The 57,671-nt window shown below is 44.2% G+C and carries 44 protein-coding genes, 4 tRNA genes, 1 pseudogene and 1 other annotated feature (2 of these 50 only partly in view); of the genes and pseudogenes, 20 read left to right on the forward strand and 29 right to left on the reverse strand.

What is annotated here, in order from left to right:
- From J4N43_RS05705 to J4N43_RS05715, 3 genes and pseudogenes are all read right to left on the reverse strand, one after another.
- Positions 1–846, reverse strand: partial view of an immunity protein TsiV2 protein gene (locus J4N43_RS05705; RefSeq protein ID WP_138940436.1) — the 5' portion only. It extends 102 nt beyond the left edge of the window; 846 of the gene's 948 nt are visible here — the first part of the coding sequence; the start codon lies at positions 844–846; its stop codon lies beyond the left edge, outside the window.
- Positions 847–849: 3 nt separating this feature from the next.
- Positions 850–4,356, reverse strand: coding sequence for a T6SS effector BTH_I2691 family protein (locus J4N43_RS05710; RefSeq protein WP_252094161.1), 3,507 nt, complete (start codon positions 4,354–4,356; stop codon positions 850–852).
- Positions 4,357–4,618: 262 nt separating this feature from the next.
- Positions 4,619–6,957, reverse strand: a pseudogene (locus tag J4N43_RS05715) (YgiQ family radical SAM protein).
- 425 nt (positions 6,958–7,382) lie between these two features.
- Here J4N43_RS05715 and J4N43_RS05720 point away from each other — a divergent pair.
- The 3 genes from J4N43_RS05720 (at position 7,383) to J4N43_RS05730 (ending at position 10,989) form a co-directional block, all read left to right on the forward strand.
- Positions 7,383–9,839 (forward strand): EAL domain-containing protein, encoded by a 2,457-nt coding sequence (locus J4N43_RS05720; protein ID WP_158159707.1) that lies wholly within the window; start codon positions 7,383–7,385, stop codon positions 9,837–9,839.
- A gap of 110 nt (positions 9,840–9,949) precedes the next feature.
- Positions 9,950–10,636, forward strand: coding sequence for an HI_1241 family integral membrane domain (locus J4N43_RS05725; RefSeq protein WP_151514979.1), 687 nt, complete (start codon positions 9,950–9,952; stop codon positions 10,634–10,636).
- 152 nt (positions 10,637–10,788) lie between these two features.
- Positions 10,789–10,989, forward strand: coding sequence for a DUF4250 domain-containing protein (locus tag J4N43_RS05730; RefSeq protein ID WP_005376762.1), 201 nt, complete (start codon positions 10,789–10,791; stop codon positions 10,987–10,989).
- 21 nt (positions 10,990–11,010) lie between these two features.
- Here the strand turns inward: J4N43_RS05730 and metR are convergent, their stop codons facing one another.
- On the reverse strand, positions 11,011–11,922 hold the full coding sequence (gene metR, locus J4N43_RS05735; RefSeq protein WP_005386724.1) for an HTH-type transcriptional regulator MetR: 912 nt from the start codon (positions 11,920–11,922) through the stop codon (positions 11,011–11,013).
- A 278-nt stretch (positions 11,923–12,200) separates the two neighbouring features.
- Between metR and metE the strand changes: the two genes are divergently transcribed.
- Positions 12,201–14,483, forward strand: coding sequence for a 5-methyltetrahydropteroyltriglutamate--homocysteine S-methyltransferase (gene metE, locus J4N43_RS05740; RefSeq protein WP_025767259.1), 2,283 nt, complete (start codon positions 12,201–12,203; stop codon positions 14,481–14,483).
- Between the two features lie 133 nt (positions 14,484–14,616).
- Here metE and J4N43_RS05745 read toward each other — a convergent pair whose 3' ends face one another.
- The 8 genes from J4N43_RS05745 to J4N43_RS05780 all read right to left on the reverse strand — a co-directional run bounded on the left by J4N43_RS05745 (position 14,617) and on the right by J4N43_RS05780 (position 22,296).
- Positions 14,617–15,009, reverse strand: coding sequence for a GspS/AspS pilotin family protein (locus J4N43_RS05745; RefSeq protein ID WP_005376765.1), 393 nt, complete (start codon positions 15,007–15,009; stop codon positions 14,617–14,619).
- Positions 15,010–15,012: 3 nt separating this feature from the next.
- The gene (locus J4N43_RS05750) at positions 15,013–15,309 is read right to left on the reverse strand and encodes a YciI family protein (protein WP_005376766.1); all 297 of its coding nucleotides are present in this window, start codon (positions 15,307–15,309) and stop codon (positions 15,013–15,015) included.
- A 115-nt stretch (positions 15,310–15,424) separates the two neighbouring features.
- The gene (gene yciA / locus J4N43_RS05755; protein WP_005376768.1) at positions 15,425–15,820 is read right to left on the reverse strand and encodes an acyl-CoA thioester hydrolase YciA; all 396 of its coding nucleotides are present in this window, start codon (positions 15,818–15,820) and stop codon (positions 15,425–15,427) included.
- A gap of 225 nt (positions 15,821–16,045) precedes the next feature.
- Positions 16,046–16,609 (reverse strand): septation protein A, encoded by a 564-nt coding sequence (locus J4N43_RS05760; RefSeq protein WP_005376769.1) that lies wholly within the window; start codon positions 16,607–16,609, stop codon positions 16,046–16,048.
- A gap of 199 nt (positions 16,610–16,808) precedes the next feature.
- Positions 16,809–17,051 carry a hypothetical protein gene (locus J4N43_RS05765; protein ID WP_005376770.1) on the reverse strand — a complete coding sequence of 81 codons (243 nt, stop codon included), beginning with the start codon at positions 17,049–17,051 and terminating at the stop codon, positions 16,809–16,811.
- A gap of 111 nt (positions 17,052–17,162) precedes the next feature.
- Positions 17,163–19,703 (reverse strand): quorum-sensing autoinducer 1 sensor kinase/phosphatase LuxN, encoded by a 2,541-nt coding sequence (luxN, locus tag J4N43_RS05770; RefSeq protein ID WP_158159706.1) that lies wholly within the window; start codon positions 19,701–19,703, stop codon positions 17,163–17,165.
- The gene (locus tag J4N43_RS05775; protein ID WP_005386744.1) at positions 19,696–20,880 is read right to left on the reverse strand and encodes an acyl-homoserine-lactone synthase; all 1,185 of its coding nucleotides are present in this window, start codon (positions 20,878–20,880) and stop codon (positions 19,696–19,698) included. Before J4N43_RS05775 ends, luxN begins: the two co-directional genes overlap by 8 nt.
- A gap of 156 nt (positions 20,881–21,036) precedes the next feature.
- A complete protein-coding gene (locus tag J4N43_RS05780) occupies positions 21,037–22,296 on the reverse strand; it encodes a dicarboxylate/amino acid:cation symporter (protein WP_053349662.1) in 1,260 nt (419 codons plus the stop codon).
- A 543-nt stretch (positions 22,297–22,839) separates the two neighbouring features.
- On the opposite strand from J4N43_RS05780, the gene J4N43_RS05785 reads away from it, so the two are divergent.
- On the forward strand, positions 22,840–24,381 hold the full coding sequence (locus tag J4N43_RS05785) for a long-chain-fatty-acid--CoA ligase (protein ID WP_053349663.1): 1,542 nt from the start codon (positions 22,840–22,842) through the stop codon (positions 24,379–24,381).
- A 126-nt stretch (positions 24,382–24,507) separates the two neighbouring features.
- On the opposite strand, the gene J4N43_RS05790 is transcribed toward J4N43_RS05785, so the two are convergent.
- The 8 genes from J4N43_RS05790 to trpL2 form a co-directional block, all read right to left on the reverse strand.
- A complete protein-coding gene (locus tag J4N43_RS05790) occupies positions 24,508–25,203 on the reverse strand; it encodes a Crp/Fnr family transcriptional regulator (protein ID WP_005376777.1) in 696 nt (231 codons plus the stop codon).
- Between the two features lie 196 nt (positions 25,204–25,399).
- Positions 25,400–26,206 carry a tryptophan synthase subunit alpha gene (gene trpA, locus J4N43_RS05795; protein ID WP_053349664.1) on the reverse strand — a complete coding sequence of 269 codons (807 nt, stop codon included), beginning with the start codon at positions 26,204–26,206 and terminating at the stop codon, positions 25,400–25,402.
- Positions 26,206–27,396: a tryptophan synthase subunit beta gene (gene trpB, locus J4N43_RS05800; RefSeq protein WP_005445041.1), complete on the reverse strand. Its 1,191-nt coding sequence runs from the start codon at positions 27,394–27,396 to the stop codon at positions 26,206–26,208. Before trpB ends, trpA begins: the two co-directional genes overlap by 1 nt.
- A 64-nt stretch (positions 27,397–27,460) precedes the next feature.
- Positions 27,461–28,900, reverse strand: a complete 1,440-nt coding sequence (gene trpCF / locus J4N43_RS05805) for a bifunctional indole-3-glycerol-phosphate synthase TrpC/phosphoribosylanthranilate isomerase TrpF (protein WP_053349665.1) — start codon at positions 28,898–28,900, stop codon at positions 27,461–27,463.
- 13 nt (positions 28,901–28,913) lie between these two features.
- The gene (gene trpD, locus J4N43_RS05810) at positions 28,914–29,924 is read right to left on the reverse strand and encodes an anthranilate phosphoribosyltransferase (RefSeq protein WP_053349666.1); all 1,011 of its coding nucleotides are present in this window, start codon (positions 29,922–29,924) and stop codon (positions 28,914–28,916) included.
- A 37-nt stretch (positions 29,925–29,961) separates the two neighbouring features.
- Complete coding sequence (locus J4N43_RS05815; protein WP_038889962.1) at positions 29,962–30,570, reverse strand: aminodeoxychorismate/anthranilate synthase component II; 609 nt, start codon at positions 30,568–30,570, stop codon at positions 29,962–29,964.
- A gap of 16 nt (positions 30,571–30,586) precedes the next feature.
- Entirely contained in the window at positions 30,587–32,152 is a 1,566-nt protein-coding gene (locus J4N43_RS05820; protein WP_053349667.1) for an anthranilate synthase component 1, read from the reverse strand.
- A 126-nt stretch (positions 32,153–32,278) separates the two neighbouring features.
- Positions 32,279–32,382 (reverse strand) — a sequence feature (Trp leader region).
- Positions 32,329–32,454: a tryptophan operon leader peptide gene (trpL2, locus tag J4N43_RS05825; RefSeq protein WP_005376787.1), complete on the reverse strand. Its 126-nt coding sequence runs from the start codon at positions 32,452–32,454 to the stop codon at positions 32,329–32,331. (Overlaps the previous feature by 54 nt.)
- A gap of 95 nt (positions 32,455–32,549) precedes the next feature.
- Here trpL2 and rnm point away from each other — a divergent pair, with 95 nt between their 5' ends.
- A complete protein-coding gene (gene rnm, locus J4N43_RS05830) occupies positions 32,550–33,407 on the forward strand; it encodes an RNase RNM (RefSeq protein WP_005386777.1) in 858 nt (285 codons plus the stop codon).
- A gap of 59 nt (positions 33,408–33,466) precedes the next feature.
- Positions 33,467–34,087, forward strand: a complete 621-nt coding sequence (locus J4N43_RS05835; RefSeq protein WP_005376791.1) for an L-threonylcarbamoyladenylate synthase — start codon at positions 33,467–33,469, stop codon at positions 34,085–34,087.
- Between the two features lie 93 nt (positions 34,088–34,180).
- Here the strand turns inward: J4N43_RS05835 and J4N43_RS05840 are convergent, their stop codons facing one another.
- Entirely contained in the window at positions 34,181–34,891 is a 711-nt protein-coding gene (locus J4N43_RS05840; RefSeq protein ID WP_005376796.1) for a calcium-binding protein, read from the reverse strand.
- A gap of 565 nt (positions 34,892–35,456) precedes the next feature.
- On the opposite strand from J4N43_RS05840, the gene rluB reads away from it, so the two are divergent.
- On the forward strand, positions 35,457–36,395 hold the full coding sequence (rluB, locus tag J4N43_RS05845) for a 23S rRNA pseudouridine(2605) synthase RluB (protein ID WP_005376798.1): 939 nt from the start codon (positions 35,457–35,459) through the stop codon (positions 36,393–36,395).
- A 187-nt stretch (positions 36,396–36,582) separates the two neighbouring features.
- Here the strand turns inward: rluB and J4N43_RS05850 are convergent, their stop codons facing one another.
- A complete protein-coding gene (locus J4N43_RS05850) occupies positions 36,583–36,903 on the reverse strand; it encodes an HI1450 family dsDNA-mimic protein (protein ID WP_005376800.1) in 321 nt (106 codons plus the stop codon).
- Between the two features lie 2 nt (positions 36,904–36,905).
- Positions 36,906–37,472: an elongation factor P-like protein EfpL gene (gene efpL, locus J4N43_RS05855; protein WP_005376801.1), complete on the reverse strand. Its 567-nt coding sequence runs from the start codon at positions 37,470–37,472 to the stop codon at positions 36,906–36,908.
- A gap of 194 nt (positions 37,473–37,666) precedes the next feature.
- Here efpL and J4N43_RS05860 point away from each other — a divergent pair, with 194 nt between their 5' ends.
- Positions 37,667–38,434 (forward strand): nucleotidyltransferase family protein, encoded by a 768-nt coding sequence (locus J4N43_RS05860; RefSeq protein WP_158159705.1) that lies wholly within the window; start codon positions 37,667–37,669, stop codon positions 38,432–38,434.
- Here J4N43_RS05860 and J4N43_RS05865 read toward each other — a convergent pair.
- A complete protein-coding gene (locus tag J4N43_RS05865) occupies positions 38,431–40,794 on the reverse strand; it encodes a DNA polymerase II (protein WP_158159704.1) in 2,364 nt (787 codons plus the stop codon). The two genes, J4N43_RS05860 and J4N43_RS05865, sit on opposite strands and share 4 nt — an antisense overlap.
- A 427-nt stretch (positions 40,795–41,221) precedes the next feature.
- On the opposite strand from J4N43_RS05865, the gene uvrY reads away from it, so the two are divergent.
- The 10 genes from uvrY to nspC all read left to right on the forward strand — a co-directional run bounded on the left by uvrY (position 41,222) and on the right by nspC (position 51,481).
- Positions 41,222–41,866 carry a UvrY/SirA/GacA family response regulator transcription factor gene (uvrY, locus tag J4N43_RS05870; protein WP_005386783.1) on the forward strand — a complete coding sequence of 215 codons (645 nt, stop codon included), beginning with the start codon at positions 41,222–41,224 and terminating at the stop codon, positions 41,864–41,866.
- Between the two features lies 1 nt (position 41,867).
- Positions 41,868–43,700, forward strand: coding sequence for an excinuclease ABC subunit UvrC (gene uvrC, locus J4N43_RS05875; protein ID WP_080773718.1), 1,833 nt, complete (start codon positions 41,868–41,870; stop codon positions 43,698–43,700).
- A gap of 46 nt (positions 43,701–43,746) precedes the next feature.
- Positions 43,747–44,304 (forward strand): CDP-diacylglycerol--glycerol-3-phosphate 3-phosphatidyltransferase, encoded by a 558-nt coding sequence (gene pgsA / locus J4N43_RS05880; protein ID WP_005394805.1) that lies wholly within the window; start codon positions 43,747–43,749, stop codon positions 44,302–44,304.
- Positions 44,305–44,767: 463 nt separating this feature from the next.
- Positions 44,768–44,841 (forward strand) — tRNA-Cys (locus J4N43_RS05885).
- Between the two features lie 37 nt (positions 44,842–44,878).
- A tRNA-Gly gene (locus J4N43_RS05890) sits at positions 44,879–44,954 on the forward strand.
- A gap of 77 nt (positions 44,955–45,031) precedes the next feature.
- Positions 45,032–45,118: transfer RNA gene (locus J4N43_RS05895), tRNA-Leu, on the forward strand.
- Between the two features lie 13 nt (positions 45,119–45,131).
- Positions 45,132–45,207 (forward strand) — tRNA-Gly (locus tag J4N43_RS05900).
- A gap of 897 nt (positions 45,208–46,104) precedes the next feature.
- Positions 46,105–48,981 (forward strand): pyridoxal phosphate-dependent class III aminotransferase, encoded by a 2,877-nt coding sequence (locus J4N43_RS05905; protein WP_025767272.1) that lies wholly within the window; start codon positions 46,105–46,107, stop codon positions 48,979–48,981.
- Positions 48,982–48,999: 18 nt separating this feature from the next.
- On the forward strand, positions 49,000–50,244 hold the full coding sequence (locus tag J4N43_RS05910) for a carboxynorspermidine synthase (protein ID WP_012841628.1): 1,245 nt from the start codon (positions 49,000–49,002) through the stop codon (positions 50,242–50,244).
- 103 nt (positions 50,245–50,347) lie between these two features.
- A complete protein-coding gene (nspC, locus tag J4N43_RS05915; RefSeq protein ID WP_005386789.1) occupies positions 50,348–51,481 on the forward strand; it encodes a carboxynorspermidine decarboxylase in 1,134 nt (377 codons plus the stop codon).
- 77 nt (positions 51,482–51,558) lie between these two features.
- Here nspC and J4N43_RS05920 read toward each other — a convergent pair whose 3' ends face one another.
- Both J4N43_RS05920 and J4N43_RS05925 read right to left on the reverse strand, forming a co-directional pair.
- Positions 51,559–52,071 (reverse strand): glycine cleavage system transcriptional repressor, encoded by a 513-nt coding sequence (locus J4N43_RS05920; protein ID WP_005376814.1) that lies wholly within the window; start codon positions 52,069–52,071, stop codon positions 51,559–51,561.
- 221 nt (positions 52,072–52,292) lie between these two features.
- Positions 52,293–53,195 carry a DUF3943 domain-containing protein gene (locus J4N43_RS05925; protein WP_033905662.1) on the reverse strand — a complete coding sequence of 301 codons (903 nt, stop codon included), beginning with the start codon at positions 53,193–53,195 and terminating at the stop codon, positions 52,293–52,295.
- 191 nt (positions 53,196–53,386) lie between these two features.
- On the opposite strand from J4N43_RS05925, the gene J4N43_RS05930 reads away from it, so the two are divergent.
- On the forward strand, positions 53,387–54,619 hold the full coding sequence (locus J4N43_RS05930) for a CinA family nicotinamide mononucleotide deamidase-related protein (RefSeq protein ID WP_042522801.1): 1,233 nt from the start codon (positions 53,387–53,389) through the stop codon (positions 54,617–54,619).
- A gap of 96 nt (positions 54,620–54,715) precedes the next feature.
- On the opposite strand, the gene yfaE is transcribed toward J4N43_RS05930, so the two are convergent.
- From yfaE to nrdA, 3 genes are all read right to left on the reverse strand, one after another.
- Positions 54,716–54,997, reverse strand: a complete 282-nt coding sequence (gene yfaE, locus J4N43_RS05935; RefSeq protein ID WP_005376817.1) for a class I ribonucleotide reductase maintenance protein YfaE — start codon at positions 54,995–54,997, stop codon at positions 54,716–54,718.
- On the reverse strand, positions 54,997–56,130 hold the full coding sequence (gene nrdB, locus J4N43_RS05940) for a class Ia ribonucleoside-diphosphate reductase subunit beta (RefSeq protein ID WP_064368593.1): 1,134 nt from the start codon (positions 56,128–56,130) through the stop codon (positions 54,997–54,999). The genes yfaE and nrdB overlap by 1 nt, the downstream gene beginning before the upstream one ends.
- An 83-nt stretch (positions 56,131–56,213) precedes the next feature.
- On the reverse strand, positions 56,214–57,671 hold the 3' portion of the coding sequence (gene nrdA, locus J4N43_RS05945) for a class 1a ribonucleoside-diphosphate reductase subunit alpha (protein WP_005376819.1). The gene runs 825 nt beyond the window's last position; 1,458 of the gene's 2,283 nt are visible here — the last part of the coding sequence; its start codon lies off the right edge, out of view — the gene reads right to left on this strand; its stop codon occupies positions 56,214–56,216.

Consider the following 57,671-nt stretch of genomic DNA (forward strand, 5'->3'; position numbering starts at 1 on the left):
CTTATTTCTCAGGCTATCTACTTCGCTTAGTAGATATTTAGTTCCTCTTACTGGAACATCTTGAAGTTTTTCGTACATTAGGTCTGTATTGAAAAGCTGTTTAATATTGTTTTCTTCAGAGCATTCGATGTTCCACTTGTTAACTAACAACTTCAACAAGTAATTCACTTCTGATTCAGTTTTGCAAAATATATAACTTCGACCACGAGTTTGGTTTCGACTGACTTCTTTATGCTCAATGTCAAAGAAATAGCAGTCGTCAAATTTGTGATAAATCACAATGAGTTTTCGCTGTTTGTTGTATTGAGCAAACAATGAATCTTTGCGAAGCCCCACTCGTACTTCAGTTTCTTCTTCAGGTTGGCGCTTCAGCATGCGAAATGAAACTAAAATAAATCCACCAGCACCGACTAGAGCCATTGGTCCTACTGCGATTACCATAAATACGCAGACTACTGCTCCAAACCAACCCATCACTTGCGCTGCTGAGTTCACCCAAGTAGGGAGATCACGTCTCTTTCTCAAGACCATGCCTTGCTCGGATATGGTGTAGTCATAACGATTGTCTAAACCAAATGTAAGATAAGAAACACCGGACATGATTATCGTTAAGCCTGATAATATGTAGGTCAAGAGCATCTGACTACTATCGTGGAGAAAGTAGGTCAGGAAAAATAACGGGCTGACTGCGGCTATAGCAATTGATAAGTATAAGTATCGAAAAGGCTCTTCAATATCGTGCTTGTGCCAGGTTGTGAGCTCTTTCCCTTTTAGAATTTGTTGCTCTTGTTCTTCTTGATAAGCCGAAAACTCGTCTGGCGTGATGTAAAAAGGTAAATAAGCCAAGGGTTACTCCTGTAAGCTAAGTTCACTAGTATCTGAAGTTAATGAACTTCTGATCGTTGCTTGTTTATTATTGTCTGAAATCGCCGTATAAGTTGCACGCTGTTTTGCATTATTTTGGAACCAGTACTTACGGCTTAATTCGTTTTCATCATCGAGGATGTATTCTATCTCAAATGCTAGATAGTCAGCTGAGTCTTTCATAGGTAAACTCAATTTATACACGCTTTGAGAGTTTGCGGAGTTCATCGGGCTATTCAAGGTTTCTAGATCTACTCCGGTGTACCAAGTTCCTGATATCAATTCTCCCTTAGTTACAGAAGTATTTGTCCGAAGTTTAATTCCATCTCTTGCTATTTTGGTAGGAACTTGGATATGCAACTCAATACCAAACAGCTCCTGCATTGCTGATGGGTATTGCGTTGATGAATTGGGAACAACCCGCATCATTGGCACTTGGTAGATTGATGGTTTATCTATGATGGTTTGTAAATCAAATAGTGCCTTTTGTACTAATGAAGAGTTGTGTTTTTCTCGTTCTAACAGATCTGGAGACTGACTCCATTGTGCTCTGGCGGAATTATATCCCCACGGTAATTTATCTAACCATTTTTGAAAATCGTCTTGTTTGAACTTGCTCATTACATAGTTGCTCAAAAGGTAAATTGCAGTTAGCCCCATAATGACAAACATGATTGGCCCACCGAAAAGAACGTTTGCTGACCATACGCCAGTTATTCCTCCTACAGCTTGAAAGGTCCCTACTGCTGTAAGTCCAACTAAAGAAGAAAAGTTGAAGTATCCCGCAATTTTTGCAGTGCCATTCAAACTATCAAGTTGTTGTAACGACCGGTAAGCTTCTATCCCTGAAGCTAAAGCACCTATTATTCCTGTTACCGCAAGCCATTTGTTGAAAATTTTAAGATCACTCAAAGAAGAAATAGGTATTGTGGTATCACGTTTCGCCATTTCTTTTAGGGCAGATAAAGAACGTGCTCGTAGCGTTTTATCTACTCTTACGTTGTCCCAAAGTTTACCGGTGCGAATACCCGTCCAAGCGTTGACTGTATAAAAAAGCTTTTGTTGGATATCCAAAAATTCATCTGAGGACATTAATCCAGTGTCTTGGATACTGCTCATGGCATCACCAAGCGCGATGCAGTTAAATACTAATGCCAGAAAGCCTAGACCACCGGCATTCTCGAACAGTTTATTCAAATCATTGAGCTTATTCATCACGATCCGCGTTCTAAGCTCGATGGTTCTTTGAGGTAGATCATCAGGTAACTCAATGTACTGCGGGTACTCCAATGTAGCTACAGCGAGAGCCTTCTTAATAGTCTTTTTATTTTTTAAAGCTGTTGTGTATTTAGAGTCAGCTTTGCGGTTATTTTTCTGGAAGTCAGCAATGATTGCATCGTTTTTTTCGAGCTTAATCAGATAATCACTTACGCGTGTTTTCCATTTTTTAAAATCGTGAGCGTAACCTTCTTTTATTGTTACGGGCATATTGTGTGCCATATGTTCTGCAATAACGGCAAATAAATAATAGCTATGACGGTTCAGAGGTTTAGCGAAAACAGGCATCAGCGAAATTGATACTTGTGAGGTCATGCTAACACCAAACTCTACAACGCCTTTTGCAAGCGCACCTATTGCAGATTTAAAAATAATATCCAGCTCTTGGAAACCTTTGGCGATATCTTTGAGAAAGGCTGTTTCCGCAGTGTTTGGGTTGGAAACAAAGTCCATGATCTTAGAGTACATATTCACGCGGTTGCTGGTATCAGATATCTGGTCCATCAACTGATTATCAGGTTCAGGATTGTCTGAGACGATCGACTGTTCATTCTGCGCCTCAGTAATATTCTTCTCCATCACTTTAAATAAACTACGACTAAACCCAGAGGCATAGAGAGCAAGTAAACTGGTTGGTTTCTCCCATTGGCTTTCAGCCCATTGGCGGTCTTCTTCTTGTATCACCAAAGTAAATGACTCAACCGCTTGCTTGTGTAGTTGATACAAGCTGTACTGCGTGTCTTCGCTGTATAGGTCGAAGGTTCTTTCGAGATGATGCGGCGTTAAGGACTCCATTACTGCGATAAAGTCGCGTTTGACCGAAACCACTTGGGCTAGCATGGTTTCTTTTTGTTCTGACAGCTCTTGCATCTCGCTCAGCATTTGCTTCCAGTTGAGCTGCTGACGCCAGCGTTCAGTCGCTATCCATTGTTCGTATTTACCAAATCGGCTTGCAGAAATTCGATATTTGTCCTGTATTGCTTTGGCAATGTCGCTTTGGGTATGTTGGTGTGATTCAATCGCTCCGGCGGAAAATTTAGCAGGATAGCCTGATTGAACTGAGCTTTTGTTTTGTTCTGCCAAGTCGAGTTGACTAGAGGAGTCATAATATTCTGCCATGTCGGTATAAAACGACAGCTCTTCGCCGTTACGCTTAACGCTAGCTGGCATGTCTATCTCGTCACTTGCCCCGAACATGCACAGTTGCATAGCGGTCTGCATCAAGTTCCACTGGTTTGAAAACTGGTCAGTGAAAAGACGGTAGGGGCTTGCAGCGCCAACAAAATGCAGCGACATATCTTGAATGTCTGCGGCGTAATCTTTTATCGCGACGAAGTAGCCTGATTCTTCTTCTGGAATCGCAGAGGTTAAATCGCTTTTGACTGCGACAGGTTTAAAGACAGAACCATCTTCATCTGCTTTGGTGGCGATGCCAGAATCCGCAAAGCGACCATCATCGACGGCAGAAGATTCAATATCAGCGACTTGGGTTAACTTATCTATTGGTGCAATGTTGTGCTGATTCTCGTTTGAGGACAGAACAATGGTTTGCATGCGATCGATATGATTACTCGGATTGTTAAGTACGCGCATGAACGTGTGCCATGTCCACCGGTGCTCAGAGAAGCAAATCGATAGTACGCTTCCGTTGATGTAAGTAAGGAAGGGTTTTGCATCTTGTGGTGTCCCACGCTGCTCTGATTTTGGGCTTTCTGATTCTCCCAACTTATAGAGCGTGAATTGCGTTCCTTTGATTTCGTATTCGTCTAAGCTTTTGTTGATTGCATCATAGACATACAGCCAACCGTCGCGCAGTTGACGCAGGGTGTAACCAACGGTATTGAGTTTGGCTGGGCCTTGGCCTTTCCATTCTTCAGGCAAACCAAAAGGTTGTGTCTCTTCTGTTTCTAGCTGATCGATGGCATAGCGGACTGGGATAAAGTGCGCAGGTGATGCTTCCGTTGCTTCTTTCTCAGTTTTTAAATTGAGAGGTTCTGGTTCAGACGGCGGTGGCGGATCGATTTTTTTTGTTTCTCCCTCCCAAAACATACTGCGCTCTGGGGGGGAGCCAGCAAGATCATCGGATTCCGTGGTTGGAACGATATTCAGCGATTTCAGTGTACCATCGCTTTCAAATGCCTGAACGGCCTCCTCATAGGTATAGCTGTTGTCATACCAGAACATAGAAGTTTTTGGGGGAAGTGGATTATTCATCGTTAGCCCATGTTTAAGAGTTTTACTCTGTTACGCAAATATCGCACCAAAATAAAGTGATTAAAAATCAATGAGTTAGATTTTTATGGTTTTGCGTCAATCAAATAATTGTTTGTTTTTCCAATAAGTTGGTTGGTGTTTACCATTTTTTGTATTGATTGAATCAAAGTTTGAGTTGTGAGTGATGCCTCAATGAGCCGACAAAACAAAAGGGCTCCAGAGTTACCTCTGGAGCCCTTTCTAGTATTTAAGTGCTAAAGAGTTAGCGACGCTTTGGTTTACGTTGACCAGCTGGTTTGCCTTGTCCTTGTGGGCGACCTTGGCCTTGCGGCTTGCTACCTGCAGGGCGGTTTGCACCGTTGCCGCTAGGACGTTGGCCGTTGCTTGCAGGGCGTTGACCACCTGTAGCTTTACCCGAACCGTTACGGTTGCCAGATGGTTTACCATCTTTTGAACCGCCTTCAGAACGTTTGTTCAAATGACCACCGAAGCCTGGTTGGTTTTTGGTATGTTTGGTTGCAAAGCGGTTTGCCCCGTGACGACCAGATTTACGACGTTGCGCTGGTGTTTGTGCTTCAATGTCTTCTGCAGGAACGAGACAGCCTTGTTTGTCACCGATCAAATGTTTTTTACCCATACTGACTAGGGCTTCACGGATCATTGGCCAGTTTGCTGGATCGTGATAACGCAACAGCGCTTTATGCAGGCGACGTTGACGTTCACCTTTTGCTACAGGTACATCTTCACGTTTTTTGTACTTCACGCGTTTCAGAGGGTTTGTCTCTGAGTAGTACATCGACGTTGCGTTACACATTGGCGAAGGGTAGAAGTTTTGTACTTGGTCACATTCGAAGTTGTTCTTTTTCAGCCACAGAGCAAGGTTCAGCATGTCTTCGTCTTCTGTGCCTGGGTGCGCAGAGATAAAATAAGGGATTAAGTACTGCTTCTTGCCTGCTTCTGCACTGTATTTCTCGAACATCTCTTTAAAGCGATCGTACGTACCCATGCCTGGCTTCATCATCAGATCAAGAGGACCTTTCTCAGTATGTTCCGGTGCAATCTTTAAGTAACCGCCTACGTGGTGAGTCACGAGCTCTTTCACGTATTCTGGTGATTCAATCGCAAGGTCGTAACGTACGCCAGATGCAACCATCACTTTCTTCACGCCTTCAACTTTACGCGCTTCGCGGTATAAATCGATCGTGTGTTTGTGGTCTGTGTTTAGCTTGTTACAGATGCCCGGGAATACACAAGAAGGACGACGACAGTTCGCTTCCGCTTTTGGATCTTTACAGCCCAGGCGGTACATGTTTGCAGTCGGGCCACCAAGATCGGAAATTGTGCCGGTAAAGCCTGGAACTTTGTCGCGAATTTCTTCAATCTCGTTGATGATAGACTCTTTCGAACGGTTTTGAATGATTCGACCTTCATGCTCGGTAATCGAACAGAAAGAACAGCCACCAAAGCAACCACGCATGATGTTTACAGACGTCTTGATCATGTCGTACGCAGGAATTTTTGCTTTCCCGTACATAGGGTGAGGGACACGCGCGTAAGGTAAGGCAGGCCAAACACAAAGTCCATCTCTTCGGTCGTCAATGGAATTGGAGCTTGGTTTACCCAAAGTTCACGATCACCATGGCTTTGAAGTAACGCTCGACCAGAGTACGGGTTCGTTTCTAAATGCAGTACACGGCTTGCATGCGCATAAAGAATGCGATCGTTTCTTAGCTTTTCAAACGAAGGTAAACGGACCGCAGTCGTCGCAGCATCGTGGCGTGATGGGCGAATTGTGATTGGTTGTGCAACTGGCTCGTCTTTTTTAGTTTCACACTGAGTTTCTACTTCGTATGGGTTCTTTGGTACGAACGCTTCTTTACGAGGTTTTTCAATGCGAGAAGAGTCAATAACCGTGTAGCCTTCTGGCGCCGCTGGCAAGTTCACGGCAGTACCACGAATATTGGTCATGGTGCTGATGTCTTCGCCGTTTGCGATGCGATGTGCTACTTCGACAAGTGCGCGTTCTGCGTTACCAAAAAGTAGGATGTCTGCTTTTGCATCAAACAGTACTGAACGACGAACTTTATCTGACCAGTAATCGTAGTGTGCCACACGGCGTAGGCTGACTTCGATACCACCTAAAACAATAGGTACTTCTTTGTAAGCCTCACGACAACGTTGAGAGTATACCAACGTTGCGCGGTCTGGGCGTTTACCACCTTCGTTATTTGGTGTGTACGCGTCATCGTGACGAAGCTTTTTATCCGCGGTGTAACGGTTGATCATGGAGTCCATGTTACCCGCAGTGATCCCGAAGAACAGATTTGGCTTACCAAGTTGCATGAACGCATCTTTATTTTGCCATTCTGGTTGAGCAATGATACCGACACGGAAACCTTGTGCTTCTAGCAGGCGGCCAATGATAGCCATACCAAAGCTTGGGTGATCCACATAAGCGTCACCGGTTACAATGATAATGTCACAGCTATCCCATCCTAGGGCATCCATTTCTTTGCGACTGGTCGGCAAGAAAGGTGCCGTACCAAAACACTCTGCCCAGTATTTTTTGTACTCATGAATAGGAGTGATGTTATTGGTCATATTTTGCTCTCTGTTCCAGGGAGCGCGAATTATAGCGATTTGATTATCAGGTATCTATAACAAACTCATCTATTCCAGCTTAGTTCATCGAGTTTTATTTGGCTTGTAAAAATATCAATGCTCTATCGGCGATTTTCTGTCTAATTTCACCTTGAAAGCCTCATGGTTATAGATCGGTTCATGAAAAATGTCGCAATCTTAATACAAAGCATAAGCAATGGTGTGCTTATATGGGGTAAAGCCTATAATCAAATTGGTGCATATTAAATACAAAAGGCTGAGCTGCTCTGGAAATAGTTCTAAGTCGATAGGCTTATCGTTGACACAATCCATCTATAAAGAGGATCGGCAGGTCCCAACTGGAATGTCGCGAATTGACTGTGAATTTTGAGCCTTGGGCTAATTACAAAAAAAGGGGCTAGGGTATGAGTGAATCTACGACAACAGTGCATCCAAAAATGCAAACGACTTCCAGTCTAACTCCTGTTATAGAGTGGTCTTACGATATTGATACTCGCGAGTTCGAATGTGATCAGCAAGGAATGGCAAAGGCATTTGGGATAAGTACGCCAGTAACCAGCCTAAATAACTTGTTTGATCATATGCTGATGGGGCAACAAGAAACGCTAAAACAACGAATTCTAGAAGTGGAACTCTTTGGCGGACGGGGGCGGTTTTCTTGTTGCATGATGCTAAAAAACGTTAACTTAGTGCACGTTACTATTAGTTTTGAAAGGCTCAATAAGCGCATTATCCAAGGCACTATCATTCCACAATTAACAATCACTGGTTGCGAGGAGTTAGCGAAAATTCTCGAAACGATTTTTGATTTGCCAAATGTAGGCGTTTTAGTTGCCGATGAAGATACGCGCATCTTAGGTTGTAACCGTGCCTTTGAGTTGCAAATGGGCTATCAAAACCGAGATCTGGTTGGGCTTAAAACTCATATATTCAGTACCTCTCACCATAGCCAAGCGTTTTATGATCAGCTGTGGCAGCAAATTAATGATGAAGGATGTTGGTGTGGTAACTTGCTGAGCAAAACAGCAAACGGTAGCAACCAAGCTCATCATCTTTGTATTTACCGACTTACGTTTCATTCTGGACGAATTCTTTATCTCGGATTTTCTACGGATATTTCTGCTTCGTTGTTGTGGATGAAAAATCGTTGTGAACAACAGCATGATTGGGCTGCCTTTTTACCGACGAGGAAAGAATTTGAACTCCAATTAGCAACCTTAGCGAATGAAAGCAGAAATAAAGAACTCAACATTGTTATGACACTCAGACCCAAGTTTTCGGAGAGATACTTGCTTGAACAGCAATTAGGTTTTGCAGATTTTATTATGCGAAGTCGCTACACCAGTATTGCGGGGCAGTTATCTCGGGATGTGTTTGTCGTATGCTTGCAGACCCCTCATTGTCAATGGTTGAGCCCGGTTCGTTTGATCCAAATTGCCATGAAAGGGTTCTTTAATGAGCTTAGAAATGAAATGGGCACAAAGATGCATGCCACTATCGTTAAAGGCCAAACTGGTGTGTCAATCCTTGGCTATGATACGAACCGACCAAGACAAGCGCTAGCACATGCAGCGCAAGCGATGTTGTCCTCTATTTCCGGTGAAGGCAGCTATTTCAACTTTTACGACAGTGAACTTCACTCTGAATTAGTGAAGCGCCAACATCTCGAGGCGTTTTTGGAGGCGCAAATAGAGAGTGGGCTAGTGGACGTTTACTTTCAACCGATTATCGACGTTCAAACCGGAAGAGTGGTTAAGTTCGAGGCTCTCGCACGCTTCTATGATGAAAATGATGCGTATTGTACGCAAAAGATGATCGCTATTATTGAAGATCTAGAACTCATAGCGGCACTTGATGATGTGGTCTGCCAAGCTGCGTTGAAGCACTTTCCGCGCTTACAAGAAATTTATGGCGAGGAAGTGGGCGTGACCATCAATCGCTCCCTCAATACGAAATTGGATTCTCTTCAGATCCTTCAGCGGTCGCATGATTTGATTAAAGCCAGTGGTGTAGACCCTAAGCGAGTAACTATCGAGCTAACAGAAACCGCGTATTTTGAACAAGATGAGGAGCATACTCGAGCTCTAGAGGAAGTGCGGAAAGAGGGCATTGAGATCGCGATTGATGACTTCGGTACTGGGTATTCTTCTTTTTCTTATCTAGAAAAAGGGCAGTTTGATTTACTGAAAATAGACCGAAAATTCGTCAAGAACATTCATAAAGGGAGCACTAGCTATAACATTGTGAAAATGGTCACCGAGCTTGCACAGCAAATGAATGTAAAAGTGGTTGCTGAAGGCGTGGAATCTAAGCAAGAACTTCAAGTATTGGCAGAAATCGGTGTCGATTACATGCAGGGCTTTCTATTTTCTGCTGCCGTGCCTGTCGATTTGATGGATAAAGCGGACAGTTATGAGCATCTGTTCTCTGACATCGCGATTGAGTCTAAGCAAAGTGATGTGTTGCAATCTTTGAGCCATGAACAAGTCAGGTCTATGGACCCTGGAGAACCGCTCTCCTTGGCAGTGGAGTACATGAATTTGAATCCAAGCTCGCCTTTAGTTGTTCTCAATGAAAATCGTTGTGTTGGGTTAATTACGAAAGAGACGGTGAATTTACACCTAACGCCTTCGATGGGAACAGAGCGAGAAACTGAACGAGAAAGCCGAATTTGGAAACGTCCTGTTAATCAGATAATGAGCACCGAATTTGTGTTGGTTGATGAGGATTTACCTGTCTCTGTTATTCGAGAGTTGGTTAAAACCGGGATTCGTTTCCCTTGGGTACTGTGTAATACCAAAGAAGAGTACCGTGGAGTTTTAACGCAGGAAGACGCGTTGAAGTATCTTGCTTCTCTGTGAATAAAATTGTCTTACCGTTTTAGCTCATTTGGGGGCCGACTTTCGGTGGTTTGGCGATAGTTGATTTGATATTATCGCCCCCCAAAATGACTTTTGAGCGTGCATTCAACATGATTCAACAATTGCTGGTTACTTTCCCTCCGATGCTATTTGGCGCACAAGCGCTACTGACTTTGCTTCTAATCAAGGGCGATATTTGTCCTGGTCAGCGAGGACGTCTTCATAAAATGTTGCCTGCAGTAGCTGTATTGTGGCTCGCTGTTGCGTCACTTCGCATTGAAGCATTTATGATCGTGTTTGCTATTTTCTACTTCTATTCTCAGGTTCAAACCAAGAAAACGCGTGAAAAAGGGCCACTATGGGCGATGCATTTAGCGAATGGTTTGGCCTTTGCGTATGTGAGTATTCAAGTATTTGAGCAATCAAGCTGGCCAGCATCGATAGCGATAGCGCTAATGATATTTTTCCTTGGGGCGTCATTTTCTCAATTGCTGCTTACGATAGCTCGCAGCAGATTACAGGCATTTCACCGTATTTTACCAGTTACGGGCATTGTGTCTGGAATGCTATTAGTCATCGCAACGTTGTTTGCTTCTTACCAGTTAAATGAAGCTGCACTGAACGCTGCAACACAGCCAATCTTGCTGTCTTTAGCTATGTTAATTTCTTCAATTATTGTGTGGTGTTGGCATATTTTTACGCATAAGAAACCAGAAAAGGTGCAACTGAGCGTTGCCTTGTTGCTAGCACTCGCGTCGATGACGAGCCTGCAAGGTTTATTCTCTCTCGCGGCTTAACCTCTATTCTAAAGACAAAGCTAGACGGCTTATATCCAAGTGCTTTCTTGGTGCTTGGGTATAAGTTGATCACGTTTTAGATCGCACTCACTTTAAATTCGCGTGATTACTACTACGCTTGTTTATATACCTTGTCGAAGAGGAGAGTCGCGATGGATTTAAGCAATGTAGGTAATCTGGACAGCACTATTTTGCTAGGTATCGTCAACGAAAAGCTACGTTTAGAGTGCGACAGTTTTGACGAGTTAGTATCAGTGTATGAGATGGATGTAGAGTCTGTAGTCGGCAAGCTTGATATGCTCGGTTATCAGTACGATCCATTGACTAACCAATTTAAAGCATATCAACGCTAAGCCTTTCATAATCCAAATCTTTTAAGCCACCTTGATTCCGTCAAGGTGGCTTTTACATTGTAGCCTCGCGGTTGCGAAAAAAGCTTGTAAGTAACGCTTTTCTTTCTCTGAGTGACGCGTTGCAGCAAACAAGCGACGCCATAAGCCTTGGCCGAAAGGTTTACTGGTAATAAGACCTTGGCGAGAAAATTCAGAAATCGCCCAATTGGGTAGTGCCGCCACCCCTAATCCAGCAGAGACCATCTGAACTAACATGAGAGTGTTGTCGGCTTGCTTCCATTTCGCAGGTTCTATTCCTGCTGGCTGAAGAAAGTGTTTTACGACGTCTAGCCTTTGTTTTTGAACCGGATAAGAGAGCATGGTTTGATCTGCGAGATCTTGCGGCTCAATAATTTCTTTTTCCGCCAATGGGTGGTTGGTTGCGGTAATTAAACGCATTTCAAAGTCGAATAGAGGCTCGTAGTGGACTTCGGATCGAGGTTGGATATCGGAAGTAATAACGAGATCGAGTTCGCCTGCCAATAGAGCTGGGAGTGGTTCAAAGCCAAAACCAGAGGAAAAGTCCAATGTTACGCTAGGCCAAGCAAGTTGGTACTCCCTAAGTGCAGGCATTAGCCATTGGAAGCAAGAGTGACATTCAATGGCCATATGTAATCGGCCATTGACGTCTTCTTTCAAGCTCGCTAAATCATTTTCTGCTCTTGCGAGTTTCGGAAGGATATCTTCTGCAAGACGCAATAGGATTTCTCCCTCTGAAGTGAACTTCACCGGACGAGTCTTTCTCAGGAACAGTTGCCCTCCAATTCGCGCCTCCAAATCTTTGATCTGATGAGACAGTGCCGACTGAGTGAGATGTAAAGCGGTCGCTGTTGCCGTTAGAGAGCCAGTGTCTCGAAGCGAAGTGAGTGTCCGCAAATGTTTTAGCTCTATCATGAATTCCTTTCATCCTTTGTTGCTCGCTATGAACAGAATAGCAATCGTGTAAATAACTTAACGACAAAAAATGGATATGTAAACGTCTAGACGTCTATTTGTTGTGTTTATTTGCGAATCATGTCGCCTCATGATGAATTTTTTTAATAAACAAGTTGAATAAATGGACGTTGTTCAAACCGCAGATGAGAGCGATAGTTTAGCCATCCAGACATCTTTCATGACGAAAGATACTCTGACCCAAACAAATTAAACAAGATTGAAAAAGGAATAGGGACATGGCTACAACAACGCACGTACTAGGTTATCCACGCATCGGTGAAAAACGAGAATTAAAATTCGTTCAGGAAAAATACTGGCGCGGAGAAATTGATCAAGCAGAGCTTAAAAAGGTTGGAGCAGATCTGCGCGCTAAAAACTGGCAAACGCAAACAGATGCTGGCTTGAGTTTTACCACCGCTGGCGATTTTGCTTGGTACGATCATGTACTGACGACCACGTTGTTACTGGGTCACGTGCCAAAACGTCACGCAGACGGTTTCCCTGATTTGGATACGCTATTCAAAGTGGGTCGCGGTCAATCTCAAGCGGGTTGCGGCTGTGCGGGCGCTGCAGCATCGGATATGACTAAATGGTTCAACACAAACTACCACTACATCGTACCTGAATTTAGCAAGGACGATACATTTGAAGTGAGTTGGCCTCAACTGTTTGAAGAAGTCAACGAAGCAACCCAAGCTGGGCATAAAGTGAAGCCAGTTTTGCTTGGTCCAGTCAGTTATCTTTACTTAGGTAAAGAGGTAGAAGAAGGGTTCGATCGCCTGACGCTACTGCCACGATTGCTTACGGCTTACCAAGCTATTTTGGCAAAGCTCGCAAGTCAAGGTGTTGAGTGGGTTCAGATTGATGAGCCAATTTTGTCACTGGAGCTAGAAAGCAAATGGGCTGATGCGTTCAAGCTAGCGTACCAAGTGATTCGAAGCGATGTAAAAGTGCTGCTAACGACGTACTTTGACTCTATAAGCGATACGCTAGACAAAATTGTAAAGCTACCAGTGGATGGTTTACATATCGATTTATCTGCCGCGCCTCAGCAGCTTGACGACGTGGTTGCCAAACTACCGGAGGGGTGGGTGCTGTCTGCTGGCGTGGTCAACGGTCGTAACGTGTGGCGCTCGGATTTGAGTGCGCAACTTGAACGTCTACAGCCAGTAAAAGAAAAACTGGGCGACAACCTTTGGGTTGCGAGCTCATGCTCTTTGCTACATAGCCCGGTTGATCTGGAACAGGAAACAGAACTCAGTGAGGAAGTGAAAAGCTGGTTTGCGTTCGCAAAACAAAAAGTAACAGAAGTCGCCTTGCTTGGCCGCGCACTCGATGGTGATCAAGATGCGATTCTCGCTTGTGATACCTACAGCCAGCCAATCAAAGCACGTAAAACGGCAACGCATGTGAATAAGCCACAAGTTCAAGCACGTTTAAACAGTATTACTGCGTCACTTGCCGAGCGCAGCGCACCTTACGCGGAGCGTGCTGCGCATCAAGCTGAAGTATTGGGCTTGCCTCTGTTGCCAACCACGACAATCGGTTCTTTCCCTCAAACGGGTGAAATTCGTGTTCAGCGCAGTGCTTATCGTACAGGTCAATTATCTGAGTCTGAATATATCCAAGCACTTAAAGGACATATTGCTGACGCAGTAAAACGTCAAGAGGCGCTCGACCTAGATGTGCTTGTTCATGGTGAAGCAGAGCGTAACGACATGGTGGAATACTTCGCTGAGAACTTGGCGGGTTTTCAAACGACCAAATTTGGTTGGGTACAGAGTTATGGCTCTCGCTGTGTGAAACCTGCCATTGTAGTTGCTGACATTGAACGTGAAAAACCGATCACGGTTGAATGGTCGACGTACGCCCAGTCGCTAACCAGCAAACAGATGAAAGGCATGTTGACTGGACCAGTTACGATTTTGTGTTGGACGTTCCCACGTGAAGACATCACACGTCAAGAAATTGCGCAGCAACTTGCTTTGGCACTGCGTGATGAGGTGTCTGACCTGCAAGATGCAGGCATCAATATCATTCAAATTGATGAGCCAGCCATTCGAGAAGGTTTACCACTCAAAAAACGCGATCAAAAAGCGTACTTAGAATGGGCCGTAAATGCGTTTAAGGTCTCTGCGGCAAGTGCAAAACCAGAAACTCAGATTCACACTCATATGTGTTACAGCGAGTTCAATGAAATCATTGATTCGGTTGCGGCACTCGATGCGGACGTCATTACCATTGAAACATCTCGCTCGAATATGGAGTTGCTGAAAGCATTTGAAGAGTTCAATTACCCGAACGAAATTGGCCCTGGTGTTTATGACATTCACTCACCAAACATTCCTACGGAAGAATGGATTGAAGGTTTAATCAAGAAAGCGGCAGAAAAAATTCCGGCTCAACGTTTGTGGGTAAACCCAGATTGTGGTCTGAAAACACGAAACTGGAAGGAGACAGAAGCCGCATTGGCAAATCTGGTTTCAGCGGCGAAGAAGCTCCGTGCTGAGCTGGCGTAACACGTCGTTACAGCAAATAAAAACGGAGACTGTGGTCTCCGTTTTTCTATTCTTAATTGTTAACTTTCGTTTTCAGATTATCCAATAATAGCGAATCATCGTCTCATGCCGAAAGCAACAAAAATTACTGTAGCTACTTCACCTGAGTACAAGTCTGTGCTGAAACCAACTCATCTGCCATCAACTGACCGCGAGAATTACGTACCTTAATACGATACATCAAGCCCATATCAATTTGCTTGCGAACTTCTGGGTTGCTGCAGTAGGTATAGATACTGGTATTCAGTACTTGATTTAACGGCTTTGCACCGAGGGCGCCATCGTTATAAATCATCATCATTTCTACAACATTTTTGTTGGATGAGACACGCATTATTTGCAGTGGACCGTACTCTAAAGGGAGACCAGCTGACAAGACTCCTGCTCGGTTTGATGCCATAAGCTCAAGTTGGCGCTGCTTATCATCGGTTGATGAGCAGCCAGCCAGAGCACCAAATACCAAGAAAAGACACAGTAATTTTTTCATAAATTAAAACACTTTTTTGAACGGTTTCACGATTACATTATCGTAAACACCAGCCGCTACGTAAGGATCGGCTTCTGCCCACGCTTTAGCATCCTCTAGCGAGGCGAATTCAGCGATGACAGTTGAGCCCGTAAATCCAGCTTCACCAGGATTGTCAGAATCTATCGCAGGCATCGGACCAGCTGTAAGAAGGCGACCTTCGTCTTGTAGCTTTTGTAAGCGATCCAAGTGTTGTGGGCGAACGCTCATGCGTTTTTCCAACGAGTTCTCAACGTCCTGTGAAAAGATGACATACCACATAGCATAGTTCCTTAATTGGTAGGGTAAAGTGTTAATTTAACGCCTTTTTTGTGTCTCTCACAAGTGAACAACAGAAAATGTGAGATCCTTTCTAACTGTTAGCGTTGTAGGTTGACTAATTCTGAACCGGACGTGGTTTACCTTCACTGTCAATGGCTACGTAGTTGAAGGTCGCATCACAAACCATGAAGCGTTCGCCAACACCGTGAGCTTTGACGGGTTTGACCCATACTTCCAAATCGACACTCATGGATGTGCGGCCGATCTTAGTGCATTCGCCGTAGCAGCATACGACATCGCCCACACCAACAGGTTTTTTGAACGTAATGCTTGATACCGAAACGGTGACAACGCGACCACAAGAGATCTCTTTTGCCAGAATCGCGCCCGCTAAGTCGAGCTGAGACATTATCCAACCGCCAAAAATATCGCCATTGGCGTTTGTATCTGCAGGCATTGCAAGGGTACGAAGCAGCATTTGACCTTTCGGAGAGCTAATTTCTTGACTCATTGTGACATCCTAAATCTTAAAGGCGCTCAAACTAAGCGCCAACATAGTAAATACCTAGAACCAAAGGTCCTTAAAAAACCGCAGATACCGGACCAGAGAAAGTTGGTTTACAGCAGCAAGAATGGTCTGAAAACGGTACGTTGTTTGAGCGGTTTACTGATACATGGAGCAAAACAGCGACCCTAAGGTCGCTGTGAAGTCGCGGATTATAGCAAAACTGAGTTTTTAATCATCAGTGGACACATCGGATGAGTTATTTTTTTGTTCTTTTGGCATGTGTTTATAAATGTAAAAGCCAGTAGCAATCATGTAGGCAAATGTCGCGATCAACATTCCAAATACTTTGAAGTTAACCCAAACATCCAACGGCAATTCGTAAGCAATATAAATGTTTAGGCCAGCGAAGAATGAGAAGAAGCCAACCCAAGCCCAGTTAATCTTTGCCCAAACAGCGTCAGGTAACGTAATTTCCTTGCCTAGCATACCTTTGATGGCTGATTTTCCCAATGCGTGGCTCACTGCTAAGCCAATCGCCAGAATCGCGTAAATGATGGTGACTTTCCACTTTATAAAATTGTCGTCGTGGAAGAAAAGGGTCATGCCGCCGAAGATAGTGACGATAACAAATGTTATTAGCTGCATCTTTTCGACTTTCTTATACAGCGCATAGGTGACGACAAGCTGAATGGCTGTTGCTACGATCAGTGCACCTGTCGCCACGTAGATGTCGTACAGCTTGTATAAAGCGAAGAAAACGATGAGTGGTATAAAGTCTAGGATCTGCTTCATGATGGCAAAATCTACCTAATTGTTGAATTGAAGACAGTCTAACGGAATCTGACAAGATGTGAATACTGAGGAAGTTAAGGTAAGAATAGTAACGCTTAGTATATCGTACAGCCCGCAAGCTTCTTCCATGTCGAAACAGCATATGGAAGGAATAAAAATTGCCGCGATGAGGCGGCAATAAAGTTGAGAGTTTTAAACCTTAAGCCACACGTTGATATTGGGAAATAAGCGTTTTTACATCTTCTAAATAGCCTTCCCGTAGTAAGTTATCGACCGTTGCTTCTAGCTCTTCGAGAGACATCGTGAAGCAAGTGGATTTACCAGTCATCAGGCTCAGATATTGATGATACTCTTCTTCTGTATAGTGGCCTAAGCGATCAAGTAACAGTGTTTTGATTCCATGATGAATCAGGCCGTAGTATGTATGTCGATGAAGTAACATGGCGATCTCCTTATCAAGCTCATACGCTACTCTTTTGTAGCCTGCTTGACCTTCTGGATAATTCGATTTACTCCAATAATGCACATCTAGTGCCAATTCTATATTTGCAGATTAAAAAGTGTTGGAAGGTGCAAAATTCTCGTTCTGTAGCCATCTTTGGATGACGACTTGAAGTGCATTTAACGTGGTGGGCTTTTCGAGTCTGTCATCCATGAGTTTCGAAATTAGCTCCAACTCTCTAGCTCCAGACTCACCAGATAAGGCAATGATTGGAACGGAGGATGTGATTTGCTTAATCCGTTGGCTTGCGTCAAATCCATTCATTACCGGCATTTGGACATCCATAAGAACGAGATCAATCTTGTGAGAGTGGAATAGTTCTACCGCAGAGGCTCCATTATTTGCTTGTAAGCTGTTGACTCCCAATCTTTTTAAATACATCTGTACCAAGGTGCGTTGCACCTCTTTGTCATCAACAATGAGCACTGTTGGTGCATCTTTACATACTTGTACGTGTTGAGCTGAATGATTTTCAGAATGTGATGGAGTTGCTTTCCAGCTATCAAAGTCCGGTGCTCTTAATGTCTCTGGTTTTGGTGCGTTTGGTACGACTGGGAAATACAAGTAGAATTCTGTGAACTCGTTCAATTCAGACTGGCACTCTATTCGTCCTCCGAAGGAGCGCATAACACGTTGGCAATAGCCCAAACCTAAGCCACTGCCTCCGCTTTTTTGATACGAGAAAAAGTCATCAAATATCTTGTGTAAGATACTGCTATCTATACCTGGCCCACTATCTCGGAAGATCAGAATGTTTTCGTAAGCCCCCGTCTGGGTACGAATCTCAATTTGACTGTCGGGATAAGAATCAAAATAGTAGATAGCGTTACGAATCAAATTGAAAATGACAAAGTTAAACAGGGTCTCATTTAACTTCGCGACAAAATCGTGTGCCTGTGGCAGGTTAATTCTCTCTATTATTTGATCGTTTTCAAAACCATAACGGCTTACTGCTTGGTCGATGGCTTTATGTATGGAAGTGAGAGCTAAAGGCTCATGCTCTGGTGAACTGTCGCTAACTTCTCGTAAAATAATATCGATAAGTTGTCGACCGCGTTGTATAGCGGCTTCACCTTTATCAATTTCTCTTTTTAGCATATCCAGTGAGGCGTTTGACTCTATATGCTGTTTTAAAGCTTCAAATTGTAATTGTACTTGAGCGAGAGGGTTACGCATTTCATGTGCAATGGAGTTAGCCAGCGCACGGCTTTGGCGTACCTTTCTATCGGCTTCAATGGTGCTCTGGATGCGAACTAATAACGTTTGCAGAGCTGAGATTTCTTCATTAGAAAACAGCTTATTATCTATTTTATGTGAAGAAATCAGCAAGTGAGTAACAGATTTTCCACGACCGAAGAGAGGCATAACGAGCGCAGTATTGCTTGAGCGCATACGCTCGTAGAGCTTTCTCATCGACCCTTTAGAAGAGGAGGCATAATCAATTTCTTCAGACAACTCATCAAGCACGAGAACTGACTTGCTTGACGGCAGGTACTCTTCGTAAAACGTTTCTGTGTAATTGCTAGTGACTAGCTGTAGCTTGTTGTTTGGTATGTTAAGTAACGATGCCAACTGACGCATAGCATCATCTATTGAGCGTTTAAACTCTTCCTCTAACCCAAGGATTTGCTGAACGGGAGTGTGTCGTTTCCCATAAATAAAATATGAAGCGAAACGACTGACTCGCTTAAAAAGCAAGTGCCAACTGATACCGATAAGCGCGCATAAAGGTACCGCAACAAGCCATTGGTTATCTTCAGAGATAGGAATAAATATCGCCCCTAGCGGCAGAACAAAAATGGCGCAGACTAAGAGCGCGCTTACCGTTAAGTACGTGAGATATTTAGCGCTGTAGAAGCGAGAGGTAAGTAGGGCATAGCCCACAAACAACATTTCGCTGATTGAAAGTGCTGGTGGTAACCAAGTTAGGGAGAAGTCGCCAAGGAAATACGTCATTCCAAGGTGTATCACTGCCGTAGATAACATGAATACCAAAATGCCAGCGATCATATAGTTGCTTTTTGCTAACGTGAGCTTGCTGCTGTTAGCGCGCATGGCAATCAAGTTAAGCAGCGTTAGTACCACGAAAGCTAGCAAACTAATGAAAAAATATGAGGTATGTGGGCCAAATTTAATGACGAACTGGCTTGGACCACTAATGGTGACATTTTCGACAGTAAGATTCGGTACTAAGTTGATGTACAGTGAATACGTTGCTAGTGCGACAAAGACGACTTTTTGCCAGGCTTTGACCGCTGTTTTTTTAACATCTGCGGTTAACTGGCAAGAAAAATAGAATGCAAACGCAAAGGCGAAAAAAGACGCTAAGTTCGCTAACTTAGCCATAAAAATGCCACCAACAGAGCCTAATTCTGGCAATAAATCGGTATGGAAATAGGCGTTGCTGCTTATCCAAACAATGACACAGCTGGAATAAGCGATGTAAGGCGCGTGATGCGAGCCTAAGATTGATTCACTCTTCTGTTTTAGGCGATAGCAGTAATACAGTAGCCAAGCGAATACTATTAGTACAGTCGCGTACAATGCCATTGCTTTTGGGTAAAAGAGACCATGCAAATGAACATCAAGCATGCTCATTCACCTTTTTATCCATTCTTTTTGTTCGTACGCAATGTTTGTAGTCGCGAAATTGTATGTCTTGAAATGCTTCAACCATCATACCTAAATTCCAGAAACCGCGGTATGTCTTGGTACCGTCACCGTTAATGTCGCGGTATCCTGAGTGAAAGTAGGCACTTAAATCAATAGATTGATAGAAATTTAACATAAATACTTGCTCAATAATGGTAAAGCCGAGCTTATAGCCTGTTTTATAAAGCTCACTCATCATTGTTTTTTGCGCCAGATACAAAAAATACAGCTTTTGTTGGATGTTGCCTCCCACCGTAAGGCGCAGCACTTCGCAAACCGCTTCAGTGTTCTTTACACGAGATTGAAACTGAGCATCAAACTCAATAAGAGTGTGCTCATGAGTTAGAGCACGACACTCCAAAATACCCAGTTGATTGAGAACACTGTACCCATGATTAGGAAAGCAAAACTGCCATTGTTCGTTACTAAACTGTGGTGAGTAACTGAGCCAGTTATTTCGTTGATGCCAGCTTTGCACTAAAGCGGAGGAGACCATGATTGGTGAAGATGACGATTTGAGCAAGAGCGCAAAGTGCTGCCCTTTTTGCGAGAGTGATAAAAGAGGCAAGATTTCAAACCATTGTTCAGTTTGGACGAAAAGCTCAAGATTACTCAGTGTGATCGCTTCGGAAATCGGCATTAACGCTGCATGATTTGGCAGCATTACCTCAAGATCGCAATCTGCGATATCTTCAATTAACACGCTAGTATAGCTGTGGTCGTCAAACGGAAGCGGAGTAGGAATCGCAGCTTCGTTTGAAGGATATTTTTGCTTGATTGCTTCGATCTCGCATTGACACCAGAAAACCATCCAATGCGGGTAACAATCTGCGGCAAGTTGTTCAAGTAAACGAATCTCTTTGGAGAAACCTGTCGGATACTGTTGCACTAAATCTCGATAATCCATTAACTCAAATAGTGCAGAAAGACTTTTTGATGCGTGTTTAGGAAAGAGAGATTTAAGCAGTTTTATTCGATACAGAGCAACCTGTTGAAAAAGAGCATCTCGTTTTTGTTTCGTTAGGGTAAGAATAACTGAGTCAACCAGGGCCTGCTGCTTTGATTCGATCGGCAAATTTATTTTGGTGAGATATTCCAAAGATTGCTCAAGACTCATGATATAACCTAGCTCTAACGTTTTGTTATATTTTGTAATGGTTTATATCATTTTGAAAAATTTATGCCATCGGTTTCTATTTGTATAGTTACGTAATGCAAGAAAAGACAAAAAAACCGCTCATTATGAGCGGTTTTTGGTCTATTCAAGAGAGGGTTAGGCTTCTTGCTTTTTTAGCTCAGCTTCTGCCGTTTCTTCTTCAATTAGCGCATCAACGATAACTGCACATGCAGCATCACCTGTGATGTTCAGTGCTGTACGAATCATATCGAAAATACGGTCAAGAGCGAATAGCAGCGGTAGACCTTCAATTGGAATGCCAGCGGCAAGAAGCACGGCAACCACTAGGAAAGAAGGGCCAGGAACACCCGCTTGACCAACCGCACCCAATGTAGACGTTACGATAATTGCAATGTAAGCGCCCATGCCTAGATCGATATTGAACAGTTGAGCAAAGAAGATAGCAACCAAGCCATAGTAAATCGCATTACCTGACATGTTGATCGTTGCGCCTAGAGGCAGAACAAATGATGCAGTTGAATTTTTTACGCCCAGCTCTTTTTCACAGGTGTCCATTGTAACAGGCAGTGTTGCCATAGAAGACGCTGTTGAAAGCGCAACTGCTTGCGGTTTCTTCATTGAAGACAGGAATTTCTTCGCAGATGTCTTCGTGAAAACATGCACCATTGCTGGGTAAACAACGAAACCGAAGATTAGGATGGCGGCAACGTAAACAACGAACAGTTTAAACACCACCATTAGCGCACCAAAACCGAACGTACCGACGGCTTCTGCCATCAGACCAAATACACCGATAGGTGCAATGATCATTACTTTGTTGATCATCCAAACCATTGCGTCAACGATGCAGTTAACACCATTGATGATTGGTTCACGACGTTCTTTTGCTTGCTTAGAAATCGCAATACCAAAGAACATACAGAAAACGAGGATCTGTAGGATGTTTGCTTCATTTAGTGATTGGAAAACGTTGGTTGGGATCATACCAGTGATGGTTGCCCAGAAAGTAGGTAGTTCACCTTTTGAAGCGTATTCTGCTGAGAACATGCCTTCAACGCCAGAGACGTCGATACCCATGCCTGGTTGGAATACTTCACCCATAAATAGTGCAAGCGCAACGGCTAGGGCGGATGTTAAACCAAAATAACCTAGAGTGACGACACCAACTTTACCTGCTGACTGGCTGTTCCCAAGACCAGCGGCGCCAGAAATCAAGGCTACAGCGACCAAAGGAATAACCAACATTTTGATTAAGTTGATAAAGATAGCACCTAAAGGAGCGAACACTGTCGCATCATGACCCATCATGGCACCAACGGCTGTGCCCACGATCATGGCGATTACGACTTGTACGCCAATGTTGTTTAGTAAACCCTTTTCTTTTAACACTTCCATAACCTCTGTGCTAATAAAATGTAAAATCCTAAAATTACCCACTAACCATAAATGGATTTACGGATAATTATCTCGCCTTGCTTTTTACACTTATCGTTTACAATTGGCAATATGCAGCAAGGTATTATTGATGGATTAATCGATATTTTATTGACGAACGATAAAGTTTTGTTCAATGGCAAACGTTTGCTATTGATTTTTCTTATAAGGGTCGCGCTTAGGATTGTTCAAGTTTATTTTTCTTTATTTGTTTTCTTTTTGTTAATTTTAACCGCTTTTGTATTTGCTATTGCAGTCAGAGTTTTTAGTGACTTGGGTTGATATTTATAACAATTCATCTCTTTCAAGCTCACACTTTTATTAATTTGCCTTCTGAAATGTTAATTGCTTTACATTCTTAGTCCTGATTGCGTTGTAAACATAATGTTAAATGACAATGACTGGTGAGACTCAAATGCTGACGATCCAGTGTTAAGGATAACTTGCTTAGTTAATGCTCCTGAGCTGATTAGACGAGAAAGACAAGTAAGAGGTAAAGATACTATGATGAATCTTGCTGCTGCGTTACAAAGAAATGCTGCGAGTAAACCAGATAAAACGGCGTTGATATGTGGCGCTGAAAAGATAAATTATGAGCAGTTTGATGCGGTCGCCGGCAAGATCGCAGCGTCTTTAATCAATAAAGGCGTAAAGCCAGGTGACCGCGTTGCGATTTCATGCCCAAACAATCCTTTTTTCGCGTTTGTTTATTATGCAATACAAAAAGCCGGCGCGGTTGCAGTCCCATTAAATGTGCTTTTGAAAGCGCGAGAAATTAAGTATCACTTAGAAGATTCAAAAGCGAAGTTTTATTTCTGCTTTGAAGGGACGAAAGAACTGCCAATGGCAAAAGAGGGCGTCAAAGCCTTTGAACAAGTCGATACATGCGAAGGCATAGTCGTACTGACTCAATCTCAAGATGAAAGCTATTGGAATGGTGTAATAACTCTCAATGCGTTTATAGCCGATGTCCAACCGTTGCCGGATTATATACCGCGTAATGCGGATGATACTTGTGTGATTTTGTATACATCAGGGACGACAGGCTTACCAAAAGGCGCTGAGCTGACTCAGCAGAACATCATAATGAACGCTCTGGTGGCACAAAACATTATGGGCAGCCAGGCCGATGATATTCACTTAGTAACTTTGCCTTTATTTCATACATTTGGTCAAACCGTCCACTTAAATGCTAGTGTTTTGGGCGGGGCAACATTGGTGTTAGTGCCTAGGTTTGAGCCTAAACATGTTCTTGAGCTGGTGGAAAAACGTAGGGTGACGATATTTGCTGGTGTACCAACGATGTACATCGGTCTGCTTCATGTGCAGCATCAATTTGATACCTCGTCATTGCGTGTTGCAGTAAGCGGTGGTGCGCCATTACCAACCGAAATCTTTCGAACCTTTGAAGAAACATTTAATGTGCCGATCTTAGAAGGGTACGGCTTGTCGGAGACAAGTCCTATTGCATGTTTTAATCATTTGGATCAGGAGCGTATACCAGGCTCGGTAGGTCAACCGGTTCAAGGCGTCGAAGTAAGAGTTATCGACATTGAAGGCAATGCACTACCGATAGGCGAAGAAGGTGAGATTGTTGTGCGTGGTCATAATGTTATGAAGGGATATCTTGATCGCCCAGAAGTTACTGAATCTGCGCTACAAAATGGTTGGTTCCATACTAGTGATGTGGGCCGCTTTGACAGTTCAGGTAATTTATTTATTGTCGATAGAATGAAAGATCTGATCATTCGAGGTGGATTTAATGTTTATCCCAGAGAAATTGAAGAAGTTTTCATGACTCACCCTGCAGTTTCAATGGTCGCGGTGATAGGGATTCCAAATGAAGAGTATGGCGAAGAGATAAAAGCCTACGTTGTACTTAAACCAAAAGAATACATTGACGCCGATTCATTACAAAAGTGGGGTAAAGAGCAATTAGCCTCGTTTAAATATCCTCGTTATGTCGAAATTCGTGAACACCTCCCGATGAGTGCGACAGGAAAGATTTTGAAACGTGAGTTGAAATCTGAATTGAATATAGCTTAGTCAATTCAATGGTTTTTGTGTCACAGCGCCACTTGCCTAAGTGCAAATGGTGTTGTGCTCTTGACCAATTAGATGCATAAGTTTTTTAGATATCGTTAGACAAGACTTACCGTTTGTTGAATGGATCTATTGCTCGAGTTCTTTAAAGTATTCTTCTAAGCGTTTCGGATTGGTAATGGTTACTGAGCCATAGTTTAGCTCTAGCATCCCGATACTTTCTAATCGTTTTAGTATCTTGTGTACGCTTTGACGAGTTAGCCCCATCATGTTAGCGATATGTTCTCTTGTTACCCTGACAACGCATGGTCGAGTATCGATCGCTTGATTAAGTTGGTATTCAGCAAGTAGCAGCAACCTTTTGGCGACTCGTTCTTCAATTCCTCTAATCGCGTCATCTTCGATAACAGAAATAGCAGACCACAAGCGGCGGCTAAGTAAGTCGAGTATAGTGGGGTAACTTTGAGGGTATTTGGCGAGTAATTGGCGAAATTTATCTCCAGGAAGCTCCATTACAGTCACGTCAGAATGCGCGGTCGCACCAAAAATACGAGGCATGCCGGGAGAAAAAACATTGTCTCCAAACCAGCCACCAGCTTCGAAAATCATCAGTGTGACTTCTTTGCCTTTTGAACTAATTGAGTTCACTCTCACTGCACCTTGAGCTATGACCATAAGAGAAGATTGAAGCGCACCTTTATTGCAAATCAGTGCTTTTTCGTCGAAGCAGCGAACCTTAGTCATTTGCGCTGCTTCACTAAGCCCTTTATCTGGCAGCCCTGATAGTACAGGACATTTGGCTAGCAGTGTTTTGACTTCTTCCATGTAGCAACCTTACTGCACATTGCTTTATTGAGTGAGTTAAGTCACCCAAGCTTAACACTCTTTGAGTGCTCTGCTTGAGATAGATTTGGAAAGTGCGGGCGTTGAACAAAAAATGACGTGGTATAAACGCGATAGTAAGAAAACGCCCACTAAACATAATGTTAAGCGGGCGTTGTTGTGTCATATCAAACTGAAATTATTTTTGAGTGGCAGCTTTCATTGCAGAAACGAATTCACCTAGCTTGTCGAGCATAATTTGTGGCTGATCAACGTTCGCTTCAATGATTTTTACCACGGCTGAACCAGAAATTGCACCAGCGGCACCAGATTCTAGTGCTTGTTTCACCTGTGCAGGCTCAGAGATGCCAAAACCAAGTAGCGCTGGTGGCGCATCAAACTGGTTCAGTCTATCGAGCATATGACCCACAGGCATGTTTGCTTTGGTTTCTGCGCCAGTAACACCTGCACGAGAGAGTAGGTAAGTGTAGCCGCCACCTAACTCTGATACTTGCTTCAGTGTTTCATCACTTGCCGTTGGTGGTGCGATGAAGATTGGGTGAATACCAAACTTTTCTGCAGCAGCAACAAATTCGGCACTTTCATTAGTTGGCACATCTGCAATCAAAACAGAATCGATGCCTGCTTTTGCACAACGCTCATAGAAGTTCTCGATACCACGAGAGTAAACAAGGTTCGCGTACATCAGAAGACCAATAGGCAGGTCTGGGTATTTAGCTCGGATCTTACCAATTTGCTCAAAGCAGATATCTGGTGTTGCGCCTGAGTCTAACGCGCGAATGTTAGCGCCTTGGATGGTTGGGCCATCGGCTAGCGGATCTGAGAATGGAATACCAAGTTCAAGGGCATCTGCGCCAGACTCAACCAGTGTTTCCATGATTTTGTAAGATTGCTCTGCGTTTGGATCGCAAACCGTTACGAACGGTACAAATGCGCCTTGGTTCTTTTCGTTTAGGCGCGCAAACATCTTCTCATAACGGCTCATTAGATCGCTCCTTTTTCTTCTAGGATGGCATGTACAGTGAAGATATCTTTATCACCACGACCTGATAGGTTCACAACTAACAATTGTTCTTTTTCTGGATTCTCACGAGCCATACGCAGTGCATGAGCCAGTGCGTGAGAAGATTCTAGAGCAGGGATGATACCTTCGTGACGCGCAATTTCCTGGAATGCTTCTAGTGCTTCATCATCCGTCACGTTGTCATATTCAGCACGGCCAATTGCGTTTAGATGTGCGTGCTGTGGACCAACTGAAGGGAAATCAAGACCAGCAGAAACAGAGTATGACTCTTCTACTTGGCCGTTTGGATCTTGCATCAACGGTGCTTTCATGCCGAAGAAGATGCCCGTTTTACCGTGTTTAAGTGGTGCACCGTGCTGGTCAGTATCGATACCTTTACCTGCTGGCTCAACACCAATTAGGCGAACGCTTTCTTCTTCGATGAAGTCAGCAAACATACCAATCGCGTTTGAACCACCGCCCACACATGCGATAACCGCATCAGGAAGACGGCCTTCACGTGCCAAAATCTGATTCTTCGTTTCTTCACCAATCATGCGTTGGAAGTCACGCACGATGGTTGGGAATGGGTGAGGACCCGCCGCAGTACCTAGTAGGTAATGCGCATCTTCATAAGTTGCAGACCAGTCGCGTAGCGCTTCGTTACATGCATCTTTAAGTGTCGCTGAACCCGAGTGGACAGGAATAACTTCTGCGCCCATTAGCTTCATACGGAATACGTTCGGGCTTTGACGCTCAACGTCTTTTGCACCCATGTAAACGCGACACTTAAGGCCAAGTAGTGCACACGCTAGTGCGGTTGCAACACCGTGTTGGCCTGCGCCTGTTTCTGCGATGATTTCGTTTTTACCCATGCGTTTCGCAAGCAGAGCTTGACCTAACACTTGGTTGGTCTTGTGCGCGCCACCGTGAAGTAGGTCTTCACGTTTTAGGTACAGTTTGGTTTTCGTACCTTTGGTTAGGTTACGAGTTAGAGTCAAAGCCGTTGGACGGCCCGCATACTCTTGAAGAAGCGTCATGAATTCACTGCGGAATTCTGGATCTTCTTGCGCGTCGATAAACGCTTGTTCTAGTTGCTCCAGTGCTGGAACTAGAATTTGCGGAACGTACTGACCGCCGTATTCGCCAAAGTAGGCATTCAGTTTTGCCATCGTTATATTCCTTCTCGTATTTTTCGCTACGAATAGCTTTAAATTTTTTAGCTGATATCCAGCTTTAGTAGTTGCGAATAGCGGTGAATGCCGCGAGCAACTTCTGTGAATCTTTTTTGCCTGGTGCACTTTCTACACCAGAGTTTAAATCTAATCCCAAGCAACCTAGTGTCGCTGCTTGTTGAGCATTTTCTGGCGACAGTCCGCCCGCTAGCATAATTTGACTTGGGTCGCCGATCAGTGACCAGTCGAATACTTGACCAGTTCCGCCAGTTTGAGTGCCAACTTGCGCATCTAATAAATGGCGATCAATGTTGTCTGCTAGCAGTTCTGGCTTGGCATTAGTCACGCCGTAAGCTTTCCAAATTTCTACTGTTGTTGGCAGTTCGGCTTTGAGTTGGTTTACGTAAGCTTGGTCTTCTTGACCGTGCAGTTGCACCGCTTTTAAACCCAAAGAGGTCACGACAGAAGCAACAAAATCGATATCGTGATTTTGGAAAACACCTACGTAGTTCAGTGGAGCACCGCTCATGGTTAAGCGAGCACCTTCAAGGTCAACCGCACGCTTCGACTTCTCGACAAAAATCAGGCCACCAAATACTGCGCCAGCTTGATATGCTTTTGCTGCGTCATCTGGGTGCGTTAAGCCACAGACTTTGTTTTCGCCTAATGTCACTTTACGTACAGCAAGTTCTAGGTTGTCTTCCGCCATTAGTGAACTACCAATCAAGAAGCCGTCTGCGTATTCCGCTAAATCACGAACTTGTTGATGTGTATAAATGCCAGATTCTGAGATTACTGTTGCGTTAGGAGCCAGTTCACGAATGGTCGGTGCCAGTTCTTTAGTACGATTCAAATCAGTACTTAGGTCGCGAAGGTTACGGTTATTGATGCCGATAACGCGTGCGCCTAGCTTAACGGCACGATGAAGCTCTTCTTCGTTGCTGACTTCGGTCAAGATACCCATGTTTAGGCTGTGTGCTGCTTCTTCTAGCGCTTTGTACTCTTCATCATTGAGGACAGACAACATTAGCAAGACAGCATCAGCACTATAATGACGTGCTAAGTAAACTTGGTAGGTATCTACCATGAAATCTTTGCACAGAACCGGTTGCTTGACTTGACCACGCACTTGAGGAAGAAAGTCAAAATTACCTTGGAAGTACTTCTCGTCTGTTAGGACTGAAATTGCATCTGCGTGGTTGTTGTAAACCGATGCAATGTAATCCAAGTCGAAGTGATCACGAATCAAACCTTTAGAAGGAGATGCCTTCTTACATTCGGTGATGAATGCCGTCTTTTCGCCACTCAAAGCATCATAGAAGCTGCGGTCCGATGGCAGCAAATCAGACTGAAATGTGCTTAGCGGTTGACTCACCTTACGGTCTGCTACCCACTGATATTTGTCGCGGACAATTTTCGCCAGTACTTCTGCCATTTCTGCTTCTTTCTTAGAAACGTGTTCAGACAGGTTGTCAGCTTGCTGAGTGTTGAAGTCAGTCATCTTCTTCAATTCCTTAAGCGTGTGCGGCAAGTTGTTGTACCAATTGGTACGCCTTGCCTGAATTCATTGCCTCAATCGCTTGTTGCGTGTTGGCTTTTAAATCTTCGTGGCCGAATAGACGCATTAGCAGAGCAACGTTTACTGCCACTGCGCCCAATTGTGCGTCTGTACCTTTACCCGTCAGAATATTGGTAATGATCGCTTTGTTTTCTTCAGGATCGCCACCTTTGATTGCTTCTAGTGTGTGTGCTTCTAGACCGAAGTCTGCAGGCGTTAGTTTGTATTCTGTGATCTTACCGTCTTTGATTTCGGCAACGGTTGTTTCACCGTGAATTGCTACTTCGTCCAAGCCACTGCCGTGTACTACTGCTGCGCGCTTCATACCCATTTGTAGCATGGTTTCTGCAATAGGACGAACCAGTTCTTCACTGTAAACACCCATCAATTCGATGTTAGGACGAGCAGGGTTAATCAGTGGACCAAGAATGTTAAAGATGGTGCGTGTTTTCATGGTTTGACGCACTGGCATCGCATGGCGCACACCACCGTGGTATTGAGGTGCAAATAGGAAAGCAACACCGATATCGTCTACCGCTTTGCGCGTATCTTCTGCGCTCATGGCTAGGTTGATACCAAATGAATCAAGAAGGTCAGAAGAACCCGATTTGCTTGAAACGCTGCGGTTACCGTGTTTCGCCACTTTTAGACCACATGCTGCAGCAACAAACGCCGCAGTGGTTGAAATGTTGATGGTGTTGTGACCGTCACCGCCAGTACCTACGATATCTGCGAAATCGTAATCTGGACGAGGGAATGGGTTTGCGTTTGCCAGTAGTGCTTTCGCTGCGCCCGCAATTTCATCTGGTGTCTCGCCTTTGATTTTTAGTGCAGTCAGTGCTGATGCCATTAAAATTGGGTCTAGTTCACCACGGATAATGATGTCGAATAGCTGTTGGCTCTCTTCCTGAGTAAGCGATTCTTGCTCGTACAGTTTGGTAATAATAGGGTTGATGATTGCTTCCATATTTCCTCTCCTAAATTTCTTATGTGCCAAGTGCTTTTTAAGCAGTGAGTGGGTTCGCTGAAGTTTGTTCTTCAAGTGCCCATTCAATGGCATTGGCCAACAGTGTTGCTCCGTAGGTCGTCATAATAGATTCCGGGTGGAACTGGAACCCGCAAACTTTATCTTCTTCATGTACAACAGACATTACCAAGTCATCCACTTCTGCTGTGATGGTTAGGCTCTCAGGAACCTTGGTCGCAACCAGCGAGTGGTAACGTGCAATTGCAAGTGGTGATGGTAGGTTTTGGTAAATCGCATGGTCTTGGTGCTCCATCATAGAGACCTTTCCGTGAATGATTTCGCCCGCGCCAGCAACGGTGCCGCCATACGCTTCAACAATCGCTTGGTGACCAAGGCAAATGCCGATCATCGGTACTTTGCCTTTCATGCGTTGGATCAGCTCTGGCATTGATCCTGCTTCTGAAGGAGCACCAGGGCCTGGCGATAGCAGAACCACTGGGTTTTCAAGCTCGTTTACCGCTTGTTCAATGGTTTCTGCTGGGATGTTGTTTCGGTAAATCTTGACTGAGTGACCCAGCGAGCGGAATTGATCCACAAGGTTGTAGGTGAACGAGTCAAAGTTGTCGATAAAAATGATATTAGCCATCTCTGAACCCTATTCCTTATTGTGACTTATGCGCTGCTTGGATAGCAGAGATTACCGCTTGTGCTTTGCCGCGCGTTTCGTCTGCTTCCGCTTGTGGATCAGAGTCGAACACCACGCCTGCACCAGCTTGAACTTGAGCAACACCGTTCTCAACGTACGCTGAGCGAATTACGATACATGTGTCGAGTGTGCCTTCACCAGTTAGATAGCCCACAGCACCGCCGTAGCTACCGCGTCGTGCGCCTTCTACATCGCGAATCAACTGCATTGCACGAATCTTTGGTGCACCAGTGAGCGTGCCCATGTTCATACAAGCTTGGTATGCGTGCAGCGCGTCTAGGTCTTCACGCAGTTGGCCAACCACACGAGAGACCAAGTGCATTACGTGGCTGTAACGGTCGACTTTTAGTAGGTCTGCTACGTGGCGAGTGCCAGCTTGAGCAATACGAGCGACGTCGTTACGTGCTAAGTCAACCAACATCATGTGTTCTGCGTTTTCTTTCATGTCGGTACGCAGTTCAAGTTCAATGCGGCTATCTAGGTCGAAATCGATCTCGCCGTTAGGGCGCTTACCACGGCGACGAGTACCTGCGATTGGGTAGATTTCAATTTGGTTAGTGTCGGTTTCGTACTTAAGCGCACTTTCTGGTGATGCGCCAAACAGAGTGAACAGCTCATCTTGCATGTAGAACATGTAAGGGCTTGGGTTACTTTGTTTCAGTTCTTTGTAAGCCGCTAGTGGAGAAGGGCAAGGTAGAGTGAATCTACGAGATGGTACAACTTGGAATACATCGCCTTTCACTACGAACTCTTTTAAGTCGCGAACAGTTTGGCAGAAGTCTGCATCAGATACGCTAGGTTCTACCGTTACGTCAGCGATTTGTTTTGCACTTGGCAGTAGCTTTGGCGCCGCACACTGAGCGCTGATTTCTGCAATACGAGTCTCTAACGCTGTTTTCTCTGAACCATCAACAAACAACGTCGCTTGAAGCTGGCAAGATTCCGTTTGATGGTCGACAACAAGTAGTGTTTCCGCGACGTAGAAAACGTAATCTGGACACTGATTTGTTGCTTCGGCATTACCAAGCGGCTCAAAGTTTGCGACTAAGTCGTAGGCAAACAGACCACCAAGGAAAATTGCGTGTTTGTCTTGCTGTGAAATATCAAAACTATGCTGAACCAAACGCAGCGCATCGAAAGAAGAGGCTTCACGTAGGCGAGAGTCTTCATCTAACGTGTCGCATGGTTGGTTAAATTGCAAAGTTAGCGTTTCGCCATCGAACTTGCTCTCAACGTCACCACGGATGTTCTGGTTTAGGTGAGACAGTAGGTTTTTACCGTTATTGGTCAAGGCGTGCATGCTAACGGTATGGCCGAAGCAAACAATGCGAACCGCTGAATCTACGATCAGCAGGGATTTTAAATTTTGCTTTGAATCGATCTCAGCAGATTCCAGCAATAGGCTGTCAGTTTTGTTCTCACATAGTGTGTGGAACAAGCGAGTCGGGTCTTGAGTATAAGGGACGGAAGCCGTTAGCACTTCAAGCTGTCCAAGTTTCTTAATTTCAATGGCCTTGTTCACAAGACCTCCTTGTAGCTGTTTAAATCTTCCTGCCGTACATAGTCGCATAAAGCAAACGTTCTCCCAATCTAGAGTTGGCTATATTCGATTAATGTTTAGGCAGTTGAATGTGAAATGAGCAACAAAACAAAAAAGCCCGCTTAAGTAGCGGGCTTTACAACGTTTGGTTCTATAAACTAGAAGTATACGTTTGCCCACCAAGAACTAGTCCAAGTGCGCCACCAAGCAAGATCTGATGAGTTTGCCTTATTAAGACAAACCGCAACTTTCGCTTTTTGGTTTTGGTTAAATTCTTGTAACATGGTGAACCTTAAATTACGTACTTTGTATTTGTGTACTAGTTAACTAGTGCGAGAGTAAAAAGTCAACCCCAAAACGGCATTAAAACGATAAAAATATGAGAATTGATTTACATAGTCACACCACTGCATCGGACGGTCGGTTAGAACCTAAAGATTTAGTGGAAAGGGCGCTGAGTTTTGATATCGAGGTTTTGGCGATCACTGATCACGATACGGTTGACGGTTTGGCGTTAGCTAAGCAATACGTTCAAGATAATAATTTGCCGATAAAAATCATCAATGGCATTGAGATATCGACCGTCTGGCAAAACAAAGACATTCATATTGTCGGCCTGAATATCGATCCGGAAAATGAACAATTATCTGCCCTCATAGAACAGCAGAAGCAGCATCGCATAACACGATCTGAGTTAATTGCAGAGCGACTACAAAAAGCAACTCGAGTAGGTGTGCTTGAAGAGGTAAGGCAAATCGCCGGTGATGCTCCAGTGACAAGAGCGCATTTCGCGAAATGGTTGGTAGATAATGGTTACGCAAAAACCATGCAAATGGTGTTTAAAAAATACCTAACGCGTAATAACCCAGGTTATGTACCACCGAATTGGTGTTCGATGAAGGATGCGGTTGATGCTATCCATGCGGCTGGTGGAATGGCGGTATTAGCGCATCCTGGTAGATATAAGTTGACAGCGAAGTGGATTAAGCGTCTTCTAGCAGCGTTTGTCGAAGCGGGTGGTGATGCGATGGAAGTTGCACAGCCACAGCAAGCGCAACAAGAAAGGCGCAACTTGGCTGATTATGCTATACAATACAAACTATTAGCCTCTCAAGGCAGTGATTTTCACTACCCATCACCGTGGATGGAGCTAGGAAGGAACCTATGGTTGCCTGCTGGCGTCGAACCAGTTTGGAAAGATTGGGGAATAGATCCTTCGTTGAATAATACTCAGTAATACGAAGTCGAGAACCCATAAAAATATAGAGCCGAGAGGCTCGATAATGAGGAATTACAATGAGCCAGTTTTTTTACGTTCACCCAGAAAACCCACAGGCTCGCTTGATTAATCAAGCAGTAGCAATCATTCGTAACGGCGGCGTTGTGGTTTACCCTACTGATTCAGGGTATGCACTTGGTTGTCAGTTGGAGAACAAACAGGCACTGGAACGAATCTGTCAGATTCGTCGTCTGGATGATAAGCATAACTTTACTTTGCTGTGTCGTGATTTGTCGGAGCTTTCTCTCTATGCGCGAGTGGATAACTCTGCATTCCGACTGCTGAAAAATAACACACCAGGTCCTTACACCTTCATCTTCAAAGGCACAAAAGAGGTGCCGCGTCGTTTGATGAATGCAAAACGTAAGACCATCGGTATCCGTGTTCCAGACAATCAAATTGCCTTGGACTTGTTGGAAGCATTAGGTGAGCCGATGATGTCTACGTCGTTGATTCTACCTGGCAGTGACGTAACAGAATCTGATCCAGAGGATATTCGCGATAAACTAGAACATGCGGTTGATGTGATTCTTAATGGCGGTTACCTAGGTGAACAACCTACGACTGTAATTGACTTTAGCGAAGGTGAACCTGTTGTGGTTCGTTTGGGATCTGGTGACCCTGCACCATTCGAATAGTAGACGCACACCACCGTCAAACAAAATAGGAGGCATCGCGCCTCCTATTTTTGTTATCATATCGAATATCTCATTGAACTTAACTGATTGAGGTTAAGCGAAATCGAAAATGTCGATACCATTTTGTTCTGCATAGTTGATGTATGCAGAGCTCACACCGTTTAGTGTCACTTCAACATTGTATTCATCACTTGAGAATACTGCCCAGCCACATTCATTGTAAGATAAAGTCAGATCATCCGCTGAATCCAAGAACGTATCTCGAATGCCATCGTTATCAGTGTCTCGGCCCATATCAAAGACAAGTTTGTCATGGAAAATATTAAAATCGACAATGTCGGCTTTAACATCAATATCGTTGGAAGACACTGGCTGATCAGGTACACCAATAGCCAGGCGGTTTGTAAGCACGAAGGTGTCGTCTCCACAGCCACCGCTCAGTACTGATTCACCATCACCAACAACGAGCGTGTCGTTACCCCAGCCACCACTCAAGTAGTTGTTGCCTGAATAATCAAAAATTGTGTCGTCGCCGCAGCCACCAAAGAGTTTGTCGTTTCCTAATCCGCCGGATAGGAAATCGTTTCCAAAGCCGCCAGAAACAAAGTCGTTACCTCGGCCACCAAGCAAGGTATCATCTCCCCAGCCACCGAAGACAATATCATTACCTCCGTATCCTACAAACTTATCATCACCACAGAAGCCGAAGAAAATATCGGTTGTTTCAGAGCCTTTTGTGCCTGTCATATCGTCATCTTGAGATGTCCCAAAAATCCAATTTAGGTCGAGATTTAGCATAGACATTGTTCTATTCCTTTTTGTCTGATTTATGCCAATCGCCGAGAGTGCAGAGCGAACCTAGAGAGTCAGAGTACACGATAGCATTAGTGTTATTTTTGATGTGAACTAATGACTTAAAGACAATTTTTGTCTTGTTACCCACGACCTTGCTTTGCTATGAGCGCTCATTGTCTGCGGTGATTGGTATTACTTAGCAGCAAACAGGGACGGCTTATTTTTCGTTGCTTTCTAGCAATACGAACAGTAAACACACCCCAAGTGGTTATTGTTGTAACCCTGACAATTTTATCAGGTACCGCGTGGTTAAAGTGGTTCAGGAAGACCGATATTAGTGGGATTCTCGTTGAGCAATGCCTGCTTTAAGTAGTAAAAAAGTTGCAGAATAGGACAAATATTTCGGTCATTTTTGAAGTGAATTTTGGTGTGGAGAATGGCGCCGATTTAGCTTACATTAACTAAGAAAGTTACGTATAATGTCCGACCGAAAAATCCCACTGAAATGGGTAAATAGCAAAATACAGACCAATCCTGGTCTAGACGTCTGTGAAGACGACACATAGGTAGATAAATGAGCGAAAAGTTACAAAAAGTATTAGCACGTGCTGGTCACGGTTCTCGTCGTGAGATTGAATCGTTAATTAAATCTGGTCGCGTTAGCGTGAACGGTGTAGTCGCTAAGCTTGGTGAAAGACTTGAAGACGAGAGCAGCGTAGTTCGTATCGATGGTCACATTGTCTCTGCAAAGATTCAAGAAGAAGTGATTTGTCGTGTACTTGCGTACTACAAACCTGAGGGTGAACTGTGTACTCGTCACGATCCAGAAGGTCGTCGTACTGTTTTTGATCGTCTGCCAAAAATTCGTGGCTCTCGTTGGATTTCAGTTGGTCGTCTGGATGCGAACACTTCTGGTCTTCTACTTTTCACAACGGATGGTGAACTGGCGAACCGCTTAATGCACCCAAGCCGCCAAGTTGAACGTGAATACCTAGTACGTGTGTTCGGTGAAGTAACTGAACAGAAAGTTCGTAATCTAGTAAAAGGTGTTGAACTGGAAGACGGTTTAGCTCGCTTTGAAGATGTTGTTTACGCGGGTGGTGAAGGCATGAACCACACGTTTTACGTTGTTATCAACGAAGGTCGTAACCGCGAAGTTCGTCGACTATGGGAATCGCAAGAGTGTACCGTTAGCCGTCTGAAACGTGTTCGTTACGGCGACATCTTCTTAGACAAGAAACTGCCTCGTGGCGGTTGGATGGAGCTTGACCTGAAAGAAGTAAACTACTTGCGTGAGCTTGTAGAGCTTCGTCCAGAGAAAGAAACCATGCTTGATCTGAACAAAGACAACACGTCACGCAAACGTGAGCGTGCACGCAGCCAAAAAATTCGTCGCGCAGTTAAGCGCCATGAAGAGCGTGTTAACACGCCAAAAGGTCGCAGCAACAACCCTTCTCGTCGTAAGCCGAAGAAGACTGCTGGTGACCAAGGCGCACGCAACAAGCATCGTTAATCGATAGCAAAACATCAGAAAGGCTTGCCAATTCGGCAAGCCTTTTTCTTATCTGTTACATAACAAAAGGGTCTAAAGCCTATATAGAGCAGGGTGCTTTGTATAAACAAATATCTCAGCTAGACGAAAATAACAGATAAAAAAATACCAGCACTAGGCTGGTATCTTTGTTCATGATGAAGAAACGTTAATCGCGTTTCCAAAGCATATGGCAGAACTTATGTTCAGGGTCTCGGCTGATTAGCATACGAGCAAATACGTCATCAAGAACGTCATTTTCCTCATTTACTAGGCCGATACGAACCTCTGCATATACTTCTTTGTCGATCTCGAAGCCAACATGTTCAACCCAGTCATCACCGGTTTCAACAAGTTCTGCGGCACCACGATCTTCAAATTGCGCAGTAAACAGAATCACGTCAGCAGGCTCTAGGTTATCTGGAGCCATCTCAAGGAAAATGTCGTACGCTGCGTCGATGACGTCGTCGTAAGAAATCAAATCAGACATGCTTATGCTCGGCTCATGTATTTACGTTCAGCTGTGTTAATGATAACACGGTCACCAGTTGCAATGTACTCAGGAACCTGGATGACAAGACCTGAAGCGAAGCGTGCTGGCTTAGTGCGAGCAGATGCAGAAGCACCTTTGATTGAAGGGTCAGTTTCTTCAATCACTAGCTCAACAGAAGATGGTAGTTCAATACCCACTGCAGCACCGTTAACAAGGATAATGTGGATACCTTGTGTATCTTCGTTGATGAACAGCATGTCGTCTTCAACTTCATTGTGCTTGAATGTGTATTGTGAGTAGTCTTCGTTATCCATGAAGATGTGCTCATCGCCGTCAGCGTATGAGTACACAACTGCACGTTTGTTCATTTCTACCGTTTCAACAACGTCATCAGACTTGTAACGCTCATCTACACGTGCGCCCGTGTTTAGATCTGTACAACGCATTTTGTAGATTTTAGCGCCGCCACGACCGCCTGGAGTCGTTACTTCGATGTCTTTAACTAGAAGAGTTTTACCATTAGACTCGATTGCGAAGCCTTTTTTGATTTCACTTGCCTTTGGCATTGTATATTCCTATTCATACTTATTAAGCAAAACTCGGTGATTATAGCGCTAAGTTAGCCGCCTAGCATTAAAATTCATTGCAGAAATTTGTTGTTACTCCCATGACTAAACACCTGAATGGACTTGATTCAGTGAGTCGGCTAAGAGAACATATAGCCCAACTTCTTGAACCATCTGAGAACACGTTTTAAGTCATGTCTCTGCCTGTTATCGATCCTAAACAACCATTTCAACCAGAGTTTGCGCCTTTAATTAGGGAAGTCACCGCTTGTCTCAAAGGTGGACTGGGGCAAAACTTACACAGCGTTTATGTATACGGTAGTGTTGCTCGTAAAACAGCGATCGCAGGGAAGTCGAACTTAGACCTGGTTGTCGTTACTCAATCATCCTTTGAGCACAATCGCGCGACTTTGCTCAACACAATTAAGTGGCGTGCGCAGCAGAGTTACCCTCACGTTAATGGTGTATCGGTCCGTACAGCCTTAGTGAGTGAAGTAGCTAATTTAGACAGTATTTTCACTTGGGGCTTTATGCTTAAGCATTGCTGTGTCTGTATTTATGGTGATGATCTAGCAGACTGTTTTGGTGATTACGTCCCAAGTTGGGAAATTGCTAAGCACTGGAATATGGATGTGGCAGATTGGATTACGGTGTATCGCAAAAAAATCGTACAAGCGAAGACGATAGAAGAGCAGGTGGCCGCCCAGCGAGTGATTGCTAAAAAGTTACTAAGAGCGTCATACTCTTTGGTGATGTATCGAGATAAACGTTGGTTTGATGACCCCTTAGAGTGTGGCAAGGTATTCTTAACTTATCATCCTGAAAAGCAGCTTGAGATCGAGCGGCTAGAAATTTTACTTTCTGGCCGGGGGATTCCCAAGCGTTCTGTTATCGGGCTAATTGATGCGTTTGGTGATTGGTTAGTCAAACAGTACCAGAAAACAGAGTTTCGTATCGGCTAAAACAACCCCATTTGTGGCGCTGAAAGCCTGTCAAAGTCCGTCCCAATGAAAGGGAGAATCGCATCCGCAACGGGTTTGAGTTGTTTATCAATGTAATGTTGATAATCAATCGGGCTATTGAGGTACTCATAAGGTTCAGGGCCGTTCACGGTAATAATGTATTCAATTCGCCCTTTGTTTTGATACTGTAATGGGCGGCCAAGCTTGGCATTTATCTCATCGGCTAAACGAGCTGCACGCACTTGTGGCGGGACGTTCTTCTGATACTCATGCAGTTTTCTTCGCAGTCGCTTTTGATACACCAACTGTTCATCAAATTCACCGTTGTTAGTTTTCTCAACCATCTCTCGGACATAGTCGCTTGGATCTTCACCATGGAAAATCATGCTATAGAGTGTATTTTGAAATTTCTGTGCTAACGAGGTCCAGTCAGTACGGGCACTTTCTAACCCTTTAAATACAATCCGTTCTTGCTCTCCTTCACCGATTAAACCCGCATAGCGCTTTTTCGAGCCAGTTTCTGCGCCACGAATCGTTGGCATAAGGAATCTGCGATAATGGGTTTCATACTCGATTTCCAACATAGATGTTAGGTTGTACTCAGAACGCAGGTGTTCTTTCCACCAAGAGTTGATGTAATCAACTAATTGATTTCCAACAGCGTCAGCTTCTACTTGACTGTATGGTCGATTCAACGACACGAATGTGGAATCCGTATCGCCGTAAATCACTTGATATCCTTGCTCCTCAATCAGCACCTTAGTTTGCTTCATGATTTCATGTCCGCGCATGGTAATACTAGAAGCTAACCGAGTATCAAAGAAACGACATCCCGATGAGCCCAGTACGCCATAAAAGGAGTTCATGATGATTTTGATTGCCTGAGAAAAAGCTTTTTCATTGTTCTTCTTTGCCACATCACGTGCTGCCCAAAGCTTTTCAATCATTTCTGGTAAAAAGTGTTTCGTACGATGGAACTGACCACCGCGAAAGCCAGGTACAGCCTGATTTTCTTCTTTTCCAATATCGAGCAATAACCCCTCAACTAAACCCATAGGATCAATCAAGAAAGAGCGAATAATCGATGGATATAGACTCTTAAAATCCAATACTAAAACAGAATCATATAGGTTAGGGATGGAGTCCATCACGTAACCGCCGGGGCTGGCAATCCAATTTTCAGGGTGTAGGTTCGGAGCAACGTAGCCTGCTCGGTGTATCTGAGGCATGTATAGGTTTGTGAATGCTGCAACCGAACCGCCGACACGATCCAGTTCGACACCAGTGAGACGAGAGCGCTCTATTGCAAAGTCGAGCAGGTGAGTGTGATTGAAAATCTTATTCACTAACACGCAGTCTTGTAAATTATATTTAGCCAGCGATGGTTTGTCGGAGCGGTACATACGATTGATCTCATCCATGCGGTCATGAACGTTGTGGATTTCTTTCCCTTCCCCTAAGAGTTCTTGAGATACAGACTCTAATGACCAAGACCGAAAGTGATAAGTCGCCGTTTTTAACGTATCGATACCATCCATCACAACTCGCCCGGGAATGGAGATAAACCCTTGTTGGCTTTGAGATGAACTTCTAAAAAAGCTGGCTTGGTCTGCTCTGCCAAGCATTAGCTTCATGTTGTGCCATTCTGCTCGTTTGTGTAGTAGACGAAAGTCAAAATCAATGACGTTCCAACCGACAATGACATCGGGGTCGAATTGTTTAAACCAAACGATGAGTGCTTCTAGAAGCGCTTTTTCATCCTTAACCCATTGTATCGGTGTCTCCGAAGGTTCTGGTTCTCCGATCATGATAACGCGGGAATCCATGACGCTGTCTAATCCGATTGAGTAAAGAATGCCTTTCTCAGAGCATTCTAGATCTAGCGAGACAACGTTTAACTTCGGCTCATATTGCCCCGAACGGCATTTTGCGCTCTGGACGCGTTGGTAGCCATTGGTGCGAGTCACATTGCCTGTAAACTCGATACTGCCTTTGATAAAACGCTCCATTAGGTAGCGATCGGCGAGGCGAATATCACTTTCATACGTAGTGATATCTTTTTGAGCGAATGTGTCTTTGAGTGCGAGAGCGTCTCTGGTTACATTGGTATAGCAGGCAGCAAGAGGCGTATGTTCAAACGTTTTGAGATCCAAAAGGCGGATGTCGACGAATATGTTTTTTTCTCGTGCGAGTGTCTTTGCTTGCTCTGAGTGTTTCTGAGCGATGAAAAATACTGGCTTCTCACCATTAATAAGTAACTGAGTAGGACCTGCTTCTGTCGAAAGCCACAACTCGATTTGAGTTTGACCTTTGATGTCTCGTGCCTGTCGAGTAAGCAGAAAGCCTTGTTGGATATTCAAATGTGAGAAACCTTAGAAAACTTGAAGAACGTTAGTTTAACACTAAGAACTGTAAAAATAACCAGTAAAGAAAGCGTCTCAAATTTTTGCTGGAATTAGTGATTACAAGTTAGTCTTTGGTGCAAGAGGGACAGTGTCATTTTAAGTTATAGCGTGTTTCTCTGGGCAATATGAAACCTAGTTACTTGATTTATTGTACTTAATGTTGTTAATTGTCTTTTCTTAGATTTCGGTTCTGCTCATCACGCTCTAAAATAATAGAGTGGTTTATGAATAAGTTCTTGCTAAAGTTTGCGTTTCAGCACATATTCATAGAAAGCAATTTTTTGTCGATTACGTTAGTATATAGGCAGTCATACTGATATCCACATTTAACAAATAATGGTTATGTGGGTGCAGAACCAATACAAAGTGTGGAGATACAAGTTTGATAAATGTTTTCCTTGTAGATGATCACGAGCTGGTTCGCACAGGGATACGACGTATTATTGAAGACGTCCGTGGAATGAACGTAGCAGGAGAAGCTGACAGCGGTGAAGATGCAGTAAAATGGTGTCGCAGTAATCATGCTGACGTCGTTTTAATGGACATGAACATGCCAGGAATTGGCGGCTTGGAAGCCACTAAAAAAATTCTTCGCGTGAATCCTGATGTGAAAATCATCGTACTTACCGTTCATACAGAAAACCCGTTTCCAACCAAGGTGATGCAGGCAGGTGCGTCTGGTTATTTAACCAAAGGTGCTGGCCCTGACGAAATGGTGAATGCGATTCGTGTAGTTAATAGTGGGCAGCGTTACATCTCGCCAGAGATTGCGCAGCAGATGGCATTGAGTCAATTTTCTCCAGCCTCTGAGAACCCTTTTAAAGACTTATCCGAGCGTGAATTGCAGATCATGCTTATGATCACCAAAGGCCAAAAGGTAACGGATATTTCTGAGCAACTTAATTTAAGTCCAAAGACAGTCAACAGCTATCGCTACCGACTCTTTAGTAAATTGGACATTAATGGTGACGTTGAGTTAACTCACTTAGCGATTCGCCACGGAATGCTGGACACCGAGACCCTTTAGCGTGAATCCTCCTTTCGATTCGGCTTCCTTTCTCAAGACAGTAACTCATCAGCCCGGCGTTTACAGAATGTACAACGCCGAAGCTGTTGTAATCTACGTAGGTAAAGCCAAAGACCTTAAAAAGCGCCTTTCAAGCTACTTTCGAAAAAAAGTAGACAGTGAGAAAACTCGCGCGCTTGTCAGTAATATCGCCAAAATAGACGTCACGGTGACTCACACTGAGACAGAAGCGCTGATCTTAGAGCATAACTACATCAAGCAGTATTTGCCGAAATACAATGTGTTGCTGCGAGATGATAAGTCTTACCCTTATATCTTTATTAGCGGTCATAAGCACCCACGGCTTTCTATCCACCGTGGCGCCAAGAAGCGCAAAGGTGAATATTTTGGCCCCTACCCAGATTCTGGTGCAGTAAGAGAAACATTGCATTTGCTGCAAAAGATATTTCCTGTGCGCCAGTGTGAAGACACTGTCTATTCTAACCGAACGCGCCCATGTTTGATGTACCAAATTGGTCGCTGTGCAGGACCATGCGTTAATACCATCATTTCTGATGAAGAATATGCAGAGTTGGTTGGCTTTGTGCGAATGTTTTTGCAAGGCAAAGATCAGCAAGTACTCAAACAACTGATCGAGAAAATGGAAGTTGCCAGTCAGCAATTGCGCTTTGAAGATGCCGCTAAATTTCGCGATCAAATCCAAGCGATTAGGCGTGTTCAAGAGCAGCAGTACGTCTCAGAAGACAGCATGGATGATATGGATGTACTCGGGTTTGCTCAGGAGAATGGTATCGCGTGTATCCATATCCTGATGATACGCCAAGGCAAAGTGCTTGGTAGCCGTAGCCATTTTCCGAAAATCCCACAAAATACAAGCCAGCAGGAAGTGTTCGATAGTTTTCTGACTCAATACTATTTGAGCCATAACGAAGCACGTACAATTCCTTCTCGTATTATTTTGAATCAAGAGTTGGCAGAAGATATTGCGCCAATACAGAAAGCGTTAAGTGAAGTGGCAGGGCGTAAGGTTCATTTTCATACGTCGCCAACTGGCTCTCGAGCAAGGTATCTCAAGCTTTCGAACACGAATGCACTAACGGCGATTACCACAAAAATCAATCACAAGATGACGATTAATCAGCGTTTTCATGCGCTTCGCGAAACATTGAAGTTGGAGTCTATAGCTCGAATGGAATGTTTTGATATCTCCCATACGATGGGGGAAAGCACGATTGCGTCATGTGTGGTGTTCAACAACGAAGGCCCCGTAAAGCAAGAGTATCGTCGCTACAACATTACTGGGATTACCGGTGGTGATGATTACGCAGCAATGGGACAAGCGTTGGAGCGCCGTTATTCGAAGCAATTGGACGTAGAGAAAATTCCCGACATCATCTTTATCGATGGCGGTAAAGGTCAGTTAAATCGTGCGCATGACATCATTTCGCAATATTGGGGGGATTGGCCAAAGCGTCCCATCATGATTGGTATTGCAAAAGGCGTTACTCGCAAACCAGGTTTAGAAACGCTGATTACAGTCGATGGGGACGAGTTTCATTTACCAAGCGATGCTCCTGCGCTGCATCTTATTCAACATATTCGTGATGAAAGCCATAACCATGCTATAGCGGGGCACCGTGCTAAGCGAGGTAAAACCAGACGTACGAGTGCACTCGAAGGGATTGAGGGAATCGGCCCTAAACGACGTCAGGCGTTACTCAAGTACATGGGTGGGTTACAAGAACTTAAACGTGCAAGTGTCGAAGAAATCGCCAAAGTACCGGGAATAAGTCACTCTTTAGCAGAAATTATTTTCCAAGCATTGAAACAATAAGGAAAATCGCGCAACATTAAGCCGCAATGTGTAAGAGAATAATAAAATGCGTTTGAATATCCCGAACATTCTGTCTCTTCTTAGACTGTTCCTAATCCCTGTTTTTGTGGTTGTCTTTTATCTACCTTATTCATGGGCACCGTTTGCAGCAGCAATGGTGTTTTGGGTAGCGGGTTTTACTGACTGGCTTGACGGCATGTTGGCCCGTAAACTTGGCCAAACTTCTCGTTTTGGCGCGTTTATTGATCCTGTCGCTGATAAAGTGCTAGTGGCAACGGCATTGATTCTAATCACGGAACATTATCATTCAATTTGGGTGACCATTCCTGCGGTAACGATGATTGCGCGAGAAATCATTATCTCAGCATTGCGAGAATGGATGGCTGAAATCGGTAAGCGAGCGAGTGTTGCGGTATCTTGGGTTGGCAAAGTAAAAACTGTTTCGCAAATGTTCGCCTTATGGGTGTTGATATGGCGTTACGATGAATGGATGGTTTGGCTAGGCTTTGCGGCCTTGTATGTGGCAACTTTCTTGACATATTGGTCAATGATTCAATATTTGGCTGCTGCGAAAGACGATCTGTTGAATGAAGAGCACCATTAAATTCTGATGTTAGAAAGCAGGCTTAATAGCCTGCTTTTTTGTATCTAAGACAATCTACAGCATTTTTTGGCTTCTCTCGCTTTTCAATGCTTGCTAACGGCCATGTTTGCAATTTGTATCTGGGGCTTTTGCTTCGATAGAGTTCTATTTGTGATCTAAGTCTTGTTTTTGTCCTTGGAGAGTCTTAGAGAGGCGAGTCTTCTGATTATTAATACTTCAATGCACGCAACGCACGGCCAGCAGTGTAAGGCGTAGCCAAAGTTTTATGATAAACAAGTGTATTTAAGCGATTTTTAGTATTAAAACTAAGCAATCCATCGTCTTTCGCACAAATTCTAGTCAAACGATTTAAAAAAATAAAAATAGTGTTGACTCGATCGCTCGAATCCGTAGAATGCATCCCGTACCCAAGAGAGCACGGCTCAAAAGGGTTGTGAGAAAGCTTAGCTTTATTCACAAATGAGGCGCCTTGGCAGAGTGGCTATGCAGCGGATTGCAAATCCGTGGACCTCGGTTCGACTCCGGGAGGCGCCTCCATTATTCTTTTGAGAGCGAATGGCTTTCGAGAATAAATGCGACACTAGCTCAGTTGGTAGAGCGCAACCTTGCCAAGGTTGAGGTCACGAGTTCGAACCTCGTGTGTCGCTCCAAGTTTTATTGATATGGCATTAGCGGTATCAGATGGTGTTTTACTTTTCTGTAAAGGCATCACAAAGAATATTTGTGTGCCCTGGTGGTGGAATTGGTAGACACAAGGGATTTAAAATCCCTCGACGTTCGCGTTGTGCCGGTTCAAGTCCGGCCCGGGGCACCATCTCATATTAAATGCGACACTAGCTCAGTTGGTAGAGCGCAACCTTGCCAAGGTTGAGGTCACGAGTTCGAACCTCGTGTGTCGCTCCAGATTTAAGGCCTAACATGAAAATGTTAGGCCTTTTTCGTATTTTTTGAAAATCTCAAACTTCTTTTCTGTCACAGACTTCGTTAAGTAACGAACCCTTTGTCTCATTGACTCAAGTGATTGTTCATTCTGCCATTGCAAAGCATCTTAGCCATTCCTACTAGTCTATGTTTAAACCATCACTTGTGGAGAATAACCACTCTTGCTCCAGGCAAAGCTGTGACGAGAATGCTATCTTTTTAAATGTTCCGGATATAGAAAGGAATGTTTTACGATTAAGTAGCACAACCTTAAACCTCTGTTGGATGAGGTGATGATATCTCAAGAATATTTGTTTAAATAACAGCTGTTTGAGAGAAGGAGAAAAGCATAGCTCATGAATATGAACATGCGAGTTACGATGGGGTATGTTTTGTTGTGATTTACATCACTGTTACTAATATGAAAAATCGTTGCCAGAAGATTTTATTTTGTGATAAATTCGCGCGCAATCTCGGAGCGTAATTAACAACGTTTGATCTCTGGGGGATACGCGTAGTGACCATTCAAGCTGATTGTGACACTGCGTAGGGTAGGTATCGGCAAAGCCTTTTGTCGATAGACGGGATACTAATGCTGTAAACGCGGCATATTAATGGGAAACCCAACATTGAAACCTTTGAATAAACACACACTAATCAGCTTCATACTGCCGAAATGTCCTGTTTTACAAAACGGGTGCATTACAGAACCTTGATTAATCCCTTTTACATATGAAGTCGCGAGTATCGTGGCGGATGATCTGTATTTGTCATTTATGCACTGACAAATGCGGAGGGGTATTCACACCTCCTGTAATTTCATTCTAATGATTATTAATACAGGATACAGAATTATTATAATTCAAGGGATTATGTAGTATGAGCACTGCCTTTGAAGTCGATAGCAATATCGCAAACATTTTTTCGTCTCAGGTTCCTATCGTTGAGGGAACGTATGACTTAACGCCAGATCAAGTATTGATTGATCAGGCTGAGCATGAATCTGAAGTACGTTCTTATCCACGTCGTTTGCCGATCGCAATTAAACAAGCCTTTGGGTGCTTGGTTGAAGATACGCGTGGACAGATCTTTCTAGACTGCCTTGCTGGGGCAGGCACTCTAGCTTTGGGGTATAACCATCCTGAAATAAACCAAGCTCTGAAAGAGCAATTAGATTCAGGACTGCCATATCAGACGCTAGATATTGCAACATCAGTAAAAACGACGTTTATTCAATCTGTTAAGTCTTTTCTTCCTCAAGAGTTAAGCGAGAACAGCGTTATCCAATTTTGTGGCCCGTCTGGAGCTGATGCGGTTGAAGCTGCTATCAAGCTCGCGAAACAGACTACCGGTCGCAACACTATGTTTGCCTTCCGTGGCGCATACCATGGTATGACTAATGGTACGATGGGGATGATGGGTAACTTAGGCACGAAAGCTCGTCGAACTGGTTTGATGTCGGATGTGCACTTTATGCCTTTCCCATACAACCTGCGTTGTCCTTTTGGGCTTGGCGGTGATGAAGGTGCGAAAGCAAGTATTCGTTATATCGATCGTCTTTTAAACGATGATGAGTCAGGCATTATGAAGCCTGCCGCGATTATCGTGGAGCCAGTGCAAGGTGAGGGTGGTGTTGTTCCTGCGCCAGCATTCTGGCTACGAGAGTTACGTCGTATTTGTGATGAACACGGTATCTTACTGATCTTCGATGAGATCCAGTGTGGTGTTGGTAAAACTGGCTACAATTTCGCGTTCGAAGAGTCGGGCATTGTTCCAGATATTCTGTGTTTATCAAAAGCAATTGGTGGTGGTTTACCAATGTCGCTATTGGTTATCAACAAGCAACATGATACATGGAAGCCGGGTGAGCACACAGGTACATTTCGTGGTAACCAGCTAGCCATGGTCTCTGGTGCGAAAGCATTAGAAATTATCCAGCGTGATAATCTTGTTGAGCATGCCAATATTGCGGGTCAGTACTTGCGCTACGGCCTTGAAAGTATTCAAAAGCGTGTGAACTGTATCGCAGAGGTTCGTGGCAAAGGTTTGATGCTAGGCGTGGAGATTAAAACTCCAAACGGTGAGCTCAATAAATTTGGTGAACCTCAAGCGGATAGTGAACTCACACTTTCTATTCAACGCGCAGCACTCGAGCGTGGCTTGATCGTTGAGAAAGGTGGACGCGAAGGCGCAGTAATTCGTTTCCTTCCTCCTCTTATCATCTCGTTTGAGCAAATCGACTTTGCTTTACGTGTATTTGAAGACGCGATTTTAGCCGCTGGCGGTAGTCACATCGAAACTCAGCCACAAGATGAATGGAAGAAGCATTTCATCCACACTGGAGAGATGGGCAGCAATGAATTTGCTTCGGTGATGAATCACACTACTACGGCAATGAAGTCAGTGTTTGAACAAGTGACTGCACCGTATTCAGGTATGGATTCAAAAGCATTGGAAGCAGCGATTCACGACGTTGATCTTGATAATGGAAATGCGCCTCTTAAAACCGTTATCGACGATGCTGCTGAGCTGGTCGCGAAAAACGCAATTTTTACTCAACATCCAGATTGTATTGCTCACCTGCATACTCCACCTTTGATGCCAGCGATTGCGGCAGAGGCAATGATTGCGGCTTTGAACCAGTCTATGGACTCATGGGATCAAGCTTCATCAGCGACTTATGTTGAACAGAAAGTTGTGAACTGGCTATGTGATAAATATGAGTTAGGTGAAAAAGCGGACGGTATCTTCACGAGCGGCGGCACGCAAAGTAACCAAATGGGCTTGATGTTAGCGCGTGACTGGATTGCTGACAAACTCAGTGCACACTCAATTCAAAAGCTTGGCCTTCCTGAATACGCAGACAAGCTACGTATTGTATGTTCGAAAAAATCCCACTTCACGGTTCAAAAATCAGCGTCTTGGATGGGGTTGGGTGAAAAAGCGGTCATGACTGTCGATGCTAATGCCGATGGAACGATGGATGTCACTAAATTAGACGAAGTTCTCAATCAGGCCAAAGCAGAAGGTTTGATCCCATTTGCCATTGTTGGCACAGCGGGCACAACGGACCACGGTGCTATTGATGACTTAGACTTTATCGCCGATATGGCAGCGAAACATGACATGTGGATGCATGTCGACGGTGCATACGGTGGAGCTCTGATTCTAAGTAGCCAAAAAGCGCGTCTGAAAGGTTGTGAGCGTGCACATTCCATCAGCGTAGACTTCCATAAGCTGTTTTACCAAACCATCAGTTGTGGTGCGCTATTGGTAAATGACAAGTCTAACTTTAAATTCCTGCTTCACCATGCAGACTATTTGAACCGCGAACACGACGAACTACCGAACTTGGTGGATAAGTCTATTGCGACAACTAAGCGCTTTGATGCGCTCAAAGTGTTTATGACGATGCAAAGCGTAGGGCCAAAAGCCCTAGGCGATATGTATGATCATTTGCTTGAACAGACGCTTGAAGTGGCGGACATGATTCGAGATAACAAACACTTTGAGTTGTTGGCTGAACCATCACTATCTACGGTTCTGTTCCGCGCGACACATGAATCAGCGGATCTGGATGAACTGAACAAAACGTTGCGCTTAGAAGCGTTAACACGCGGTATCGCGGTATTGGGTGAAACCATTGTCGACGATAAAACTGCATTGAAATTTACGATTTTGAACCCGTGTCTGACGACGGCGGACTTTGAATCTTTGCTCTCAAAAATCAATACGCTAGCGGCAGAGCTAGTTTAACAAAGGTAACGGAAAACTATGGCAATTCTACAGATTGGTGCAGGCGGCGTTGGCTGGGTAGTTGCACATAAAGCAGCACAAAACAACGACGTTCTGGGTGATATCACAATCGCATCACGTACCGTAGGTAAGTGTGAGAAAATCATCGAATCGATTCAGAAGAAAAACAATCTGAAAGATTCAACTAAGAAATTAGAAGCGCGAGCGGTAAACGCGGACGACGTAGATTCTTTAGTTGCTTTAATTAAAGAAGTACAACCTGACTTAGTGATCAACGCAGGTCCTCCTTGGGTGAACATGTCTATTATGGAAGCATGTTACCAAGCTAAAGTGTCATACCTTGATACATCTGTTGCGGTTGATTTGTGCTCTGAAGGCCAACAAGTACCTCAAGCTTACGATTGGCAGTGGGGTTACCGTGAGAAGTTTGAAGAAGCCGGCATTACAGGTATTCTTGGTGCTGGTTTCGATCCGGGCGTAGTATCGGTGTTTGCCGCATACGCAGTGAAGCATCTGTTCGATGAAATCGATACTATCGACGTAATGGATGTAAACGCAGGCGACCACGGTAAGAAGTTCGCAACTAACTTTGATCCAGAAACGAACATGCTTGAGATTCAAGGCGATTCGTTCTACTGGGAAAACGGCGAGTGGAAACAAGTACCTTGTCACTCACGTATGCTTGAGTTTGAATTCCCGAATTGTGGTTCACACAAAGTGTACTCAATGGCGCACGACGAAGTTCGATCTATGCAAGAGTTCATCCCGGCGAAACGCATCGAATTCTGGATGGGCTTTGGTGACCGTTACCTAAACTACTTCAATGTGATGCGCGACATCGGTCTACTCAGCCCAGATCCACTAACGCTTCACGACGGTACGGTTGTTCAACCTTTGCACGTGCTAAAAGCACTACTACCAGATCCAACATCACTCGCACCAGGCTACACTGGCCTAACGTGTATCGGTACTTGGGTTCAAGGTAAGAAAGATGGTAAAGAGCGCAGTGTATTTATTTACAACAACGCTGATCACGAAGTCGCATACGAAGATGTTGAACACCAAGCTATCTCATACACCACTGGCGTACCAGCGATCACTGCGGCTTTGCAGTTCTTCCGTGGCAAGTGGGCAGACAAAGGCGTGTTCAACATGGAACAACTAGATCCAGACCCATTCCTAGAAACCATGCCATCTATTGGTCTAGATTGGCATGTTCAAGAACTGGAGCCAGGACAACCTGTTATCCATAAATTGAAGTAAGAATTTAGCGACTCTTATTTGTACGTTTAAGCCGATGCACTTGCGTCGGCTTTGTTCGATTTTATAGTGCCTTTGCTAAGGCGAAGGGACGTAAGGTATCAAAATGCAACAAAACGAACTAAAAACGCCATACTTCATGATCAATGAAGACAAGCTGATTGAGAACCTAGAGAAAGCAAAACAGCTAAAAGACATCTCTGGTGTGAAGCTTGTATTAGCACTGAAGTGCTTCTCAACATGGGGTGTATTCGACATCATCAAGCCTTACCTAGACGGAACAACAAGTTCTGGACCGTTTGAAGTGAAGCTTGGCTACGAAACGTTCGGTGGTGAGACACACGCATACAGTGTGGGTTACAGCGAAGATGACGTTCGCGATGTGGCGGACATCTGTGACAAGATGATCTTTAACTCTCAGTCACAGCTAGCGGCTTATCGTCATATTGTCGAAGGCAAAGCATCGATTGGCTTGCGCCTAAACCCAGGTGTGAGCTATGCAGGGCAAGACTTAGCAAACCCAGCGCGTCAATTCTCTCGTCTTGGTGTTCAGGCTGATCACATCAAACCGGAAATTTTTGATGGTATTGATGGCGTAATGTTCCACATGAACTGTGAGAACAAAGACGTGGATGCGTTTATCGGCTTACTCGATGCTATTTCAGCTCAGTTTGGCGAGTACCTAGATAAGCTGGACTGGGTAAGCATGGGTGGCGGCGTATTCTTCACATGGCCGGGGTACGATATCGAGAAGTTGGGGTTAGCACTTAAAGCGTTCTCAGAGAAACACGGCGTACAAATGTATTTAGAGCCGGGTGAAGCGATAATTACTAAGACCACTGATCTCGTTGTAACAGTGGTTGATATTGTAGAGAACGTAAAGAAGACGGCGATTGTCGATTCGGCCACAGAAGCTCACCGCTTAGATACGTTGATCTACAATGAGCCAGCGTCAATCCTTGAAGCATCTGAAAATGGTGAACATGAGTATGTGATCGGCTCGTGCTCTTGTTTGGCTGGTGACCAGTTCTGCGTGGCGAACTTCGAACAGCCTCTAGAGATAGGACAGCGTCTGCATATTCTAGATAGTGCCGGTTACACCATGGTGAAACTAAACTGGTTTAACGGTCTACGTATGCCGTCGGTCTACTGTGAACGCTCGAATGGTGACATTCAAAAACTGAATGAATTTGACTACTCTGATTTCAAACGTTCACTGTCTCAGTGGTCAGTGAAATAAAACGTATTGAGTATTAGAACGACAAAGAGCAGCTGAATTGCTGCTCTTTTTATTGGGGAAGCGTTAAAGGTATGCAGTTAGCTTTCTACAATTACACGAGTGTCTTCACTCAGAGATTCTAACTCATTGGCTATGTCTTCAATTTCTAGCTCGCTAGGTAGTTTTATCGCCATTTTAGCGCTGAATAAGCTAGAGCTTACCCCTCCGCCTCCAGCAATGAATACACGCTGACAATCCATATCTAAAATTGAGATACCTTGATTATCGAGAACGTGAGTAATTTCATTCACAATACCCGCTCTATCGTTGGCATCTAAACGAAGTTGGAAGATAGTGTCTTCACGATATGAATGAGGTTCAGAGTCGACGAACCTAACAACAAGAGTCTGACAAGAAGAGAACGCCTGTTTAACGATGTCGGCATTTTCTCTTGGAAGCTCTACTTTGATGACACCTGCAACTTGGTCTTCGATAAAGTTTACTTTGCTGATCAGCCATTTCCCGCCGTTTTCGTGTGTGATTGCAGCGAGCTCTTTAATCGTGGCGGGTGACGCTTGTCCGACAAAATTAACAATAAATACGGTGTTCATAATGTCCCCTCCTGGAATCAAGGTTTGGACGCAGTACGAATAAACGTGCTACTTAAGTTATTGGAATAAATCCTTTTATTTAGTGTAGGTGCTAAGGGCGGGTAATGTTTGATGAAAGTCAATTTTTAACACTAATTCGTGATGCAAATAATTAAAACAATGTTCAGAGCACAAAAAAGCAGCCATCGTAAGGCTGCTTTTTACCGAGTATCAACTTAGGATTAGAAGGTTACTTTTAACTCGACACCATAAAATTGACTGTCATAGTTTGCGCCTGCGTCCATGGCGAATTTTGCAACATCTTGGTTTCCAAACCAAGGTGATGAATTGAATTGTAGTTCTGCACTACCGCCCCATGCATCAGTTACCCAATAATGAATATGTCCAACAGGGTTTAAGAAGAAGAGCGAAACATCACCTGCGGTTTCAGAGCCCATAACTTCGCCGCCGTTTGCAATAATGTCTTGCTCAGCCGTTAACATCATTTCACCAACAACAGCACCAAAGAATGGTGTGATAAAAATATCCTGCCAAGATGGTACTTCTGCGAACGCCTCCACGCCATACTCCCAAAAGAACGTCGACATCGTTGCGGAGTACAAAAACGACTGAAATTCATTATAGCCAGCGTGACGTGCTGCCGTGTAGTAAACGCCGCCAAAATATGGGTGCATGATGTAGTTGAGGACATGTTCATCGCGATCCCAAACGGGGCCGTCAGAGACATTATCTTTCCACTTTTGCCCCAACTTACTCATGTCTCGGTCTTCTTCGTCCCATTTGGTGATACTTTCTGGAAGAAAAGTCATCATGCCTACGGTCGCGATACTGAGACCTAGAATGGTGTAGGTTTGACCCATCAGATAATCCCAGTCTTTATCTTGAGGGATGATGAGATGTTTAGGCTGAAGCCCTGCGTCAAGGTTTAGCGAATCATCATTATTCTGTTCATACATAACACCGCGATTTTGAGCCTCGAAGGTGTACAGAGTCGTCGTTTCGCAGTAACCTGACAAGCAATCAGGTGTGTAAGAAAACTCTGTATGACGGCTTAGGTCATAGTGACTTGCTTGCGCAAGCGCTGACGAAGCCAAGCAAAGGCCTGTTAGAGTCGTCTTGAACATGGATGATTTTGACACAAAGGTCTCCGAGTTAATGGTGTATGTTCGGGCTCGTAATTATCCCTCAAAACATCAATCATTTAAACACTTGACCCTTATTTAGTCCCAACAAACCTCGGCGAGATTTGTCCAAATAAAAAGAAAAATAAGCGCTATAACGAAAATAGGATTGTGCTTACGTTCAGGAGTCAGTTGTGAAAATAGCAATGCTTAGTACTGGTGAGGAAGTCCTCCACGGTGATATTGTTGATACTAATGCGGCATGGTTGTCTAGCCTGTTTTATCAACATGGATTTGGCTTAACAAAGCGCTCAACGGTTGGTGATAGCCTATCGAGTTTGGTTGAAGAGTTTTTAATGCTCAGCTTTAACAACGATGTGGTTATTGTTAATGGTGGTTTAGGCCCTACAACGGATGACATGAGTGCCGCCGCCGCCGCGAGAGCCGCCGATTGTAAACTGGTGCTATTCAAAGAGTGGTTGCAGCATCTAGAAAGTTTGTATGCTCGACGTGGCATCCCTATGCCGGACAGTAATTTAAAGCAAGCAATGCTGCCAGAAACGGCAGAGATATTGGACAACCCGATAGGCACTGCTTGCGGTTTCAAAATGCTGATTAATGATGCCATTTTTTATTTCACACCGGGTGTACCAAGTGAATTTAAGCTCATGGCAGAGACGCAAATTCTTCCCGATCTGAGAAGAGTGTTTCCCGATGTGCAAGGTTCATGTTGTAGCCGAATCTACACGTTTGGTCTGTCTGAATCCGGTATTTCAGATAAGCTAGATCAGCTAAAACTTCCTCAAGGCTATGAGCTAGGGTATCGCTCTTACTTGCCTTTTATTGAAGTGAAACTTTTTGGTCCTTCAGATCAGCTTGAACAGCGTTTGAAACTAGTACAGATAATTAATAAACACCTTGAGAGTAATACCGTTAGTATTGACTTACCTATGGTTGAAAATGTCGGCCAGTTGTTGGTCGATAAAGGACTAACAGTGTCGACCTCCGAAAAAAGTAGCAGGGGATACTTAACGTACTGGCTAAACAGTGATGAAAACGCTGAAAAGCAACTAGGGCATGGTTGGGTACTACCGAGCCTGACTCAGGCGATGGGCAACAGCGGAGATCCATTAGCAGAAACGTTTGCTCTGGCTGGTGCTACGCGAGAGAAGTGTGGGACGGATTTATCACTCGTCACTGGCCATATTGAAGAGGGCGTTTTTTCCGTCGCTTTATCGACACCGTCAGGCGAGTGGGGAGCGTTATATAAACTCTCGAAAAAGTATCAGCGCAGTGATCAAGTTAAAGTGATCAGCACGGCAGCACTAGACTTGTTGCGTCGCTACCTAGAACGTAAACCGATGTTTGCGCATTATGCATTTTTAGAGAAAGTTAAAGAGATGCACCTCCCGAGCAGTGCTTTATAACCAAAGCTCTCTACAGTAGTCTGAGAGACAAAAAACAGAGACAAAAAAGCCAAGGTGATTACCTTGGCTTTTGCATTTTATACCGTCGAGTCAACGTTATGCGCGCTGCTTTTCTTTCATCGCGTAGTTAACGCCGCTAAGTGACAAATCTGATTTTGCTTTACAGATACAAGGTAATATTTCATCACTTTGTGTGTAAGCCATGGCAAAACCAACATACTCCACTTCACCAGACTCCAATTTGCAGCGACAGGCGCCGCAGTGCCCATCACGGCAGTTGTATTCTGGTAATAGGCCAGCTTGCTCCATTGTTTCCAAAATCGTATTGGAAGGGTTGGATTCAATGCTGATCAGTTTGTTGATTTTGAGTGTTGCCATTACAGCTCGAATCCTTCGAAGTCATCTGCGCGAACTTCATTGTCAATTTGACCCACAAGGTAAGAAGAGATTTCTGCTTCTTGAGGCGCAACTTGAACGTTATCTGAAGACAACCAAGCGTTAATCCATGGAATTGGGTTGGTTGTTGCTTTTGGATACGCTGCTGGTAGACCTACCGCTTGCATACGAATATTTGTGATGTATTCAACGTATTGGCTTAGGATGTCTTTGTTTAGACCGATCATAGAGCCATCTTTGAATAGATACTCTGCCCACTCTTTTTCTTGCTCAGCCGCTTCTTTGAATAGGTCAAAACAGTCCTGTTTTGCCTCTTCTGCGATTTGCATGAAAGTGAAGTCATCTTGACCGTTACGTAGCAGGTTGATCATGTGCTGCGTGCCGTTTAAGTGAAGTGCTTCGTCACGAGCGATCAGCTTGATGATTTTCGCGTTACCTTCCATTAGTTCGCGTTCTGCGAAAGCGAAAGAACATGCGAAACTGACGTAAAAACGAATAGCTTCTAGTGCGTTAACAGACATCAAACAGATGTACAGCTTCTTCTTAAGATCGTACAGACTAACCTTAACCGTTTCACCGTTAAGGACATGCTCACCTTCACCGTAGCGATGGTAATCATTCGTCGCTTGAATCAAATCGTCGTAGTAGTGCGCGATGTCTTTTGCACGCTTCAGAATGTGCTCGTTCTCAACGATATCATCAAACACTACAGCAGGATCGTTCACGATGTTACGAATAATGTGTGTGTAAGAACGAGAGTGAATCGTTTCAGAGAAAGACCAAGTCTCAATCCAAGTCTCTAGTTCTGGTAGAGACACAAGCGGCAGCAGTGCCACGTTAGGGCTGCGGCCTTGGATAGAGTCAAGAAGCGTTTGGTACTTCAAGTTAGAGATGAAGATGTGCTTCTCGTGATCTGGCAGTTTGTTGTAATCGATACGGTCGCTAGATACGTCTACTTCTTCTGGACGCCAGAAGAAAGAAAGTTGTTTCTCGATAAGTTTTTCGAAAATCTCAAACTTTTGTTGGTCGTAACGTGCAACGTTTACTGATTGACCTAGGAACATTGGTTCCTTCAATTGGTCATTCTTTTTTTGGTTAAAAGTACTGTAAGCCATAATGCCTCAATTCCTTTTAAACCTCCCCGTAAGGGGGAGGTTATCGATAGTCTGTCTTTACGGGTTCGCTAGGTACGGGAAGATTAAATCTTACAACCGCCGCCAGCACAATCGTCATCTTGTGGTTGAACAGCGTCTTTCTGTTCATCTTTCGCGCCATCACGAGTGTTGTGGTAGTAAAGCGTTTTCACACCAAACTTATACGCTGTTAGCAGGTCTTGAAGTAGTTTCTTCATTGGAACCTTGCCAGTCTCGTAACGTGACGGGTCGTAGTTAGTATTAGCAGAGATAGCTTGGTCAACAAACTTCTGCATAATACCCACAAGGTGTAGATAACCGTCGTTCGAACCGATATTCCAAAGCAGTTCATAGCTGTCTTTAAGTTCTGTGAACTCTGGTACAACTTGCTTCAGGATACCGTCTTTCGAAGCTTTTACTGAAACGTAACCACGTGGTGGCTCAATACCGTTAGTTGCGTTTGAAATCTGAGAAGAAGTCTCAGAAGGCATTAGTGCAGTCAGTGTTGAGTTACGTAGGCCGTGCTCCATAATTTCTTTACGTAGGCTGTCCCAGTCGTAGTGCAGCGCTTCGTCACAAATTAGATCGATATCTTTCTTATACGTATCAATCGGCAGTAAGCCTTTCGCGTAGTTCGTCTCGTCGAATGAAGGACACTTACCTTGCTCTTTCGCCAGTGCTACAGATGCTTTCAATAGGTAGTACTGCATTGCTTCGAACGTACGGTGAGTTAGGCCGTTCGCGCTACCGTCAGAGTATTTCACGCCATTCTTCGCTAAGTAGTAAGCAAAGTTAATCACACCAACACCTAGCGTACGACGGTTCATAGTCGATTTGTATGCCGCTGGTAGAGGGTAATCTTGGTAATCAAGCAGTGCATCTAACGCACGAACAACAAGATCGGATAGCTCTTCGAAATCATCTAGAGACTTGATAGCACCTAAGTTGAATGCAGAAAGCGTACACAGTGCGATCTCGCCTGAGTCATCTTCAACGTTAGTTAATGGTTTCGTTGGTAGTGCGATTTCTAAACATAGGTTCGACTGACGAACTGGAGCAACTTCAGAATCAAATGGGCTGTGAGTATTACAGTGGTCCACGTTCTGGATGTAGATACGACCCGTTGATGCACGCTCTTGCATTAGCAGAGTGAACATTTCAATCGCTTTAACCGTTTCTTTCTTGATTGAAGGATCGTTCTCGTACTTCACGTATAGACGCTCAAACTCTTCTTGGTTTTCGAAGAATGCGTCGTACAGACCAGGTACATCAGATGGTGAGAATAGCGTAATATTGCCGCCTTCAACTAAACGTTGGTACATCAGTTTGTTTAACTGAACACCGTAGTCCATGTGACGAACACGGTTTTCTTCAACACCACGGTTGTTCTTAAGTACCATTAGTGAGCGTGCTTCACCGTGCCACATTGGGTAGAAAACAGTAGCTGCGCCACCACGTACACCACCTTGTGAACAACATTTTACTGCTGTTTGGAAGTACTTGTAGAACGGAATACAACCAGT

Origin of the sequence: Vibrio sp. SCSIO 43009, from assembly GCF_023716525.1 — a bacterium.
GTDB classification, from domain to species: domain Bacteria; phylum Pseudomonadota; class Gammaproteobacteria; order Enterobacterales; family Vibrionaceae; genus Vibrio; species Vibrio alginolyticus.

Excerpts from the sequence above, each read along its gene's own strand:
- J4N43_RS05710 (WP_252094161.1), bottom strand. The coding sequence starts at position 4,356 with ATGAATAATCCACTTCCCCCAAAAACTTCTATGTTCTGGTATGACAAC.
- J4N43_RS05720 (WP_158159707.1), top strand. The coding sequence starts at position 7,383 with ATGAGTGAATCTACGACAACAGTGCATCCAAAAATGCAAACGACTTCC.
- J4N43_RS05725 (WP_151514979.1), top strand. The coding sequence starts at position 9,950 with ATGATTCAACAATTGCTGGTTACTTTCCCTCCGATGCTATTTGGCGCA.
- J4N43_RS05730 (WP_005376762.1), top strand. The coding sequence starts at position 10,789 with ATGGATTTAAGCAATGTAGGTAATCTGGACAGCACTATTTTGCTAGGT.
- metR (WP_005386724.1), bottom strand. The coding sequence starts at position 11,922 with ATGATAGAGCTAAAACATTTGCGGACACTCACTTCGCTTCGAGACACT.
- metE (WP_025767259.1), top strand. The coding sequence starts at position 12,201 with ATGGCTACAACAACGCACGTACTAGGTTATCCACGCATCGGTGAAAAA.
- J4N43_RS05745 (WP_005376765.1), bottom strand. The coding sequence starts at position 15,009 with ATGAAAAAATTACTGTGTCTTTTCTTGGTATTTGGTGCTCTGGCTGGC.
- J4N43_RS05750 (WP_005376766.1), bottom strand. The coding sequence starts at position 15,309 with ATGTGGTATGTCATCTTTTCACAGGACGTTGAGAACTCGTTGGAAAAA.
- yciA (WP_005376768.1), bottom strand. The coding sequence starts at position 15,820 with ATGAGTCAAGAAATTAGCTCTCCGAAAGGTCAAATGCTGCTTCGTACC.
- J4N43_RS05760 (WP_005376769.1), bottom strand. The coding sequence starts at position 16,609 with ATGAAGCAGATCCTAGACTTTATACCACTCATCGTTTTCTTCGCTTTA.
- J4N43_RS05765 (WP_005376770.1), bottom strand. The coding sequence starts at position 17,051 with ATGTTACTTCATCGACATACATACTACGGCCTGATTCATCATGGAATC.
- luxN (WP_158159706.1), bottom strand. The coding sequence starts at position 19,703 with ATGCTTGATGTTCATTTGCATGGTCTCTTTTACCCAAAAGCAATGGCA.
- J4N43_RS05775 (WP_005386744.1), bottom strand. The coding sequence starts at position 20,880 with ATGAGTCTTGAGCAATCTTTGGAATATCTCACCAAAATAAATTTGCCG.
- J4N43_RS05780 (WP_053349662.1), bottom strand. The coding sequence starts at position 22,296 with ATGGAAGTGTTAAAAGAAAAGGGTTTACTAAACAACATTGGCGTACAA.
- J4N43_RS05785 (WP_053349663.1), top strand. The coding sequence starts at position 22,840 with ATGATGAATCTTGCTGCTGCGTTACAAAGAAATGCTGCGAGTAAACCA.
- J4N43_RS05790 (WP_005376777.1), bottom strand. The coding sequence starts at position 25,203 with ATGGAAGAAGTCAAAACACTGCTAGCCAAATGTCCTGTACTATCAGGG.
- trpA (WP_053349664.1), bottom strand. The coding sequence starts at position 26,206 with ATGAGCCGTTATGAGAAGATGTTTGCGCGCCTAAACGAAAAGAACCAA.
- trpB (WP_005445041.1), bottom strand. The coding sequence starts at position 27,396 with ATGGCAAAACTGAATGCCTACTTTGGCGAATACGGCGGTCAGTACGTT.
- trpCF (WP_053349665.1), bottom strand. The coding sequence starts at position 28,900 with ATGACTGACTTCAACACTCAGCAAGCTGACAACCTGTCTGAACACGTT.
- trpD (WP_053349666.1), bottom strand. The coding sequence starts at position 29,924 with ATGGAAGCAATCATCAACCCTATTATTACCAAACTGTACGAGCAAGAA.
- J4N43_RS05815 (WP_038889962.1), bottom strand. The coding sequence starts at position 30,570 with ATGGCTAATATCATTTTTATCGACAACTTTGACTCGTTCACCTACAAC.
- trpL2 (WP_005376787.1), bottom strand. The coding sequence starts at position 32,454 with ATGTTACAAGAATTTAACCAAAACCAAAAAGCGAAAGTTGCGGTTTGT.
- rnm (WP_005386777.1), top strand. The coding sequence starts at position 32,550 with ATGAGAATTGATTTACATAGTCACACCACTGCATCGGACGGTCGGTTA.
- J4N43_RS05835 (WP_005376791.1), top strand. The coding sequence starts at position 33,467 with ATGAGCCAGTTTTTTTACGTTCACCCAGAAAACCCACAGGCTCGCTTG.
- J4N43_RS05840 (WP_005376796.1), bottom strand. The coding sequence starts at position 34,891 with ATGTCTATGCTAAATCTCGACCTAAATTGGATTTTTGGGACATCTCAA.
- rluB (WP_005376798.1), top strand. The coding sequence starts at position 35,457 with ATGAGCGAAAAGTTACAAAAAGTATTAGCACGTGCTGGTCACGGTTCT.
- J4N43_RS05850 (WP_005376800.1), bottom strand. The coding sequence starts at position 36,903 with ATGTCTGATTTGATTTCTTACGACGACGTCATCGACGCAGCGTACGAC.
- efpL (WP_005376801.1), bottom strand. The coding sequence starts at position 37,472 with ATGCCAAAGGCAAGTGAAATCAAAAAAGGCTTCGCAATCGAGTCTAAT.
- J4N43_RS05860 (WP_158159705.1), top strand. The coding sequence starts at position 37,667 with ATGTCTCTGCCTGTTATCGATCCTAAACAACCATTTCAACCAGAGTTT.
- pgsA (WP_005394805.1), top strand. The coding sequence starts at position 43,747 with ATGCGTTTGAATATCCCGAACATTCTGTCTCTTCTTAGACTGTTCCTA.
- J4N43_RS05905 (WP_025767272.1), top strand. The coding sequence starts at position 46,105 with ATGAGCACTGCCTTTGAAGTCGATAGCAATATCGCAAACATTTTTTCG.
- J4N43_RS05910 (WP_012841628.1), top strand. The coding sequence starts at position 49,000 with ATGGCAATTCTACAGATTGGTGCAGGCGGCGTTGGCTGGGTAGTTGCA.
- nspC (WP_005386789.1), top strand. The coding sequence starts at position 50,348 with ATGCAACAAAACGAACTAAAAACGCCATACTTCATGATCAATGAAGAC.
- J4N43_RS05920 (WP_005376814.1), bottom strand. The coding sequence starts at position 52,071 with ATGAACACCGTATTTATTGTTAATTTTGTCGGACAAGCGTCACCCGCC.
- J4N43_RS05925 (WP_033905662.1), bottom strand. The coding sequence starts at position 53,195 with ATGTTCAAGACGACTCTAACAGGCCTTTGCTTGGCTTCGTCAGCGCTT.
- yfaE (WP_005376817.1), bottom strand. The coding sequence starts at position 54,997 with ATGGCAACACTCAAAATCAACAAACTGATCAGCATTGAATCCAACCCT.
- nrdB (WP_064368593.1), bottom strand. The coding sequence starts at position 56,130 with ATGGCTTACAGTACTTTTAACCAAAAAAAGAATGACCAATTGAAGGAA.